Source organism: Nesterenkonia salmonea (assembly GCF_005771525.1).
GTDB classification, from domain to species: Bacteria; Actinomycetota; Actinomycetes; order Actinomycetales; family Micrococcaceae; genus Nesterenkonia; species Nesterenkonia salmonea.
In genome coordinates this window covers 1-42,480 of sequence record NZ_VAVZ01000032.1, presented here as the reverse complement: position 1 = coordinate 42,480, position 42,480 = coordinate 1, and the positions used below count along the sequence as shown (strand labels likewise).

General features: G+C 59.6%; 32 protein-coding genes, 1 tRNA gene, 1 other RNA gene and 1 pseudogene. 19 read left to right on the top strand and 16 right to left on the bottom strand.

What is annotated here, in order from left to right; translation table 11 throughout:
* Positions 1-65: 65 nt before the first annotated feature.
* Positions 66-560, bottom strand: a pseudogene (locus tag FEF26_RS11500) (transposase); the annotation flags it as partial.
* Positions 561-988: 428 nt separating this feature from the next.
* Here FEF26_RS11500 and FEF26_RS11495 point away from each other — a divergent pair.
* The 4 genes from FEF26_RS11495 to FEF26_RS11480 all read left to right on the top strand — a co-directional run bounded on the left by FEF26_RS11495 (position 989) and on the right by FEF26_RS11480 (position 7,115).
* Positions 989-2,089, top strand: coding sequence for a hypothetical protein (locus FEF26_RS11495; RefSeq protein ID WP_138253679.1), 1,101 nt, complete (start codon positions 989-991; stop codon positions 2,087-2,089).
* Positions 2,090-2,376: 287 nt separating this feature from the next.
* Positions 2,377-3,564 carry a class I SAM-dependent methyltransferase gene (locus tag FEF26_RS11490; protein WP_138253678.1) on the top strand — a complete coding sequence of 396 codons (1,188 nt, stop codon included), beginning with the start codon at positions 2,377-2,379 and terminating at the stop codon, positions 3,562-3,564.
* Complete coding sequence (locus tag FEF26_RS11485) at positions 3,561-5,420, top strand: glycosyltransferase family 2 protein (protein ID WP_138253677.1); 1,860 nt, start codon at positions 3,561-3,563, stop codon at positions 5,418-5,420. Before FEF26_RS11490 ends, FEF26_RS11485 begins: the two co-directional genes overlap by 4 nt.
* A 21-nt stretch (positions 5,421-5,441) precedes the next feature.
* On the top strand, positions 5,442-7,115 hold the full coding sequence (locus FEF26_RS11480; protein ID WP_138253676.1) for a hypothetical protein: 1,674 nt from the start codon (positions 5,442-5,444) through the stop codon (positions 7,113-7,115).
* An 85-nt stretch (positions 7,116-7,200) separates the two neighbouring features.
* Here FEF26_RS11480 and FEF26_RS11475 read toward each other — a convergent pair whose 3' ends face one another.
* Positions 7,201-11,277 (bottom strand): glycosyltransferase, encoded by a 4,077-nt coding sequence (locus tag FEF26_RS11475; RefSeq protein WP_138253675.1) that lies wholly within the window; start codon positions 11,275-11,277, stop codon positions 7,201-7,203.
* Positions 11,278-11,417: 140 nt separating this feature from the next.
* Here FEF26_RS11475 and FEF26_RS11470 point away from each other — a divergent pair, with 140 nt between their 5' ends.
* Both FEF26_RS11470 and FEF26_RS11465 read left to right on the top strand, forming a co-directional pair.
* The gene (locus FEF26_RS11470) at positions 11,418-12,293 is read left to right on the top strand and encodes a hypothetical protein (RefSeq protein ID WP_138253674.1); all 876 of its coding nucleotides are present in this window, start codon (positions 11,418-11,420) and stop codon (positions 12,291-12,293) included.
* Between the two features lie 41 nt (positions 12,294-12,334).
* Positions 12,335-13,432: a hypothetical protein gene (locus tag FEF26_RS11465; protein WP_138253673.1), complete on the top strand. Its 1,098-nt coding sequence runs from the start codon at positions 12,335-12,337 to the stop codon at positions 13,430-13,432.
* A gap of 33 nt (positions 13,433-13,465) precedes the next feature.
* On the opposite strand, the gene FEF26_RS11460 is transcribed toward FEF26_RS11465, so the two are convergent.
* Positions 13,466-15,040: an N-acetylneuraminate synthase family protein gene (locus tag FEF26_RS11460; protein ID WP_166433011.1), complete on the bottom strand. Its 1,575-nt coding sequence runs from the start codon at positions 15,038-15,040 to the stop codon at positions 13,466-13,468.
* Positions 15,041-15,322: 282 nt separating this feature from the next.
* Between FEF26_RS11460 and FEF26_RS11455 the strand changes: the two genes are divergently transcribed.
* The gene (locus FEF26_RS11455) at positions 15,323-16,681 is read left to right on the top strand and encodes a UDP-glucose dehydrogenase family protein (protein ID WP_138253671.1); all 1,359 of its coding nucleotides are present in this window, start codon (positions 15,323-15,325) and stop codon (positions 16,679-16,681) included.
* 64 nt (positions 16,682-16,745) lie between these two features.
* Here FEF26_RS11455 and FEF26_RS11450 read toward each other — a convergent pair whose 3' ends face one another.
* Entirely contained in the window at positions 16,746-17,576 is an 831-nt protein-coding gene (locus FEF26_RS11450) for a hypothetical protein (protein ID WP_138253670.1), read from the bottom strand.
* A gap of 196 nt (positions 17,577-17,772) precedes the next feature.
* Here FEF26_RS11450 and FEF26_RS11445 point away from each other — a divergent pair, with 196 nt between their 5' ends.
* Positions 17,773-19,209, top strand: a complete 1,437-nt coding sequence (locus FEF26_RS11445; RefSeq protein ID WP_208012910.1) for a GH1 family beta-glucosidase — start codon at positions 17,773-17,775, stop codon at positions 19,207-19,209.
* An 86-nt stretch (positions 19,210-19,295) separates the two neighbouring features.
* On the opposite strand, the gene FEF26_RS11440 is transcribed toward FEF26_RS11445, so the two are convergent.
* Positions 19,296-20,570: a hypothetical protein gene (locus FEF26_RS11440; RefSeq protein WP_138253668.1), complete on the bottom strand. Its 1,275-nt coding sequence runs from the start codon at positions 20,568-20,570 to the stop codon at positions 19,296-19,298.
* A 43-nt stretch (positions 20,571-20,613) separates the two neighbouring features.
* Between FEF26_RS11440 and glsA the strand changes: the two genes are divergently transcribed.
* From glsA to FEF26_RS11425, 3 genes are all read left to right on the top strand, one after another.
* Positions 20,614-21,696, top strand: coding sequence for a glutaminase A (gene glsA / locus FEF26_RS11435; RefSeq protein WP_138253667.1), 1,083 nt, complete (start codon positions 20,614-20,616; stop codon positions 21,694-21,696).
* A gap of 105 nt (positions 21,697-21,801) precedes the next feature.
* Complete coding sequence (locus tag FEF26_RS11430; RefSeq protein ID WP_138253666.1) at positions 21,802-22,359, top strand: CBS domain-containing protein; 558 nt, start codon at positions 21,802-21,804, stop codon at positions 22,357-22,359.
* The gene (locus tag FEF26_RS11425; RefSeq protein WP_138253665.1) at positions 22,356-22,868 is read left to right on the top strand and encodes a CBS domain-containing protein; all 513 of its coding nucleotides are present in this window, start codon (positions 22,356-22,358) and stop codon (positions 22,866-22,868) included. The genes FEF26_RS11430 and FEF26_RS11425 overlap by 4 nt, the downstream gene beginning before the upstream one ends.
* 198 nt (positions 22,869-23,066) lie before the next feature.
* Here FEF26_RS11425 and FEF26_RS11420 read toward each other — a convergent pair whose 3' ends face one another.
* From FEF26_RS11420 to FEF26_RS11405, 4 genes are all read right to left on the bottom strand, one after another.
* On the bottom strand, positions 23,067-24,020 hold the full coding sequence (locus tag FEF26_RS11420) for a DUF368 domain-containing protein (RefSeq protein WP_243730552.1): 954 nt from the start codon (positions 24,018-24,020) through the stop codon (positions 23,067-23,069).
* Between the two features lie 111 nt (positions 24,021-24,131).
* On the bottom strand, positions 24,132-24,449 hold the full coding sequence (locus FEF26_RS11415) for a hypothetical protein (protein ID WP_138253664.1): 318 nt from the start codon (positions 24,447-24,449) through the stop codon (positions 24,132-24,134).
* Between the two features lie 147 nt (positions 24,450-24,596).
* A complete protein-coding gene (locus tag FEF26_RS11410) occupies positions 24,597-26,318 on the bottom strand; it encodes a 5-oxoprolinase subunit B/C family protein (protein WP_138253663.1) in 1,722 nt (573 codons plus the stop codon).
* Positions 26,318-27,097 (bottom strand): LamB/YcsF family protein, encoded by a 780-nt coding sequence (locus FEF26_RS11405; RefSeq protein ID WP_208012909.1) that lies wholly within the window; start codon positions 27,095-27,097, stop codon positions 26,318-26,320. The genes FEF26_RS11410 and FEF26_RS11405 overlap by 1 nt, the downstream gene beginning before the upstream one ends.
* A 29-nt stretch (positions 27,098-27,126) precedes the next feature.
* Here FEF26_RS11405 and FEF26_RS11400 point away from each other — a divergent pair, with 29 nt between their 5' ends.
* On the top strand, positions 27,127-28,428 hold the full coding sequence (locus tag FEF26_RS11400) for an MFS transporter (protein ID WP_166433010.1): 1,302 nt from the start codon (positions 27,127-27,129) through the stop codon (positions 28,426-28,428).
* A gap of 52 nt (positions 28,429-28,480) precedes the next feature.
* On the opposite strand, the gene FEF26_RS11395 is transcribed toward FEF26_RS11400, so the two are convergent.
* The gene (locus FEF26_RS11395; protein ID WP_243730551.1) at positions 28,481-29,893 is read right to left on the bottom strand and encodes a solute carrier family 23 protein; all 1,413 of its coding nucleotides are present in this window, start codon (positions 29,891-29,893) and stop codon (positions 28,481-28,483) included.
* Positions 29,894-29,895: 2 nt separating this feature from the next.
* A complete protein-coding gene (locus tag FEF26_RS11390) occupies positions 29,896-31,014 on the bottom strand; it encodes an alcohol dehydrogenase catalytic domain-containing protein (RefSeq protein ID WP_138253661.1) in 1,119 nt (372 codons plus the stop codon).
* 142 nt (positions 31,015-31,156) lie between these two features.
* Here FEF26_RS11390 and FEF26_RS11385 point away from each other — a divergent pair, with 142 nt between their 5' ends.
* Complete coding sequence (locus FEF26_RS11385) at positions 31,157-32,812, top strand: helix-turn-helix domain-containing protein (protein WP_138253660.1); 1,656 nt, start codon at positions 31,157-31,159, stop codon at positions 32,810-32,812.
* 2 nt (positions 32,813-32,814) lie between these two features.
* Here FEF26_RS11385 and FEF26_RS11380 read toward each other — a convergent pair whose 3' ends face one another.
* Positions 32,815-34,284, bottom strand: coding sequence for a helix-turn-helix transcriptional regulator (locus FEF26_RS11380; protein WP_138253659.1), 1,470 nt, complete (start codon positions 34,282-34,284; stop codon positions 32,815-32,817).
* A gap of 218 nt (positions 34,285-34,502) precedes the next feature.
* Between FEF26_RS11380 and FEF26_RS11375 the strand changes: the two genes are divergently transcribed.
* The 3 genes from FEF26_RS11375 to FEF26_RS11365 all read left to right on the top strand — a co-directional run bounded on the left by FEF26_RS11375 (position 34,503) and on the right by FEF26_RS11365 (position 37,633).
* Entirely contained in the window at positions 34,503-35,657 is a 1,155-nt protein-coding gene (locus FEF26_RS11375) for a quaternary amine ABC transporter ATP-binding protein (RefSeq protein ID WP_243730550.1), read from the top strand.
* Entirely contained in the window at positions 35,654-36,610 is a 957-nt protein-coding gene (locus FEF26_RS11370) for an ABC transporter permease (protein ID WP_138253658.1), read from the top strand. The genes FEF26_RS11375 and FEF26_RS11370 overlap by 4 nt, the downstream gene beginning before the upstream one ends.
* Positions 36,611-36,682: 72 nt before the next feature.
* Positions 36,683-37,633 (top strand): glycine betaine ABC transporter substrate-binding protein, encoded by a 951-nt coding sequence (locus FEF26_RS11365; protein ID WP_138253657.1) that lies wholly within the window; start codon positions 36,683-36,685, stop codon positions 37,631-37,633.
* Between the two features lie 71 nt (positions 37,634-37,704).
* Here FEF26_RS11365 and FEF26_RS11360 read toward each other — a convergent pair whose 3' ends face one another.
* Both FEF26_RS11360 and aceA read right to left on the bottom strand, forming a co-directional pair.
* Positions 37,705-38,283 (bottom strand): aldolase/citrate lyase/malate synthase family protein, encoded by a 579-nt coding sequence (locus tag FEF26_RS11360; RefSeq protein WP_138253656.1) that lies wholly within the window; start codon positions 38,281-38,283, stop codon positions 37,705-37,707.
* 49 nt (positions 38,284-38,332) lie between these two features.
* The gene (aceA, locus tag FEF26_RS11355) at positions 38,333-39,694 is read right to left on the bottom strand and encodes an isocitrate lyase (protein ID WP_138253655.1); all 1,362 of its coding nucleotides are present in this window, start codon (positions 39,692-39,694) and stop codon (positions 38,333-38,335) included.
* Positions 39,695-40,033: 339 nt separating this feature from the next.
* Here aceA and FEF26_RS11350 point away from each other — a divergent pair, with 339 nt between their 5' ends.
* Complete coding sequence (locus FEF26_RS11350; RefSeq protein WP_138253654.1) at positions 40,034-40,684, top strand: thermonuclease family protein; 651 nt, start codon at positions 40,034-40,036, stop codon at positions 40,682-40,684.
* An 11-nt stretch (positions 40,685-40,695) separates the two neighbouring features.
* On the opposite strand, the gene FEF26_RS11345 is transcribed toward FEF26_RS11350, so the two are convergent.
* Both FEF26_RS11345 and ffs read right to left on the bottom strand, forming a co-directional pair.
* Positions 40,696-41,100 carry a hypothetical protein gene (locus tag FEF26_RS11345; RefSeq protein ID WP_243730549.1) on the bottom strand — a complete coding sequence of 135 codons (405 nt, stop codon included), beginning with the start codon at positions 41,098-41,100 and terminating at the stop codon, positions 40,696-40,698.
* 89 nt (positions 41,101-41,189) lie between these two features.
* Positions 41,190-41,286: signal recognition particle sRNA small type (ffs, locus tag FEF26_RS11340), an RNA gene on the bottom strand.
* An 82-nt stretch (positions 41,287-41,368) separates the two neighbouring features.
* Between ffs and FEF26_RS11335 the strand changes: the two genes are divergently transcribed.
* Positions 41,369-42,148: a tyrosine-protein phosphatase gene (locus FEF26_RS11335; RefSeq protein WP_166433009.1), complete on the top strand. Its 780-nt coding sequence runs from the start codon at positions 41,369-41,371 to the stop codon at positions 42,146-42,148.
* 89 nt (positions 42,149-42,237) lie between these two features.
* Positions 42,238-42,326 (top strand) — tRNA-Ser (locus tag FEF26_RS11330).
* Positions 42,327-42,480 lie beyond the last annotated feature (154 nt).

Genomic DNA, 42,480 nt, shown 5'->3' with positions numbered 1-42,480 from the left:
CCATAGGTGGGAATCACGCCCTGTCAAGGGCTACCACTGGCGATGAACCCCTATCCGCGCAACCTCTTAGCCCGGTTGTAGGCCCGCCGGAATCCGCGCCGGGAGTGCTGTTTCGCGCAGTCACACAGCCAGTGGCGTAGATCAGCAGCAGTCTGTGCCTGTAAGGGGCGACGGTAAGCGGGCCGAGAAAATTCGGCCAACCGTGTAACTATCCGCTCACTGGTCTGGAACTTCGTGATCAGCTGGCGGACAGCCTCACAGCGTCTGGTCGGGCTTAGAAGTCTCCCCTCCGCCAGCTCCTTCAGCGCTGCCTTCTCCAGCTCAGCCTCAGCTAATAGCTTCTTCAGCCGGTCGTTCTGCTTCTCCAAGTCTTTGAGCCGTTTTGCGTCATCTGCTTTGAGCCCGCCGTACTGGTTCTTCTCCCGGAAGTAAGTAGCCTCATTCACCGCGAGCTCACGGGCTACCGCGGCCACGTCATGGCCTTCGGCCAGCATCTGCTCGGCAACTTGAAGCTTACGGATGATCTGCTCCGGTGTGTGCCGTTTTATCTTGTTCGTCATGATCACACCAGTCTTCCCGCCCACCACCAGGGGCCCGAGTACAACTCACACAACTACTGGACCGAATTCAGGGGGGTCACTCCAACCCGACTTCAGTTGGCCAAGAAAATGTTTGAGAACCGTGGGATATGGCACAATCGTGGGCACAGCCACGGCCGACTCGGATGGGTCGCCCCAGTAGAACACGAAGGCCATCACATCATCACCGCGACATGAGAACCCACGAAATGCCGACACCACCGAACCCAGGACGCACCAGGGTCTCCATCAAACTCAGGACGGTTCAGCATTAATCATCAGGTAATAATCCAACGCGGACGGGAGCATCTATTGAGTCCTACGTACTCAGTATCGCGTAATGTGTGATCGTATACCCGCCCAAACGACGGTCCTTGAGGCCAAAAGATTAAGACCAGGAGTTTCTGGCCATGAGTAGCCTTGACGCAGCGCAGTTGAGCGTGCTGAATTTTAGTAGCAAGCCAGCAGCGGTCTGGTTTCGGAACCTCAAAACTAATAGTCCCTCTGGCGTTCACACGGCACAAAATATGGGTGAGCTCGCATCCATGCTTGAATCACATCCCGGTAATTCAGGCCTGGTCCTGGTAAACGACCCCGCGTTGGCTCTCGCGACGGAAATAGACAATGGCAAGGCGACCGATCTGGCCTTGGGAGATTGGATGACAGATGTTCGACTGCTCATTCACTCGTACAGGAGAAACCACTCACGCATGCTCGTGGTGGATAGTGCTCTCACACTCGAGACTGCGGAACCGCTAGGTAACCATCTCAAAAATAAAGTCGGCATTAATCTGGACCGCATGCTTTCGCGCGGCTCAGGCGCAGATCTCAGCAACGAAGAAACTGCGGCCAAGACCATGCCACCGGAGCTCATAGCGATCGCAAGGCTTCTGCTAACGGAGCCTGGAGTGCGTCTGCTGGCAGAGGAGCTCCAATCAATCACCTTGGGATCCTCACAAGGGTCCCCTAATGGCGAAACTATCGACTTCCTACTCAAACTGCATTCGATCGAGACGCAGAAGAAGCGCTCGACGCGGCAAGGAAGCGATCGAGAGGCCTCGGAGCCTAGTAGCGCTGCTACCTTGTCCGAGAACAAGATGCTCGTAGCCGAGATACAAAATCTCCAACTGGAGCGTGAGGCAGACCAAGCACGTCTCGAACAGCTAGATCAACTAACGAGCGACCACGCCGCGACACAGGAGAAACTCAACGCACTTCGCAGAGGCCGAACGTCACGAAGGGTGAAGATCGCAGAGCTCGAGAGCAAGCTTGCGGATCGGCGAAAAGCGCTCAAGACTGCTTGCGCTGCACGAGATCAGTACCGCGAAGAGTCAGTCAAAGCTGGATCCGAACTTGAAAAACGTAATAAGGCTCTGGCTGATCTTCAGGCCGAGAACGAAGAGCTCCGGAAAAACGCAGGACGGCTTGAGACGTACAACAGGCGTCTGCTCAACTCTCGCTCGTGGAGGTATACCAGGGTTCTACGTACGCTGAAGGGTTCGGAGATATAGTGAACACGGAAGTCTCCCACTACGATTTAGTTTACGTGACCCAGGGACACATTGACTTTGCAAATGAAACTTCATTACTCGATGCCACCCGTGTCAGGTTCGTCTCACTAGATCCATCTTGGCACTACCCCCAAGGAAGGTTCGCTGAGGCGCCCGTGCGAGTATCCATCGCATACGGTGCAGTAGAGCCAGACTCAAACAATCCAAAACTCGTCCGCTACAACTTCCCACCTCTGAATTCTCTCCGAGGTCATTTGAGGAACGACTCGCCGGTCCCGGGACTGCGCATGATCAATGAAGAACCCGTCCAAAGCCTTCCATCTACGGTTCTGCTGGACGACGAAGATGGCCAGCTCTTCAGTGATCGCCGACTGATCATTAACTCACCCGGACAGGAACTGCCAATTCTTCGAGCTCTAGCTGCACACGCGGCGCCATTCGCCAGCGTGGAGTTGAGACTACATCCACTCGCTGAAGCGACAGGTACGTCTCCCGATGAGTTTAACCTCAGCAATGTCCTCGACAACGCGGGCTACAGGATCTCCGAACGTTCTACAAACCCAAGTGGGACGATTTCCTACTACGCGCGTCGCTCAACACGCCACTCTGCTCTAGCGAAATCGTTGACGGAACTCGAGTCTCGCATCGCCACGACAGAAACAACGATCGTCGCCGAGCAGCATCACAACAGAGAAAAGCTCGACAAGCTTACAGCAGGTCAACAGCGGTTGGATACAACTCAGGAGTACCTCGCTCGTCAATCGAGAGTAATCAGAGACGGCGTCGAGACTTCGATCGGTCACTTGCGCCGACAGTTCTACAACGTGCAAACAGCGCTCGAGATTTCTAAGCTCAGTGAGCAACCCATCTCCTTACAGCCCTACAACGAGGCATGGCCGATGGCAGGAGCGGACTTACTGGAGTTAATGACTTACATTCTTGACCGACGGCCCCACACGATTCTCGAATGCGGGAGCGGTATGTCCACGGTTTGGATAGGACTCGCTCTCAAACAGCTGGGGCGCGGCAGACTTTACTCTCTCGAGCATGACGATCATTTCCTTGCGCAAACACAACACCTAATTGAAATCAACGGCTTGACAGACCAAGTTTCCATCAATCGGGCTCCGTTAGATGACGTCAGTGTCGGCGACCAGGACTTCGAGTGGTACGCCGTAGATGGTTGGCAGGAGATTTCCGATATCGAGCTACTTATCGTGGACGGACCTCCTCAAAGCACGGGAAAACTTGCACGTTTTCCGGCAGTTCCTATGCTCCTAGACCGATTAGCCGATCGAGCTACAGTAGTCCTGGACGACGCTGACAGGCCCGACGAACAAGAAATCGGCCGCGCCTGGTCAGAACAGTATGGTCTTGACAACATTCGCGAGAGAACCGCCGTAAAACAGCATCGAAGTCAATACTTTAAGTTCCAGCGCGGTGGGGACCCCATAGGGGAGGAGCTAGAACGATGAGAAGCGCAGAGTCCACCGGATCGGTATCGACAGCGAACGCACATTTTAACCAAGGAAATTACCTAGCCGCACTAAAAGAGTACCTACGACTCGAACGGCAATATGGCCGAGATTCTTATCAAGCCAACATCGCATTATGTATACGACGGCTCCGGTTAAAGACCTCAAAACCTTCGAGCCTGGACGACCCGCTGTCACTAGCTGAACTATACGAGTCCATTCGCCATAGAAAAAATGAAGCATCGCGAGTCACCGAAGGACCCCTTGTAAGCGTCATAGTAACTGCATACAACACCGAAACTTTCATTGAGAGCTCAATCGAATCCCTACTGAATCAGACTTATTCGAATATCGAAATCATCGTAGTAAGCGACGCGAGTAAAGACCAGACGCACGACATCGCGCTCAGGCTTAAGAAAACCAACCGAAAAATACGCTTCTATCGCCTTGCAGCCAACCTAGGGACTTACTATGCAAAGAACTACGGCATCCAATTAGCGGAAGGAGAGTTCATTTTCTTCCAGGACAGCGATGACGCCTGTCACCATGAGCGAATCGCGTACGGGATGGGCGCGCTTTTAGCGGACGAAAAGACACTAGTTGCGCGCGGGGAGTACGCGAGGGTCGACCCTGAGTCGCAACTCATTGTGCGCGTAAATGGAACGAACTCAAAATTAGGTCTCATTACTTTGGGGGTAAGAAAGAAAGTCTTCCAAGAAATAGGATTTTTTAATTGCACGACGAAAGCCTCGGACGACGAATTTTTCAATAGGGTTCGTTCTGTGTACGGGAGAAAAGTCGTAAAGAACGTGAATTTACCTCTGTACTTCAACACGATGCGTCCTGGATCACTATTTGCCGACATGGTTCAGTGGAATGACGCCTTTGACATTAGCCAGTCACCTTCCGAATCTCGCCGCTCTTACGTTGACTCATACGAACAAACTCACAACTCATCTTCTAAGGACACGTTTAGAGATACCTTCAGCTTCCCTAGAATACGCGACGCTATTCCCGTTGCAGCTGACATGACTAAGCTGCCAAATCCCCGCCTTCCAGTAATAGCGAATGTCTGCTCAATTCCCAAGCGCGAAGAGGGTCTACGGAGCGTGATTGAAGCGCTAGCACCTCAATGCGACCGGATCGTCGTCTATCTTGATGGCTATGGCCACACGCCGAGCTTTCTCGACCGCAGTGACGTGTCCATCACGGCCATTCACTCAAGTGACAGACCAGGGCTCCGAGATAATGGCAAGTTTATTGAACTGGAACGGCTATCGCAGCGACAGGAAGATGCTTACTACATCACGGTAGATGACGATATCCGCTATCCGGTGGACTATGTACCGCACCTGCTACTAAAACTCAGTGAATATAACGACAGCGCTGTGGTCGGCACGCATGGAGTTATTCTCCCCTCATGGCCCCGCGGTTACTTCTCTGATAATCGGTTCGTCTATAAATTCACAAAGGGTCTCGAAAGTGACAAGGCGGTAAATGTTCTCGGTACTGGAACTACCGCATTCCGGGCTTCCCTATTCCATGGATTCAACTTGTCTAACTTCGCTGAACCGGGTATGGCCGATGTGTATTGGGCGACTCACTGCAAAAACTTGAATGTGCCCATGATTTGCGTGGAGCGCCATACCTCGTGGTTACAGGAGATGTCCTTCTCCCAAGACAACCTGTTTCAGGAGTTCACGGCCGATGATCCCACCCAGTCAGAACTGGTCATATCTAGCGCACCTTGGTCCTACGGAGCTATGCGACAGGCACTCTCGAGTCAGCAATTCAGCTCGAGTCAAATCAACTCAATTCTACCGAGCATATCTTTCCATCAGGACCTTAAGGTCTAGCTCGTTTTAGGGTAAAATATTATGTCAAACCTTTTTTATTTAGATAACCGCTCCGCGATTCAAGTTCATGGTTCCTTTTTATACGGCTACGCCTATACTGATCGCGCTGTGATCTTCGGATCAAAAGGCCTTCGGGATTACCTTAGAGAGAATCCCGAAAATTTGCTGCCAGACGAGGGTCGCTTCGCGGCAATTTTCGTAGATAATGATGAGCTTACGATCAAGGTCGACTCGACAGGGCAGGAGCTATTGTATCTTTACCAAGCTGGGGAAGACTGGGCGATCTCGAATTCTTTCATGCACCTAGTGCACCGTGTGTCCGCAAGTCGTAAACTAAGCTTCTACGAACCTGCGGCGATGAACTTTCACCTCAAAGACGGTAAACACATAGGCGAACAGCTCATCTCACACCGCACGATGGTGAAGCAAATCAAAACGGTTCCACTTGGTCATGAGGTTCGAGTCTCGCGGAGTACCGGGCGATTGAACGTAAAGAAGCTACCATTCCTGCACAAGTATGGGGACTTGGCCTCGGATGGTTACTCGGATTTACTGAAACGCTTCTTGGATCGGAGCTCCGGCTTGCTTCAAGCGATTGCGGCCCACGGGTACGAATTTAATCTTTCGTTGTCCGGGGGGTACGACAGTCGACTAGTTCTAGCGCTCCTCATTCAGTCAGGCGCGGCACCCAACGTCAGGATTTCAAGTCTGACGAGTAAGCCTAATGATTTCAAAGTAGCTAAGTCACTCTGTGACCGATTTAGATTGCCGCTTAATCAGCCCCGAGGAACTTCTAGTCCACGAAATATGTCTTCCTCGGACAGCATAAGAATGTACTTGGAGTCCTGCGGAGGTACATATCTGCCGTTTTATCCCGTCATGCGTAATCGCCTCAATCCCCAAGGGGAGTTCCACCTCACTGGGGACCAGCCGTCTGGGCTAAGCTTCTTGGCGGGGAGAGCAAAGTTTAATGGTGAAGTACCTAAGATCGCGGAAGATATCCGACTCGCTTTGTCGCAGCGCGTACATGGTGAGCAAGTGCGTGAAGATTTTCTCAGTACGTTTTCAGATCTGGGAGTTGCGAGCGAGGACCCTGTGGCTCCGCTGGTCTTTTATAGTGCGATTCGGGCCCGGCACCATGGCGGGCGCAGTTGGTACAAGTCCCTTGGGGATAGTGCCCTCCTGACGCCGTTGATGCACTCGGACTTGATTCGGTTGGATGTGCATAACGTCCGAGCTGGTCACCGGCAGGCATCGAGTGGTTACGGATCGAAGCAGAAGTTCTTTGCCGATGTGTTTTCGGCTATAGGTGGGTGGCCTTTGGAAGAGCCATTCGAGACGGATAACCGCCAGTTTCCTACGGCGTTGCTCGATGAGTCCCCGTTCCGAGGAGGTGTGCGTATCGAGCCCTCGGATTTCGAAGTCTACGGTCACCTCGGCGACATCGAAGCCGACCCGTCCGACAAAACCGTGCCTCCTTTGGATCTAGACCTCTGGGATGGCCCCGATCGTATTCGGCACGACTTAGGGATCCTGCTCAAGAGAACTCGTCAACGAGACGGCAACCTCTTCTCGGCGGATGACTTAGCGACCGCCAGGGACCAAGTTGAGTCCGCAGGCAACCTCAGCCATGAAGCACGCAAGCTTTGCCATGTCGTCTCTGTGGACGTCGTTCAGGCTGCCACTATTGACTAGTGTCGTATCACCTTGGGACCCGGTCGCTAAAATCACTTTGGCTTCGCCAATCAATAAAAGAAGAGTGTCGTTTGCCGTAGAGCTTTTAGGCCTTTTTTACCTCCATCAAGCGGCGCACGTACGCTGACGGTGTACACGTGTCCTGAACAAAGGATTTCGCGCGCTTCTGTTGCGCTTTGTATTTTTCCTCGTCCCACGTCTCGCTTATTACGCTCTGCACCTCGTGCGGTTGTGCGTAAACAGCGGCGTCCCCAAACACGGGCTCAAAGTGCCTCGGCAACACACACACCACACCGTAGCTCATCGCCTCTAGGATCGCCATACCGAACGCCTCGAGCCACCCGTCTGAATGGAAATACACGAAAAAATCGATCTTGTGGGCCAGATACTCCTCAACCTCGATCTCGTTGAAGACATACACCTCCCAGCCCTTCGGCCTTGGAGGGAGATAACCAAGCTTCTTGGGCACCTTCGCACCACCGAGAATACACACCTCCGCCGAACCATCCACCGGATACACCTGACGGAACACTGTCCTATCCGAAGGCCACTTCGCCGCGTCGTCCCGTGCATGGCGGCCGATCACGGGCTTCCGTGATGGGTCGACACGGTTCCGCTCCGCGTACTCTTCCTTCAGGGTAATGATGCCCTTCCAGGAGAAGTTCGCAAGATCCGAAGCAGGCATCATCGGCTGCAGCATCGCGCCGATCTGCTCACTCTGCGGTGCCCAAAGCGGCCGCACCCCAAACAGGCGCTCGACGTTGCGTGTGACCTGCCCCACGTCATAGCTGCGCCGCTGCCCCGAAGGCTCATACGGAGGGTGGTTCGCAACCACCACCGCGCGCCCCACCTTCAAAAGAGCAGGCGTATCACGCACCGCTTGTACAGCCGTCGGCCATCGCACGATCAACAGATCTGAAGACGCCTGTACGTCCAGCGAAAGACGGTCCACCTGGCCCGACAGAACCAGCTCGTCCACCTTCCTGTTGAACTGGCGCTTCGACGCCGATGGAATCAAACCATTCTGGATCGGGAGCACCCCAACTTTGAGGCCCGCTTCCAAGCTCACCGAAATCTCATTGAACAGAGATGTCGAGTTGCCTGCCAAGAAACCAAACTCCGATGCGAAGACCACATCGTAGTGAGGCGGCTCGTGACTCCTCTGAGGCAGAAATGACGGAGGAGCCACGAAACGGCGCTCCTGAGGTGACTTCGGCATGAACGCATCTGTGCCCTCCTCCCGGATGTCACGGTGCCACCGCTTGTAACCCCGCAGATAAGCGCGCCGATCCGGGGCTAAGTATCCCACTCCCATGTCCTCGCGGGTCAGGTTTGCCCCGTCCATGAGAGCAAAAGCCAACGGGGCATCGATGACAGGCTCCACTTTCATCCCGTAGAAGTTCTCCAGACGGCTCTTGAACTCGGAGTCTCCCGACTTTCGCACCGTGTCCCAGTAGCCCAGGTCCTGCAGGACCTGCTCGCGGCGGAACATCAGCGACGGGAGCGACGGGTACACCACTTTGCCGGTGGCTGATCGCATGATGAACTTCAGACTCTCATCAACGCGAATCCAGTTGCTCTCATTGGCAACCAGCTCCGGGTTCTCTATCAGTTGCTTCGCCTGGGTCTCAATCTGTTGTGGATGATGCCAGTCGTCCTTGTCTGCCACCGTCACGAATTCGCCTCGTGCCAGGTCCAGTCCATCGTTCCGCACAGAGTAGGCGCCCCGGTTCTGCTCATTGAAGACCACTCGGACCCGGCTGTCCGAAGCCGCGTAGCTTTCCAACTTCTCCCGGTACTCAGTGGGTTGTCCATTCTCGTCTGTTGGCGGTGACGAGTCATCGACGATGATGACTTCGAGATTCCGCCAGGTCTGGCCGAGCAAAGACGACACCGCAACATCGGTTGCGCGGCTTGGCTCAAAGATGGGCACAATCACGCTGACCAGTGGTCCTTCCTCCACTGGAGCATGCGGCGCCACCACCTCTGAAGTTAGGGTATAGAAGGACATCTCTCCCGGCGCTAGTTGGATCCCCGAGGCGCCGCCTTGGGCCAGCAGCTCATTGAACTCGCTGCGCCACAGCTCTGGAACCTGGACTTCTTTGTTGATGTTCGGGTTCACCGAGTTCAGCGCCAGCAGGTTCTGCGAATAGTCGAACACTGGGTCCGGGTCTACCTCTGCCAGCACTTCAGCGGCTCGTGTGAACTCACCACGCCAAATCAAAAGATCGCCGTAGTAGGAACGGTTGGTAGTCTCAATGCGCTTGGCTCCACGCCACTTCTCCAGCATCCCATAGAGCGTCAGCGCGTCCAGATAATCAATCTCGTCCCTCGGGGCGCTGTACAAGTAGCGGGCAAGAGACAGCACACCCGCAGCCCAATGGTCGCTGCGGAGCTGCTCCTCTGCATCCTCCTGGAACAAATCAATGCGTGCTGACTCCAACAACCCCTGGACCCGCTGAAAGTCGAAGCGTCCCTTGGATGCTGCGTAGGCGAGCACATCGCGGGCGTCACCCATCCGGTTACGCACCGCCGTCTGGGTGAACCAGTCGATCCGACCCGGATTGGCTCGGAGCTCCTTCAGCCAGTACCAGATGGCTCCCGACGAGGGCTCCAAGACATCGCCGCCACCCTGCGAGCCAGCACTGAGAGCCTCAGTGATGTCCTCAAGACTAAGATCCGCCTGCCCGTACTTATATGTGCCCAGGAATGATTCAACGTAGTTCTTTCGGCCTGCCTGTCGAGCCCGCTTCACCAGGTCCGCTGACTTACTCCGTGACGAGGTGCTCAGACTCTGGGTCAGCAGGAACTGGTTGGATGGGTAGAATTTCTTGTCCTCCCAGAGGATCTCCTCGCCGCGAGGGTGCACCGCCCGCAGGACGAGATGTGAGGTCTTTCGGCGCAGCACCTCCACCGGGAGGGGCAGGCTGTATGAGCCGGTCGATATTCCGTACCGTCGGCGCACCTGCTTACTGCCCTCCGAAGCCTCCGCTCTTACCAGGGTGTGGGACCCGTCCGCGGTGACCTCCTCAAGTACCACCTGAACCGGGATATCCAAAGCGGCCGTGTGGAACGCGTGCCCGCCGAACCGGCCGGCGTCCAACTCAGCAGCTGAGAGCACGAATTCGCCATTCTGGTCCTCCACCAATGTTTGAGGCAGGCCAATGGGTCGCCTGCCTCCCCCGTCTCCAAGTCGCAGATCAAAGGTGGTCTCCAAGGAATCACCCACTGTGAACAGACTCATTTGCTCGAAACCGACACCGGCACCGATCTCGACGGCGTAGTCCTGCGAGTGTGTTTCGCCAGAAGCGACGGTCCCACGCGGCTCTGACACCGGGTGCAACACCGCGGTCTCCTCGCCCACGCGCAGAAGCAGACGCCCGTGAAGGCCCTCGCCTGTCAGCCTGACCTGGGCGTAGGTGGCGGTGACGCTGAGCATCTCCAGCTGAATGGCTGAAGCCTGGGTACTCTTCTTCCGCCACGGCTCAAAGATGTCGTTCTCGGTGGCGGCAAGCCGCTCCGCTTCCAGGCCAGCTTTCTCCCGGTGAGCGGACACGAGCCTCAGCGTGGACTGCGCGACCGTGGTGTCGGTGGCATTGACTCGCACCTCTACGAAGTGCTGTTCATCATCGAAGTACTCAGGCGGCACCTGCGCGGAGAAGGCGTACTCCGGCGGCACCGTGACGTCGACTTCTTTGCCGGTGAATCGCAGCTTCTTCTGGTTCGCGCGTTCTTTGAAAATTTCCTGGCCGTCCACCAACACCTGAACTGTGGTTCGAGCACCTGCTCGTGCGACCCATCCGGCCACTTCACCACGTTCGGTGATCCGCACATCCCCGCTGACGGCGGACTCCGCTGAGATCAGAGCATCAGGCGTATCCAGGGCACTCTCAGCGAACGTCTCCCCTGAGGTGGGATCCTGGAGACTGACTTGATATGTCTCGCCTGTCCACAGATTCGGCGGCAATGACCCAAGGAAGCCAACGTTGCGGGTCGGGAACTCGTCCGGGGAAAGCTCCGCGCGAAAAACGTTGCAGGTGAGAGTGGCAGCGTGCTCACCGTTGACCATCACGGCCAGCTTCTGCCTTACCTGAGGCGCATCAGGATTGAACATCCAACCGCTGATGCGGTCTGCGCGGAAATTGACTATCTTGTACTGCATCAACCTACGAATCCCCTAGTGTGAAGTGCCGTCATGCACGGCCCAACTCAGAATAACAGTGAGATGTTTCCCGAACAGGAAATACGACGCCTTGGGCTCCCATGTCCCGACTACACGTCACACTCCAGAAAGAAGATTTCATGGATCGCTCTTGCTCTTTGGCCGCAGACGCCATCGAACGAGGCGGCACGAACGTGCCGGTTCACGAAGTGTCCAGTGTTGAGGATTTCTCACCCTCAGCCAACATGGGTGGGTTGAGGTATCGAGTTCCCGTTGGCGGGCGGGCGACACTTGATGCGCTCCTGGTGGTGAAGTCCAGCGACGTACTCGTGGTGGCTTTCCACGGCATGATGGTCAAGGGCCACCACCACTTGCCGCGCTTCGAGTGGCTCCGAACGCTGCAGAAGACGCCCTACAACTGCTTATATCTGTCAGACCCGACACTCACTCTCGACCCGAAGCTCCTATTGGGTTGGTACATCGGCTGGGAAGAGCTCGATCTCTTTCCCGTTCTAGCATCGGTAGTCTCCAAAGCTGCGGAGGCAGTTGGAGCGAGCTCTGCGCTGCTGGCGGGATCCTCAGGGGGCGGTTTCGCCTCACTCCAGGTTTCTTCCTACCTGCCAGGCAGTATCGCCGTGCCCTGTAACGCGCAGACGAGTATTGGCCGGTACCGCTGGAACGCTCAGGCCAACTTCCTCAGGCGCGTAATGCCGCAGCTCGAACCAGAGCAGGGTTCCCGCCGGAAGTGGGCCAGAGCCCTCGGAGCGCGCGGCTCAGCGCTCAGGCAGTATGCGACTCCCCGTGACAATAGCGTTCTGTATTTCCAGAATCGCCACGATCCCCACCATGTCGAGAAGCACTACGCCCCTTTTCGAAAGGCGATCGAAGCATCTCCCAATGCGCAGAATGTCTGGTTCGAACTCTACGACGGGCCAAACGCGCACGAACCGCCGACTCCCCGATTGTTCCGGGAAAGCATTGCCCAGGGCCTGGAGCGTTTTGGGAAGCCCCAGTAAGGCACCCTGGCCAGAGGCAGTCGGCGGTTATCCTTGTCCCCATGGCGTCTTCCCCCGCAACAACTCCCTCACCGGTGAGCCCACCAACGCCCTATGAGGTTCTGGTCCGTGATCTCCTTGCGAAGCACGGCACCGAGATTAACCTGTGGGAGCAGGTGGAGAGCCACCGAGGCAGCCTTCTGGACGACGCGAAGAGGCGGCGCAGGATCACCCCGCAGCGCCTCTCGCCCTCCAAGGGACAATTTCTGTACTCACTTTCCCGGGCCGGAAAAGTCATCGGCGGCCTTGACGGCCGGTATTCAACGCTAGTCAGCCACCAGAGTCGCCGAGCCGCCCAGTCTCGGCAGATTATGCGGCAATACCTCAGCGCTTCCTCTATCCCCGTGGCGCCGGGGCATGTTTTCCGGCCGGAACAAGAGTCCTCCGCCGAAAGGTTCGCAGGCGGATTCAGCACTCCTGTGATGATTCGTCCTGCCTCTCGGCAGACCACGGGCGGCGTGACCACGATGGTTGAGGGTGCACAGGGCTTTCGGGAAGCCTGGAAGAAGGCCTCCGAGGCCTGCTCCGATTTACGACCGTTGGAGCGTCTCATCGAGGTAGAAGCCCTCTCCGAAGGGCTGCTGCTGCGCGTCTACGTTGTGCGTGAGACCGTGTGGGCCGCCATTGTGCGTATCCCCCTGTACGTGGTGGGAGATGGGAAATCTGACACGGCCACACTTCTCAGGAAAGAAGAGACACGCCGCAAGAAGTGCGCGTACCTCAAGAAACGTTCAGTCAGTCAGGAAACGGCACCGCAAGAAGGACCTAATGGTGTTTCTCAGGATGTTCCTGAAGGCGGCTCTGTGGTGTTCTTGGACTCTGAACCGATCGCAGAATCTTCCGGGGCGTTGAGCGCCGACGTACTAGAGACTGTCAGCCCGGAGCTGAAGAGCCTTGCCGTGGACGCGATGTGGGCCTTCCCAGGGCTCGCAGCCACAGCGGTGGACATCATGACTCCCTCACTCGATAGCGCTGAAGGAGCAGTGGTGGTCGATGTGAACCCAGGTGCTGATATCTCTGAGTTCCTATACCCCGCCTATGGCACACCGAGGCGAGTAGGGTTGGCGATTCTCGACCAGATGATCGCGACGTCCCGCTGACTCGCTCGAGAGGCGAGTTGCGCGGCCGTCTCACTAGTACTTGTGGTGCTCGCTGGCTGTGATTCTTTTCTGCGTAGATCCCACGTGAAGTTGAGCTTGGCGGACCGCGCTGACGTATTCAGTGAAGGCATCGGTCGTCAGGTCCACGGCAACGGCGTCAAAATGGGCCCACTCGGTGTTGCCGAGCTTGACGTGCTTCTCCACCATCTCCGCGCCTGCAGCCACAGCAAGAGCCGAAGCCATCCAACCGTAGTCATGGCTGGAGTACCCCGGAACAATCCTGGGACCTTCCTGCTGTTTCTGCTGAGCAGCTAAGTTCGCGTAGTGGCGCACCACGCCGATGTTGGTGTGCTCGTCCGGAGTGGGATAAGCCGAGTTGCAGTGCAACAGGTAGAGAGCCTCTTGCTGGGTGAAGGTTTGCAGAAGCCAGTCCTCATAGGACTTATCTGTCATGCCTGTGGAGATGACCACTGATCCGCTGTAGTTCTCAGCGACGTACTTCAGATAGTCCCGCTTCTCCGAGATCGTGGAGGGGAGCTTGACCAGGGGCACCTCAACGTCATTGGTCAACCATTGGAAGGAGGGCTTGTCCAAAACCGAAGCGAACCAACCAATACCTAGATCTTTCGTTAGCTCATCAAGGAACCTGAAACCGTCTTTGCCAAGCTCAAGCTGGCGCCGGTAATCACCGAAGGTATTGCCGAATGGTGACTTATAAGCTGATGCGAGTTGTTCTTGCGTGTAAAAGGTCTCGACATCGCGCTTCTGCACCTTCACCCAGTCAGCCCCCGCAGAATGCGCAGCGCGCACCAACTTCTCCAAACGGTCGAGGTCACCGAAGTGATTCGTAGTGATCTCCGCTGTGACTTCCACAGTCGGCATGATCACGTCTTCGTAGTCGACTGGCTGCGGCACGTCAGATTCTTCGACGGCAACGTGGAAGCGCTCATTGAGCAGCTCTGCGGTGAGCTGGGAGAACTCGCGAGTGCCGACGTGCTGAACGTCAAGATTCGTATCTTTGAGCGTGTAGAGAGCGTTCTGCAGGATGTACTCCTGCAGTTCGATTCCTGCCCGACGACGGGCTGAGAGTTCCGGACTGTACTGGGAGGAGGCAGCCCGGGCCTGTCCAGCGTCAGGGGTGAAATCGAAACCGACCATGTAGACGGTTTGTTGCCGATCACGGTGGTCGGCAATCGCGCGGGCGATCTCGAGTCCGGTGAGGAACATCGCCTCTTCAATGGCGACTTCGCTGCGGTCCTGGAAACGCAGTAGCACCTGGTCCTCAGCGTCATTGGATAGTGGCTGGAAGGGCAGACGGACCACTGTGCGGTCTGGAGCGCGGAAACTGGTGGAGGTCACGTAAGCGCTGGAACGGAGACCATCCTCAGCGACCGACTCCCCCACCCAGTCCTCGTAGAAGATAGTGATATCCGTCGGGTGGATGCGCTCAGCATCATTGATGCCGATGACCACTGCATCCTTGAAAACTCGCGAATGTACTTGATCGGCAGAGGGCCCTTTGCCCAGGATGACAATGGTGTCAGAGCTGTACTGAGCGGCCGTGGAAGCTGCCAAGCGGGAAATCGACTCTGCAGAGGGCTTCATCATGATGGGTGCCTTCACCACTATCTTTCGCATTGAATCTTGGACCAGATCACTCCCGAAAACCTTTCCGGGGACGCATCCATAAGGAGGCATTGCGCCACGCTCAGTGTAGTCCGCCCTCATCACACCGTAACTAGCGTGACGACACGAGGTTCGCGCTGTTTTCGAAGCCTCGTCACGAAATGTGCCTATGATGGTCCGCGTGACTGCGACTGTAGAGAACGTAAGNTAGCGTGACGACACGAGGTTCGCGCTGTTTTCGAAGCCTCGTCACGAAATGTGCCTATGATGGTCCGCGTGACTGCGACTGTAGAGAACGTAAGTGTTATTGGTACTGGTTATCTTGGTGCTACCCATGCTGCGTGTATGGCTGAGCTGGGGTTCAACGTGGTCGGGGTCGATATCGACCCAGAGAAGATCGCCTCCCTCTCCGCCGGTGACCTACCCTTCCATGAACCCGGCCTGCCCGAACTTATCCGCAAACACGTCCAATCAGGACAACTGCGCTTCACCACCGACCTCAACGACGTCGGCGCCTGGGCCGATGTGCACTTCATCGCCGTGGGCACCCCCCAAGTCAAGGGCGGCACCGGGGCTGATATGACCTACGTCGATGCCGCCACCACCACCCTCACCCAAGCCATCACCAAAGACAGCCTCATCGTGGGTAAATCCACTGTCCCCGTCGGCACCGCAGCACGCCTCGCCGACCTCGTCCAGGACACCAAAAACCCCGGGGTGAATGTCTCCCTGGCCTGGAACCCCGAGTTTTTGCGCGAAGGCTTCGCCGTAGAAGACACCATCACCCCCGACAGGCTCGTCGTCGGCACCACCCACGAGGACGACGAGAACGTCCTCCGCCAGGTCTACGCCGAAGCCCTAGGCCGGGATACCCCGTGGATCAGCACCGACTACCAGACCGCGGAACTGGTCAAAGTCGCCGCCAACGCGTTCCTGGCCACGAAGATCAGCTTCATCAACGCCTTCGCTGAAGTCACCGAAACCGTCGGCGGTGACATCACCACCCTGGCAGATGCCATCGGCCACGACACAAGGATCGGCCGTAAATTCCTCAACGCCGGAGTCGGCTTCGGCGGCGGGTGCCTGCCCAAAGACATCCGAGCCCTACAAACACGGGTCGCGGAACTCGGCCTGGACCATTCGATGCGGTTCCTTGATGAAATGGACCAGATCAACCTCCGCCGGCGTAAAAAGGCCGTCGCTCTGGCCTTCGACCTGCTCAGCCAAGACGTCATCGGTAAAAAGATCGCCGTCCTGGGCATCACGTTCAAACCGCTCTCCGATGACGTCCGCGACTCCCCCGGCCTCGACGTCGCCGCCCGGCTCTTCAACGCCGGTGCTGACGTACAGGTTTATGACCCACAGGGCAGCCACAACGCGGCGAAACGCTACCCACGCATCACCTACACCCCCACCCTGGATGAGGCCGTCACCGGGGCAGAACTGGTCATCCTCACCACCGAATGGGACGAGTTCAAAACCCTCACCCCCGAGAACCTCAACAACAAAGTCACCACCCGCCGCATCATCGACGCCCGCAACGTCCTCAACCCCACCACCTGGGAAACCGCCAACTGGACCTTCACCCAACTCGGCCGCAAACAGCCAGAAGGCTCAATCTGAGGGGTCACCCGAACAACGAGGGGAAGGTGAGGGCGCTCAGCAGTGCGCCATCACCGCCTCTTCTTCACTGTTGGAGAAAACCCATGATGTGAGAAAAGGTCTCTTCGTCTTCAGCGCCGGCGTGACCAGAAGGGTCTGAGAACAGTTTGGTGGTGAGTTTTCGGCTGTTCGATGTGAGGTGCGCGAACTGCCGAAACGGTTCGAAGTGGTTCCAGTGGTGATCACAATCCTGGATGTTCTGGGCGAGAAAAATCTCCTGTGCCCCGTCCAAGGTCCGACGATCTAGGGTCGTGAACTTGTAGTGCTCATCGGGGCTCACATCCTTCAGAGTTCCAACTCCGTAGGCCGCGCGGGCAAGGCGCGACGTCCATTTCTGCGGGTACGCCCACAGGTCTGTCTGGGGGTTGATGGCAACGACGCGCAGCCCATGGAAGTACTGAGCCGAACGCAGCGCAGCGAATCCCCCTCCACTCGACCCGTAAGAGAAGACTCGTCCAGGAGCCACTCCCAATGTGGGAAGAATCGAATTCACGATTCCCCAGATGTGTTCCAAGTAGTCGGTGCCCTGACCCCCGGCATACCAGGCCAGCCCAAGCTGGTCATTGAGGTAAAGCGCCGGGTCGGAAAAGTACAGGCAGTTGGCCGGAAACTTCGAGGCCCAACTCCATCTCTGAAAGACCGGCGGTTCAAACTTGGTACGCCGGGCATCTCCCGAGAAGAAGACGATCAGACGACCAGACTCTTGCTTCGGCGCAAATACGAAGTCGTACTGGTCACCGTCTGCAGTCTTTTCCGTGTAGAGAACACGCTCGTTCAAGCGGAGGCTCTCAGGACCGCCCCACTCGCTTATGGTCACGTTCTTCAGGTTGTTAATCGACGTCTTCTTTGCCTTCACATCGAGATCTTAGTTCACAACTGAGACAGAACGAGCGACTCAACCCATGAAACGCCGTGGCATTTTCAGGTCGCGACTCTGGCCTGCCTTTCCGCTATAACAGGCCTGGGCCCAACACTCGATTGGTGACACAGTAGAGGACGGGTCGTGGCGGCGCGAGAGCCGCCACTTCGAACCATCACCCGGAGGAATGACAATGACAGGAACATACGACTACAGGGAAACTGGTCTGTGCTTCCCCACGAACTTTCTTCTAGGTGCCGCCACGGCGTCCTACCAGGTGGAAGGCGGGTTCGCCGAGGGACGACGTGGTCCTTCAATCTGGGACACCTTCTCCAAAACGCCAGGCAAGGTCTGGAACGGCGACACCGGTGACGTGGCAGTCGACCACTATCACCGGCTGGAAGAAGACCTCGACCTCATGAAGGAACTGGGCCTCGAGGCCTACAGATTCTCCATCGCATGGCCCAGAATTCAGCCGCAGGGCGTAGGTCAACCCCTCCGTGACGGGATCGACTTCTATGACCGTCTGGTGGACGGTCTCCTAACACGTGGCATCCAGCCGATTGCCACGCTCTACCACTGGGACCTCCCACAAGCACTCGAAGACGCTGGAGGGTGGCCAGCACGCGACACCGCATACCGTTTCGCTGACTACGCAGCCATGATGGGCCAGGCCCTGGGTGACCGTGTCGCTACCTGGAGCACTCTCAATGAGCCATGGTGCACTGCGTACCTGGGCTACGGTTCTGGTGCCCACGCACCTGGCCGCACGGACCCGGAAGCAGCACTGCAGGCAGTACATCATCTGAATCTGGCGCACGGTCTTGGCATTCAACGCCTTCGCGAGACGGCTTCGAACTCACCGCAATACTCAGTGACTCTGAACTTTCATCAGGTGAGATCTGTCGATGAATATTCCCACGCCGCAGTTGTGGCGATCGACGCGCTGGCAAACCAGGCGTTCACTCGCCCTATGCTCCGAGGCGAGTATCCCCGGGACCTGATTGACACCACAGCCTCTGTGACCGACTGGTCATTCGTAATCGACGATGACATGGAACAAATACACCAACCTCTGGACCTGCTGGGAGTCAACTATTACTCCACGACCACAGTACGAACGTGGGACCGTGAAGGCACTAAAGAACGTCATGACGGTCACAAAGATGTCGGTGGTTCGGCGTGGCCCGGAGCGGATGAGGTGGAGTTTGTCCAACAGGACGGCCCCTATACGGCGATGGGGTGGAATATTGCGCCTGATGGGTTGGAGGACCTCCTGGTGTCCCTCCACCAAAAGTTTCCTGACCAACCACTCATGATCACCGAGAACGGTGCGGCTTTCGACGATGTGGTGGAAGCGGGCCTTATCCACGACGTCGAACGCGCCGACTACATACGTCGACATCTGGTTGCCGCCCACCGAGCAATTTCACGTGGAGTGGATCTGCGGGGCTACCTAGTGTGGTCTCTGTTCGACAACTTTGAGTGGGGGTACGGCTACTCCAAGCGCTTTGGGATCGTGAGGGTCGATTACGAGACACTGGAACGACTTCCGAAGGACAGTGCCAGCTGGTTTGCCGAATTGATCCGTACCCGCAGAATCCCCGGAGTGGCGTCCATTCCACGTTGACATGGCTTTTGCCTCTGCAATTGTGCGTCGGATATCTACGTTCATAGCGGAAGCAAACGGGTCCCTAGCGACTCAGAATCCTGAGCTCACTCGGGAAGCCCGTCTTGCCCTGATTTTCTCGTCTCTGCTTTCTTGAGCGCGGCTTTACGCTTATTTTGAACCTTCTCCAGCTTCGAGACCAGTGCGGCCTCGCGCCTTGCCTGCAGGCGGTTTCCTATTCCTTTCGCTTGTTTGGCCACATGACCACCAGCGGGTCCCGCTTTCGACCCGACGTCGCCAATAACAGCTTTGGCAGCACTTCCCCAGGCCACGGATTCAAGATGGTCGTAGCCCGTGAGATTCAAGGCAGCGTGCTCAGCGAACTCTGTGATGGTCTGATTGACGCTATTGGCCCCGCTGGTGATGCGTTGAGAGGTGAAGGGATTGGCAACGCGGTCGAGATTCGATAAGTCTGCGCAACCTTCGACTGACTCCCTGATCGCCTTGAGCCTTTGTCCTATTCTCTGTGCCCTATCTGCACGGGCCGTCCTGATGCCGTCGTGATGGGATTCGAGCTGGTCTGGCTCTTCGTCTGCAACTCTGGCGAGCTCGATGACGTACTGACGGTCCTGCAGCGCCACGCATCGTGCCAAAACACCCAGCCAGAACGGGGCGTCTTCGCGAACATCGGCGAGCACGTGAGCTGAGCCATCAATATCTCCAACTCGGTCCCTCAGGTTTTCTGCAAGAGCATCAAGCTGGGCCACAGCTTCCGCCTGCATAGTCTGCAACTGAAGTGAATTTGCCTGAACCTTGGACCACGTGACGGCAGAAATTCGCCCAGCACGGGTGTAGAGCGCATGTGCCTCATCGATGGAAAGAGTCACACCACCGAGTTGCCCGAGCACCTCAACCTTCCGCTGCTTGAGTAATCGATCGAGTTTGGCGTCGATGGAGGCAAGGTACCGCTGTATGTCGTCAAGAGCAGCTTCCAAAGCTGCCTGTGTCGCTAACGCGGAGAGCGCGGCCGGAGCAGCGGGAGTGAGCAGAGCAGCGTTTTCAAACTTCAGATGTTTGAGAATGCGCCCATTCTCGGCACGCACAACCCCCGCTTGTGGGTTAAGAATCCCGTTCTCAAGGAGAAAGGCGGAGGATTCACCGTCGAGTTTCAGCCATCTTCCACTCGAGGCCTGCATTCCGGACACTGCACCAAGAACGTTTCCGGCCCTTGAAAGAGTGAAGCTAGATAGACGCCGGGGCTTCAGCTCAGGGTGATTGTCCAATTCAGAGAGCTTCCCCTCTGAGCCTAAGAGGAGTACGCCGTCCCCATCCTCCACAACAGCAATGGTGTCTCGGCTTCTCTGCCCCGCATCCTCATCCATGAACTCATTCTGCCAGAATGCGATTCGCGGCTAGGGTGTCGCCATGACACGAACCTCTACTGACCTCGGACAACCCGAGCGTGCCTCCTCGGTGAGCGAGTACCTCGACCATGTCCTCGCTGAATGCGGCGAAGACACCTCAGGGGAAGTCTCCGAAGACATACCCGCCCCCGGGGCGACCGATCCAGCCCTGCACGCTTTGGCCCTGGTCACCGCCGATGGTTCAGAATATGCCGCCGGGGATGATGACTTCTACTTCACCATCCAGTCCATTTCCAAGCCGTTCGTCTATGCACTTGCCCTGGATGACGCTGGACTGGAACGCGTGCATGAGGCAGTAGGAACAGAGCCCTCCGGCGAGGCCTTCAACGAACTGTCCCTTGAAGGCGGAACGGGTCGGCCGCTGAACCCACTGATCAACGCCGGGGCTATTGTCACGCACCAGCTGGTGAGCCGAAACCCGGAAGATGCCGAGAGCAACGCAGAGCACACCACCTCACACAGCAAGGACGTGCAGCGCCGCACAGCCAGAATCGTTGAAGGTCTCAGCGCGTTCGCCGGCCGGGACCTGAGCGTTGATCATGAGCTGGCCGAAGACGAATACAGCAAGGACTACCGCAACCTCGCGATCGCCCACATGCTCAAGACCCATGACGTGCTCGCGACCGAACCTGAGGAAGCCGTCCGCGGCTACACCGATCAGTGCTGTGTACTCGTCACCGTCCGCGACATCGCGCGCATGGCCGCCACCCTGGCCAATAACGGGGTGCACCCGGAGTCAGGTGAACGCGTGGTGTCCGAAGAGTCCGCCCGCCGGACACTCAGCGTCATGGCCACTTGCGGCATGTACGACGGCTCCGGCCGCTGGCTCGCCAGGATCGGAATACCCGCCAAATCCGGCATCTCCGGTGGAATCATCGGAGTCCTGCCAGGACAAGTAGGCCTGGCATCGTTCGCTCCTCGGCTCGATGATGAGGGAAACAGCATCCAGGGCGTAGAGATGTTCGCCCGGCTCTGCGCAGATCTAGGGCTGCATCTGATGGCCAGTGAGCGCCGCGACGTCGCCCAGTTCCTCAAGGAGCTCTCCGAGCGAGCATCCGAAGAACGCAAGCACTCGGGCTCCTAGTCAGCGACTCATCGCCGTTTTGGTCAGCCGCCTGCGGTGTGATTAGGATTATGTCAGCGAATTCAAGCAGCGGATTCATCGACTCTGACTTTTAAGTGGAAGTCCATGACCCACACGCTGCCCAATGACCGCTCCGGCGGAACCCTCCCACACGCCTCGCCCACAGCTCAGCCCCATGAGCAACTGCCCGTTGATCCCGATGTGCTGAGGGTCACCTCCGTTGCGGCCTTGATGAGCCCACTCGACCCGATCATCGAGGGGACGCATTCGCTGCGTCAAGCGGCTGAACTCATAACACTCAGTGATGAAGCCTTCGCAGTGGTGAAACTCAACGGCGCGGTGGTAGGTATCCTCTCTGCCGGCGATGTGCTCGCTGCCGCGCAGCGGAACCCCACGGGATGGCAAACCCAGCCGTGCACCACTGGGATCCCCGCGGACCAAGGGCCCATACTCGCCCACCAATCGGTGGTGGAAGTACTCGCTGAATACCGCAGAACAGGCGTCCGAACCCTACTGGTGTGCCAAAGAAACGAGGCGCTAGGCCTTCTGCGTTCAGTCGATGTGCGCACCTGGTGCCAAGAGCACGACCCACCGCTATGGGAGGACCTCTTCTCCGACGACGAAACGCACAATTCAGACTCCGGAGAGGCAGACACCCGATGACCACCACCCAGCCTGGTCCTTCCCATACGCCGCGTCCGGCCGCCTCAGTAACACCACCAGCGGCTACCCCGGCAGCGCCTAGTGTCCCATCAACGCTGCGCGAGGCGCTCCTGCCTGTGCCGGGCCATGTGCTGGCTTCGGAGTGCATGGATAGTGCGTTGAAGCACCTGGAGACCGCGGGCGTGGAGTACCTGGCTATTGCTGACCCGGAAGAAGGACCTCTCGGCGTCGTCTCCTGCTTCGACATCAAGCAGCTCAAGCGCAAGTATCCCGACCACTGGGCAGATATGCGGTGTGGGAACGTGATCGTAGCCTCCGACCGATTCTTGAATGCCGACGACTCTTTCGATGCAGCCATCAGCCTGCTGATGGAAGAGGGCCTTCGCCCCCTTTTAGTCTTGGAAAGAAATACGGTCTGTGGCGTGCTGGAACCGACCTCGGTGCTACAATGGTGCGCTGAACACCGGCCCGCCGCGCTCCAAGAACTTGCCCTGCAGGACCTGAGTTAGGCTCCCAAGGAATTGTCTGCGTCAAGGTAGAACAGCTGGGTGAATATCCAATTATTGGGAACCCTGAAACCACCCCCTTACCCGGCAAATCAGCACACTCGATATGGGAGAGTCCACTGTCCGCAAGTATCTGGACGGCCTCGGCGACGCTCTGCTGGTCCGAACCCTGAACAGCGTGTCGGGTTCGAGATCTGAGCCCTATTCGGCGCGGGAGAGGCGTGCGTCGAGGATGACGAGGACTCCCACTACTGCAGCGCCTGCGGCGGCAATGGCAGCAGCTGGTCCCAAGAGGTCGTCGGGGGCCAGCAGCCCGCGGTCCTCGGTCTGCCAAGGCCACAAAGTACGCAGCGCGCCCAGCATCACGCCGGAGAGGACCACCATGGTCACCGTGTGATGGTGATCAAGCAGCCACTTCAACCCCTTCACAATGCTGACCATACCGAGCACTGCCCCGGCGAAGAACACCCCAAGGTAGCCGAAGTCTAGGTCCCGGGCCGCGCCAATCGTCGGCTCATAGAGCCCGAAGGTCAGCAGCAAGAAGGAACCCGACAGCCCAGGCAGCAGCAGCGCCGAGACCGCCACTGCTGCGGCTGGCAGAACCAACCACCAGTGCGGCTCCACCTGGTTCGGTGGAAGTGACACCAGCACAAAAGTCACCGCCACAGCCGCAGCGCCCAATAACCAGTGCTTGGGGCTCAACGCACCGCCAGCAGAGTGCAGCGCCATCCGGAACGGGACCACGATAGAGACCAGCACCATGCCGAAGAACGCCGCCCGAGTCAGCTCAGGGTAGTTCTCCACCCATCCGCCGATGAACTGCACCGCCGTCAGCAGGCCGACCACCATTCCGATGATCACAGGGATGATCACCCGCCACTGCACCAAAGATAAATACGCACCCGCATTAGTGACCCGGTCAGGACCCGTCACCATGACACGGAGGGCAGAGACCACCGCGGAGGCTGAATCAATCAGCTGCCGGTAGATTCCCACCACCAAGGCAACAGTCCCCCCAGAAACACCAGGGACAGTCTCCACCACGCCGATCATCGCCCCGCGGATCACATTGCCCGGAACGGACGTGCGCCGGTAGCCGGGGGCGTGCGAAAGCTGATGATCGGAGTCGTTCGGGGAGTCAGGGGCGTGAGTCACGGATGAAGCCTACCGCCAGTCCGGGTTCCCGGCTGAAACCCAGCACCTGCCATCGTGCCGCAATGCGTAGTTGTCTGACCTGAAGGCTCGCGGCGCGGCCGTGCCGGTGGCTCAGCGTATGGTGATCCGGCCAGTCTCAGTGATGGACTGACGCATCGTCTGGATGTGCTCAGTGGTCCTGGCGTCGTCGCTGCCACGGACATATTCAAAACTGATAGGGGCACTAGGGGCGAGCCACATAGTGGTGACAGTCACACCGTTGGTGTCAGTATCGGCTGACTCCGTCACGTGACTTTTGATGCCGTCCAAGGCCAGGCCTTTGCCTGCCGAGAAGCGCTCGATGACTACGGTGTCCATTGCTTGGACCATGGCATCGGGCATTCCGATGGTTTGGGTGGCGCCGAATTTTGAAATGAGGAGTTTTCCCACCGAGGATTCCTTTCCAGGAACCGCAGTTGCGGACTCCTTCTTCTCCACGGTAGGGGCACGCGGCGGAACACGGAACCCCCTCAGGGAACATCATTCCCTGTCAGACCGATGCCTGCCCGGACATGGAGAGAGGTCCAGGGATCGGCATTAGGTGAGTACCGGTTCCAGAGTGTCGGGATCAACCGCCTGGAAACAGACCTCGGCGCCGGGGGGAAGCTGTGCCGCCAGTCCCAGATCCTCACGCACCACAACGCCGATGACTGGATACCCGCCGGTCACCGGATGATCGGCCAAGAACAGCACAGGGTCGCCCGACCCAGGCACCTGAATCGCACCCCGGACCATAGCCTCACTGGGCAGTTCCTCTGTGCGGGTTCGCTCAATGGCAGGTGATGGGCTCTCCTCGCCTGCGGTGAGGCGCAGCCCGATCCGGTTGGAGTCTTCAGACACCGTCCAGTTCAGTGATTTCAGGGCGTCAAGACCGGGGTTGCTGTGCCGGGAAGCGAACCACTCATCCCGGGGCCCGACGACGAACCTCAGCCGGGTGGGTTGATCCACCTCCGGGAGCGCGGTGCGCGCCACATCGGCAATACCCACAAAACCCGATGGCACCCCGACCAGGGCGAATGTGTCACCTGACGTCACCGGCGCCGGACCCAAACCTGAGAGCAGATCTGTTGACGCACTGCCCAGCACCTTGTCAGCAGAGAGCCCTCCAGAGAAGGCCACATAGTTACGGATGCCCCGCTCAGGCACGCCAAGGCGCAGCCGCTCCCCCGGGTACATCAAGAACGGTGCCCGCAGTGGGACGTCCCGCACCCTTTCCGTCTCTTGCGTGCTGCCACCCGATTGGCGTGCCGCACCAGTGCCATTGACTGCCATATTTGAGGTCTCTGGGGCGGCAGGTGTGGCTACTTGCAGTGCAGTCTCCGCGCCGGTGACCGCCAGCACAGAAATCTGCCGCACTGCCAGCTCAAGGCCACCATAGAGGACCTCGAACCCAGCGGCAGAATCATCATTGCCGACCAGCTCATTGGCCTGGCGCAGCGCCTGCGCATCAGCGGCACCGGAGCGTGGAACTCCCTGGCCGCTCCGACCGGGCCGGCCCAAATCTTGTAACAGCGACTGTGGCCCCGGAGCGAGCACATCCACCACCGCGTCACCCGCCGGAACGTAGCGGCGCGGCGCAGCCGAAGATGCCACCGCATTCAGAGTGATCGTCTCGGTGACCGGCACATAGCTGACCGCATCCCCGGGGCTGATCAGCGCAGGCTCAGGCCGGTCCAAGTCCCACATCACCGCGTCAGTAGTGCCGATCAGCTGCCACCCGCCTGGGCTGCTGCGCGGGTACACCGCTGAGAACTCCCCCGCCAGTGCTACCGACCCGGCCGGGACCTCGGTGCGCGGAGAACTGAGCCGGGGTACCTCAAAGGGCTGTTCGGACTTCCGCAGGCGCCTGCGCGTGGCCACAGCTTCCGGTAGGCAGTAGGTGAATCCGGGGGCGAACCCAGCGAACCCACCCACCCAGCGGGTTGAGCTGTGCCAGTCGATGAGCGCCTGCCTGCTCATACCAAGGTGATCTGCCAGTGTCTCTAAGTCCGCGCCGTCGTACTGGACCCGTATTTCCACTTCGCGGCCTTCGCCTGCTACGCCCGGTCGGACGCGCGCCCGGCGCAGCTGTTTGGCAGCCTCACGGGTGTGGTTGCGGGTGCGGAACACCACCAGAACTGTTCGGGCGGCCGGGACCACCTCCACCTGGCCGGGCAGCGGCTTGGCGGTGAGCTGGCGGTGGAACGCCAAGACCTCAGCTGGGGTGGAGAAGTCAGCCAGCAGGGCGCGTTGTCCAGCTGCGTGCACGGCATCGGGCATCAGGCGAAGCTCACAATGTTGGCACCCGTACCGGCAAGTGCTGCCCGCACTGACTCCGCCATGGCGACCGCGCCGGGGGTGTCTCCATGGAGGCAGATACTTTCGGCCTCCATGGGTATGACGGTTCCGTCGATGGCGATGATGGTGCCTTCTTCCACAAACCGCTGCATAGCCTCCACCACGATCGGCACATCGGTGATCACCGCACCCGGGGCGCGCCGGGAGACCAAGGTCCCATCAGGGTTGTAGCCGCGGTCAGCGAATACCTCCTTCGGCGTGGCGAACCCGCGCTCAGCCGCCAGGTCATGGGCGAGCGCACCTGGGGCCAGCAGCAGGGGCAGCCGCCTGCCGGTGGCCTCAGCAAAGAGTGTCATCGCCTCCACCACGGCGGCAGCGTGCGGACGGTGATCGTGACAGGCGTGATACAGCGCACCATGGGGTTTGACGTAGCGGACCTGCTCTCCTGCGGCACGGGCCATACCGTCTAGGGCACAGAGCTGGTAGTACACATCGGCGGAGAGCTCATCCGGGTGGGCGTCCACGAACCGCCGGCCGAATCCGGCTAAGTCCCGGTAAGCCACATGCGCGCCGATGGCCACCCCGGCGCTGGCCGCGTTGCCGGCGGTAGTGCGCATGCTCTGAGGGTCCCCGGCATGGAATCCGCAGGCTATATTGGCTGATGAGACCTGTGCGAGCATTGCGGCGTCATCGCCCATGCTCCACACCCCGAATGCCTCGCCGAGATCGGCGTTGAGGTCGATACGAAGATCTGCGACCACTGCCTCCCCCTCGTGAAAGAATCAACTGTGTGAATCAGGATACGAAAGAACCGCTGCTGAGTTGGAACTTCATTCTGGCGATCCTGATTAACCTGGCCATCACCACTGCGTTCTTCATCCTAGTCACTGGGATGGCAGTCTATGCGGCCACCGAGTTTGGTGCAGGACAGACCGCTGCAGGTTTCGCTGCGAGCGCGTTTGTGATGGGCGCTCTGGGTGCCCGGTTCTTCGCTGGGAAGTACGTCAACACCCTGGGCCGGAAGCCCATTCTGGTGATCTGCCTTGGTCTGTTCACCGTCGCCGGGATCCTCTACCTGTGGGTGGATTCCTATCAGTGGCTGATTGCGCTGCGCATTGTGCACGGTATTGCGCTCGGTTTTGGGCAGACCGCCCTGACGGCGGCGGTATTCGACATCATCCCGCGTGGCCGCCGCGGTGAAGGCTCCGGCTACTATCTGCTGGCCAACTCGCTGCCGCCGGCCCTGGGTCCGCTGGCCGCGATCCAACTGACCGAAAGTTACGGGTTCGACGGCATGTTCTACGCGGTGACGATTGTCTCCGCAGCATCCTTCCTCTGCGCGTGCCTGGTCAACACCCCTGAGGTCAAACGTAAGGGAACGCCCATCCGGGACCGGCTGCGGCTGCGGCCCTCCGATGTGATCGAACCGCGGGCGTTCTCCATTGCCATGGTCGCCACCCTGCTGGGGCTGACGTTCGCCTCAGTGATGACGTTCCTCAACGGCTACGCCCAATCCATTGGCATGTCCGACGGCGCGAGCCTCTACTTTGTGGTGTACGCCGCCACCATGCTTGTGGTGCGCCTGTTCATGGGCAAAATCCAAGACCGCCGGGGTGACAACATTGTGGTCATTCCAGCTCTCTGCTCGTTCGCGGTGTCCATGGGGCTGCTGGCCTGGTCACCGAATCAGGGCGTGATGGTCGCCTCCGGTGTGCTCGCCGGGTTCGGTTTCGGGTCGCTGCTGCCGGCGATCCAGGCGATCATCGCCTCCAAGATGCGCACCCACCGGATCAGCATCGGCATCTCCACCTTCTTCATCATGATGGACCTCGGCTTCGGCCTCTCCCCGCTGCTTCTGGGTCCGCTGGTGGATCTGTGGGGTTTCCACGTGATGTACGCCGGATGCGCCGGAGTGGTGGTGTTAGCGATCGTGCTCTACTGGCTGGTGCATGGGAAGTTCCGGGTCAAACAAGGTGTGGCGCGGCGTCGTACCCGCAACTGGGTCAACGATGCCACCGGTGTGATGCCGTATATCCCACCCACCAAGGACGACGACGGCGAGGCCCCCAGCGCTAAAACCCCCTCCGCCTGAGCGAAGGTGAGGTATAGCGCCGGGGCGCGGTGAGCCGAAGACATCTTCGGGGTCAGTCCTTCTTGGCGAAGGTGCCGTCGTCCTCTCCGGAGAAGAATTGGCGGCCGTAGATCAGCAGGCACAGCAGCACGCCAGCTCCAAGCCCCCAGGCAGCACCCATGAGCGCCAGCGTTGCGGCGGTGATCCCGGCGATGCCGAGATCGCGCTGACTGCGCGCCTCCATAATGCCGATACGCACGCTCACGAATCCCTGGATCAGCAGAGTCAGGGCCATCGCCACACCCAGGATGGGTTCTACCAGCGTCACGATCGGCAGCAGCAGAAGTCCCGTATTGGTGCCCCAGCGGAAGGATCCCATGCCTCCGAAGATGGACTTCATTGCCTTGCGGCCCTGCTTGTAGCGCTCCACCACCACGGCCTGCATGGCGGCCCACACCGGGCCGGCCATGGCCACATCGGGGCCGATGACGCCCATCAGGGTGTTCCTGAAGCCGAAGATCATATGCGCCCGGTCCGGGTTGTACTCGATGTGCTCATCGGGACGGGCCTTATTGGCTTCCTTCAGCAGTCCGTCAGCCTGCAGCGAGTCGCCGAAGACCACAATGTAGGTGGCCAGCACGGTGGGGATCGCCAGGGCGAACATCTCCAGCGGCGGCATCCCCAGGCCGAAGACCGTGTACTCCCGCCACAGCGTGACGAAGTCGGGCTGGATGATGCCCCACTCGACCTCGGACCACTCGGCCTCCCCCGCCAGTGGGGCGACGATCACGGCGATCAGGATGCAGGGCAGCACTCCGAGCTTGCCGATCTGCATGGCGAAGCGGTTGCGTTCCCGCCATGAGGAGAAGGACCGGGAGTACATCAGGAAGAACGCCAGACCGACCGCAATGGTGATGGTTACTGGGAAGTCGTGGAACTCTCCACCTTCATCGAAGATGCGCTGAACGGCTGCGATGCCAGCGCCAATGAGCACACCCGATTTGATGGCGGCAGGAATGGCCTTGACCACTCGACGGGCCAGGCCGGTGACGCCCAGGGTGATGGAGAACAGCCCCAGTAATATCTGGAAGGAGATGAGGGCGTGTATTCGTTCCTCCCCTTCCGGAAACGTCTCACAGTAGGCCATCACCAGGGGGATTGCAGGCGTGATCCAACCCGGAACCACGGGGTCGCCCAGCATGTGGTGGGTGAGGTAGAGCAGCCCGTTGATGAGGATCACTGCCAGCGCCACCTCAAACGGCATGCCCAGCAGGCTGACCATCAGGGGGATGGCCGCCAGGTCCACCGCACACATGAACAGACCCTGGGTGTAGTCCGCCCATTCGAACCGGTAGTGCACAAACGGCAGCCTGATCTCGAACGGGCCGGCTTTCCAATGTGGGGTGGAGCTGGAACGTCCGTTTCCCTGCGCCTTATCCGGGTCCTCGCCGGGGCCTCGGCCGGGATCTTCGCTGATCTGGGACACAGTCAGGCTTCCTGTCTGTCGAAGGTGATGATCTGACGGACGGCTCTGCCGGCTGCGAGGTCGTCCATGGCCTGGTTGATGTCGGCCAGTCTGATGTGTGAGGTAATGAGCTTCTCCACCTGAAGCCGGCCCTCCCTCCACAACTGCTCATAGCGGGGAATGTCCCGCTTCGGCACAGAGGAGCCCAGGTAGGACCCCATGATGGTGCGTGCCTCACCGGTGATGACGGCCGGGGGTATGGCGGCGGTGGCCTCTGGGTGGGGGAACCCCACGGTGACAGTCACCCCGCCGGGCTTGGTGGCGCGGAAGGCTGTCTCGAAGGCCGATTCGTGGCCAGCACATTCGACGACGCGGTGGGCTTTGATGCCCTGCTCCTCGAGCTGCTGGGGCGTGTAAACCTCATGGGCGCCCACCTCCAGCGCCAGCGCGAGTTTGTCCTCGGCCATATCCACACCGATGATGCGCTGATAGCCCTCACCCACCGCGGTCAGCAGTGCAGCGATACCGACGCCGCCGAGTCCCACAATCATTACTGTGTCCTGAGGCCCTGGTTTGGCGGCGTTGAGCAGGGACCCTCCTCCGGTCAGCACCGCGCACCCCAGCACGGCGGCGACCTCCGGGGGAACATCGGAGCCGACCGGCACCACGGTGGCCTGGTCGACCACCGCATACGTGGCGAACCCTGAAACGCCCAGGTGGTGGTGGACGGAGTCCCCGCCGCGGGAGAGTCTGCGTCCGCCGCTGAGCATGCGGCCCTCCGAATTGGCCGCACTACCGGGTGTGCACGGAAGGCGGCCATCGGCTGCGCAGTTCTCACAATCCTCGCAGCGCGGTAGGAAGGTCATGACCACGCGCTGTCCCGGTTCGATGCCTTCGACCTCAGGTCCGACCGACTCCACGATCCCCGCGGCCTCGTGCCCCAGCAGCATGGGGACCGGACGCGCCCGGTCACCGTTGACCACGGAGAGGTCCGAGTGGCAGACCCCGGCTGCCTCCATCCGGATCAGCAGCTCCGTGGCCTGGGGGTCCTGGAGTTCAAGTTCACTGATGCTCAGCGGCGTCGAATCCGCGTAGGGGCTGGGGCGGCCGATCTCTTCCAGAACGGCTCCGGTGATCTTCATACGATGGCTGTGTCCTCTCCTGACCGGCAAGACCTGGTGATGTGCATCACGAGGCTAACTGAGCGATCTAATCAGCTGAGCGTGCGCGCCATCCAGTACATAGTGTGTGCTTGGTCACCACCATGTGATCTACAGTGTGTGCATGGTGACCATGTCCACCTCTGACCGAGAGGCTCTGCTTCGCGCGCTGCTGGACACCGCGGCGGAACTCTCCAGCCTCCAGGATGTGGAATCTGTGCTGGCCTCGATCGCGCGTCGCACCAGGCAGCTGGTCCGGTCCGATATGGCCTACATCAGCCTCAACGACCACTCCCAAGGCACCACCTACATTCGCCAGTCCGATGGTGTGGCAACAAGCGCCTACCGCAGCATCAGAATGCCTATCGGGACCGGCATTCTGGGACTCGTCGCAGCAGGAAAGGCCCCTTACCAGACCAGCGACTACCTCCCCGATACCTCGGTGTCCCATATTCCGGACATTGACCTGATCGTGGCCGAGGAGGGAGTCCGCACCATCATGGGCGTGCCTCTGCTTGTGGGGGGCCGGGTCATGGGCGCCCTCATGGTTGCCGAACGGTCCCGCAGAGTCTTCAGCCCCGATGAGATCAGCACGGTCGATTCACTCGGAAAGCACGCCGCGGTGGCCCTGGACAACGCCGAAGAGTACGCCCAGGCGCTGCGCGATGCCGAGCTGCTCAGCCAGAAAAACGCGCAGAATCAGCAGGAACTCCTCTCACTGACAGAGATCACGCGATTCGATGAGCAGCTGATGCGTGCGGTGCTGCAGAACCCCTCCGCGGAAAGGGTCCTCGAGGTGACTGCCGAGGCTCTCATGCATCCGGTGAAGCTGCTCAACGAACGCGGCGAAGAAGTCTCCGTCATGAACCCGGGCGGCGTCGCCCCAGAACCCGCGCGGACAGCCAACCGAGCTCAGGGGGTCACGGTGCCGGTGACCTCGGGAAAAGCGACACTGGGCTACCTCAGAGTGGAGTGCAGTCTGAGTCCCGTGCATCAGACGCTTCTGGAGCGGGCGGCGTCGCACTGCGCCCTCGCCCTGCTGTTCCTTCAAGCGGAGGAGGACGCCCAGCACCGTGCCCAACGCGATGTGCTCGACGAGCTCCTCCAGGGTGAGGACATCTCACGGACACGGTTGGACCGCCGACTCCGGCACTGGGAGCTGAACTCCAGTGATCAGGTGTGGGTCGCGGTGATCTCCCACCCCTTCGCCCGTGAACGCGAACTCCAGCGACAACTGCGGCAGCTGCCCGGCACCAAGCTGCTCGCCTCAGTGGGCGAGGACCTCTGCGCCGTCTTCACCTCACGCGAATGGGTGACGAGTTTCCGCGCCGCGGACCAGATCTCCATCCACAGCCGTGCCTCCTATGCCGGACCCATGGATTCAATAGCTGAGCTGAGGACGTTCTGGCACCGGGCGCAGACCGGACTCTCAGCTCTGCGCTACTCAGGGGAACACGGGATCGTCGACGCAGACAGTCTGGGGCTCGTCGCTGCCGTGGTGCATCTGGCCGGAGAGTCTGAGCACTCAGAGCTCACCCGAGAGATCAGCCCACTGGTGGACTATGACACCTCACGCGGGACCTCTCTGGCGCAGACCGCTCTGACGTACTTTGACGCCGACCGCCGGATCGACCGCACCGCAGAGGCACTGTTCATGCACCGCAACACTGTCCGGCAGCGGCTGGGGACCATCACAAAGCTCCTAGGTGCAGGCTGGGACTGCGCGCCGCGCGCCCTCGATGTGCATCTGAGCCTGCGCGCCTGGGCGCTCTCCACCTGAGTTCAGCTGGGGGAATGGTCCTGGAGGAACCTGTAGACCTCGGTGGTGTCCACCCCGGGGAAGGCGCCCTCCGGCATCGCTGCCAGCAGGTGAGTATTAGCCCGGGTGGCAGGCCAGGCGTTGCCGCCCCAGACCTCAGCCAGTTCCGCCGGCGGCACCCGGCAGCATGTGGGGTCCTCCGGGCACCGGGACACAGACCGGAACTGGGTGTCCTTGCCGCGGAACCATTTGGCGTGCTCAAACGGCACCCCGATGGAGAGCGAGTACACGCCAGAAGAGTGGCCTTCGGTGCGGGCGGTGCACCAGAACGTGCCTGAGGGGGTATCGGTGTACTGGTTGAAGGAGCGGAACTTGTCCTTGACGTCGAACACCTGGCGTGAGGTCCATTCCCGGCAAATGGTCTGGCCTTCGATAGCCCCGGAATGGTCGGCGGGGAAGCTGACGCCGTCGTTCTCATAAGCCTTGTGGATGATGCCGGATTCGTGGACCTTCTGGAAGTGACAGGTGATCCCCAAATGCTCGGTAGCCAGGTTAGTGAACCGGTGGGCAGCCGACTCATAGGACACGGCAAACGCGTCACGCAGATCCTCGATCGCGAGTTCCTTGCCGCTCTTGGCAGTGGCCAGGAACTCGACTGCCGGTTTCTCCGGCATCAGCAGGGCCGCGGCAAAGTAGTTGGTATAGACCCGTTGACGCAGAAAGTCCGAGTAGTCGCTGGGTTCGGTATGACCCAGCACGTGGTGGCCTAGGGCCTGCAGCAGCACCGAACGTGAATCCCAGTCCCGGAACCTGCCCTGCGTGAGGTAGATGATCTTGTTGCGCTGATCCGTCACTGACCGGGTGGAGTTCGGAAGATTCGGAACAAACCGGATAGAGAACCCCAGGTGCTCCGCAATCCGGGCGGCAATGTGATGACCCAGCGGCCCCGAGGTGTACCCCACAGCTTTGAGCAGCTCAGCCGCCTGAGCCTCGATCTCCGAGTAGTAGTTGTTGCGGGATTTCATCTCCTCCCGCAGCTCGGTGTTGGCCCGGCGGGCCTCCTCAGGGGTGGCAGCCTGCTCCTCCAGCCGGCGCTTCAGCTCCCGCTGCAGGGCCACGAGGGACTCCAGCACATCCATGGGCAGCCGGTTGGAGATCCGTACCGAGGGCAGGCCGAGAGCAGCGTAGAGGGGGCCGCGCTGGGTCTTCTCCAACTCGATCTCCAGGCCAGCCCGCTTAGACGGCGGCTCCGCACCCATAAGGTGCTCCATACCCACACCTAGAGTTCGAGCCAGATGCTGGAGTTGGGAGAGCTTTGGTTCGCGTTTGCCGTTCTCCAAAAGGGAGAGCTGGCTGGGGGCGGTGCTGACTTTTTCCGCTAAGTCATCCAGGGTCATGCCCTGTTTCTTGCGCAGGTGACGTACCCGGCGTCCCAGGGCAATAAGGTCCAGGGCGTCGTCGTTCTCTGCTGTGGCGAGCTCCGTTGCGCGCATGGGGACAGTGTAGGTCAGAAATCCCTCATCAGCCGGGCAACTGGTCAATGTGATATAGAGCACTTCTGGCCAGTTTGGTAAGTTAGAAACTCAAGAGTCACTTTCACAGGGCGTTTTGAGGGAGTTTTGAGGGTTTGCTAGTAACTGAAGATAGTCACGTCTCAGCGGTACGTGTGCAGAATGTCTATAAGGCATTCGGCAAACGGCCTGAGTCAATCGTGAAAAAAATAAAAGAAGGCGCAACACGGGACGAACTGAAATCCCAAGGGATGGCGGCCGTCATCGACGCCTCCTTCGAGGTACCTCAGGGCGAGATCTTTGTGGTCATGGGACTTTCCGGGTCCGGAAAATCCACACTGATCCGCACACTCAACGGTATCCAGCCTCCCACCGCCGGGACGGTAGAGATCTTCGGCCAGGACATCACCAAAGTGAATACCCGGCGCCTGCGCAGCATCCGGCGGGAGAAGATCTCCATGGTCTTCCAGCACTTTGCGCTCATGCCACACCGAACAGTCGGCCAGAACGCCGCCTACTCCTTAGAAGTTCGCGGACTCAACCGCAGCGACCGTGAGAAGAAAGCGAACGAGGCGCTGAAACTCGTAGGGCTCGAAGGCTACGGCGAGCAACGCCCTGACCAACTCTCCGGTGGCATGCGCCAACGCGTGGGCCTGGCCCGCGCTCTGGCCGCCGAGACTGACCTCATGCTCATGGATGAGGCCTTCAGCGCCTTAGACCCGCTCATCCGCAAAGAGATGCAGGACCAGCTGCTGGAACTCCAGAAGGACCTGGGCAAGACGATCGTCTTCATCACCCACGACCTCAGCGAGGCCATGCGGTTGGGCAGCAGGATCGCCATGATGCGCGACGGCAAGATCGTTCAAGTCGGCACCACCGAAGAGATCCTCAACGATCCCGCCAATGACTACGTAGCCCAGTTCATCCAGGACGTGGACCGCACACGAGTGCTCACCGCCGGGGACGTCAAAGAACCACCCGTGGCGCTGCTGGGTTCTGAGCAGGGACCACGTGCCGCCCACCGGTTGATGCGCGAAAACCAAACTCGCTCTCTCTGCGTGGTCGACCAGAGCCGAATCCTCCAAGGCGTGGTCTATGAAGACGACATCGCTGAAGGCGTAGCCGCTGGAAAAGAAACCCTGGCCGGACTCATCAGGCCCATGCCCGCAGCCTCTGAAGAGACCTATCTGGCCGAGCTGATGACTGCAGCTTCAGAGCACGCCGCCGGCTTAGCAGTCACCGACAACGCTGGAAAACTCCTCGGAGTTATCCCCCGTGTCACCCTGCTCAACGCCATGGCTGATCCCACACCGACATCCTCGGTACACACCGTCTACCAGGAGGTGGCCCCATGATTCGCGCCGAAGAGACCGACGGCACCGGGATCCCCCGCCTACCCATCGGTGATGCCCTGGAACGCGGATTCGACTGGTTCGAAGACACCTTCTCCTCCGTCATCGACTGGGTTGAGATAGTCTTCGAAACCTCCTCTGAGGGTCTGGCGGACCTGCTCACCAGGCCCGACGCTCTGATCCTGACCGCGATCTTCGCCCTCATCGCCTGGCTGATGCGGGACTGGAAGCTGGCACTGCTCACGATTCCGCTGATGTTCTTCATCATCACAGTAGATATGTGGGAAGAAGCGCTCGAAACCCTTGCCCTGGTGGCCGTCGCAGCTGTCATTGCGCTGCTGATCGCCATACCTTTGGGAATACTTGCGGCGAAGAACCAGGTCGTCTCCAACTTTGTGCGGCCCGTAATGGACCTGATGCAGACCATGCCGGCCCTGGTATGGCTTATCCCGGCAATGGCGATGTTCGGACTCGGAATGCCATCAGGCATCCTCGCCACCATTATCTTCGCACTCCCTCCAGGAGTGCGGCTGACCGAATTGGCCATTCGGCAAGTGGACCCCGAAGTGGTTGAAGCCGGCCATGCCTTCGGCAGTACACCCACCCAAATCCTCTTCCGCATTCAGCTGCCACTGGCCGTCAAGACGATCATGGCTGGTGTGAACCAGGTGATCATGCTGGCGCTGTCAATGGCCGTCTTCGGCGGATTTGTCGGCGCTGGCGGGCTCGGCAACGAAGTGGTCCGAGCCATCAACCAGCTCAACCTGTCCTTGGGGTTGGAGGCTGGCCTCTGCGTGGTCATGCTCGCCGTCTATCTGGACCGGGTGACAGCCGCCCTCGGCTCACCGGAGGGCAGCACACTGAGCCGACTCCGGCGCCGGCGCCACATGCCCCAGCAGAACCAAGATTCGGCGGAGGACACCGAAGCAGGCACAGCGGCCACCAAGGCCGACTGAGAGTTTGCCCGCCGAACACGGCGGGACATAGAGAATGAACAATCGCACCGACGAAGAAAAGGACACATGACGATGAAGCTTTCATCAACATTCCTGAAATCCGCAGCCATCGCCTCGATGCTCGGACTGACTCTCGCCGCCTGCGGCGAGGACAACGGCGACAATGGTGAAGAGCCAGATGACACCGATGTGGAAGAAACTGACACCGACGACGCCGACGGCGAGGCTGCCGGGGAAGGTGGCACCATCACCCTCGGATATATCGAAGGGTGGACCGACGGTTCATCCATGACCTTCCTGTGGCAGCACATTCTCGAGGAGCAGGGCTACGACGTCGAGATCATGGCTCTTGGTGACGCAGCACCTGTGTACCAGGGCTTGGCCGACGGTGATATCCACGTCTACCCCTCAGCCTGGCTGCCTGCAACTCACGAAACATATATGGACCAGCATGGCGATGCACTTGAGGATCTCGGCGCCTACTACGACGGTGCCGTACTGACTCTGGCAGTCCCCGAGTACACAGACATCGACTCCATCCCAGAACTTCTGGATGACCCGGAAGCCTTTGACAACCAGGTGGTGGGCATTGAGGCAGGAGCCGGGCATATGGAAACCACCGAAGGTACCGTCTTCCCTGAGTACGGCTTGGATGAGGAATTCGAGCTGCTCGAATCCTCCACAGCTGCCATGCTGTCCGAGCTGGACAACGCCATTGAGGCCGAAGAGGACATCGTCGTCACCCTGTGGCGCCCCTTCTGGGCATACGGTTCATGGGATCTCAAGGACCTTGAGGATCCAGAGGGTCACCTCGGTGAGGAAGAATCCCTCAACCTAGTCGCTAACGCCGACTTCTCCTCCGAGTTCCCCGAGGTAGCCGAGTGGATGAGCGCGCTGGAGCTCGACGATGACCAGTACGCTGAGCTCGAAGACCTCGTCGTCAACGAGTACGACGACGGCCCAGAGGGCGCCGTCGAGTGGGCTGAGAACAACCAGGACGTCATCGACGAAGTGGTGAACTAAACCCTGCACCACGCACTGAACCCCCGGAGACCTCGAAAACTCCGGGGGTTCAGTGGGTTAATGGGCCGGGATCAGGCGGCTTGAGCTTGTGCTCCTGAACGGGTCATCAAGACTGCAGCGCTGCAGGCTTGGCCGTCCTCGTCGTCGTCCATATCCGGCTCACCGGGCCGCAGATGAATAGCCCGGATAGCGCCGTCAGGCAGGTCCATCAGCTGCTCAGCACGAATGAAGAGCTCCTGCCAGATCTGCAGCTCCTCCTCCCCCTCAGTCCCAGGAAGTGAGACGAAGGGTGCCCTGCCTTCACTCATCAGGCGGCGTGCATTGCGGTGGATGTGCAGACCGAAGTCAACAATCCCCGCTGAGAGCGGGCTGCCGTTGCAGAGGATCCTGTCCTCACTGCGGGTCAGCCGCCGTGGGCTGATGAAACTGCTCGGAGGATCCGTCAGGTGACGGTGCACCAGGGCCTGCCACCCTGAGGCAGAGCGCGGTGTCTCCGAACCCAACCCCAGCTCAACCAGCCGTGGGGAGAATTCGCGGTGAAGCACTGCCAAGAACTCCAGCGCTGCGCCGGTGAACAGTTCGTTCTGCCGTGGCACCGATGGCCCGGCGAGAGTGATTCCGTTAATAGTGATGTTCTGTCCGGTATTCATGACAATGGTTCCTTATCTGCTCACACTCGGGATTGCTGCCCGGTGAACTCTAAAATTGGCCCTCTTCAGTGGATCCCCGCAGCGCAACTGTGGAGGATTCGGGATTCAAAGTGGTGGAGACGGCGTCGAAATATCCGGTGCCGACCTCTCGCTGGTGTTTGGTGGCGGTGTAGCCCTGAGCCTCGGCGGCAAATTCCTTCTCCTGCAACTCCACATAAGCCTTCATCTGATCGGTGTTGTAACCCTTGGCGAGCTCGAACATCGAGTAGTTGAGGGCGTGGAAGCCGGCCAGGGTGATGAACTGGAAGGTGAAGCCCATCTTGCCCAGCTCCCGCTGGAACTTGGCGATCGTGGCGTCGTCCAGGTGCTTGCGCCAGTTGAAGGACGGTGAGCAGTTATACGCCAGCATCTGGTCCGGGTACTCCGACTTCACAGCCTCGGCGAACTTCTTGGCCAACTCCAGATCCGGGGTGCCGGTCTCCATCCAGATCAGATCCGAGTACGGTGCGTACGCCTTAGCCCGGGAGATGCAGGGTTCGATCCCGTTGCGGACCTTGTAGAAGCCCTCCGCAGTGCGTTCCCCGGTAATGAACGGCATATCCCGCTCATCCACGTCTGAGGTGATCAGAGTGGCCGCTTCAGCATCGGTGCGGGCGATGATCACGCTGGGAGTGTTGGAGACGTCCGCTGCCAGCCGTGCCGACTGCAGGGTGCGCACATGCTGGCCGGTTGGGATGAGGACTTTGCCGCCCAGGTGACCGCACTTCTTCTCGCTGGCGAGCTGGTCTTCCCAGTGCACGCCTGCCGCGCCGGCGCCGATCATCTGCTTCATGAGCTCGTAAGCGTTCAGCGGGCCGCCGAAGCCAGCTTCAGCGTCGGCGATGATCGGTACCATCCAGTCCTCGACGGTGCGGGTGCCTTCCAGGTATTCGATCTGGTCGGCGCGCATCAGGGCGTTGTTGATCCGGCGGACCACCGAAGGGACCGAGTTCGCTGGGTAGAGCGACTGGTCCGGGTAGGTCTGGCCGGAGAGGTTGGCGTCACCGGCGACCTGCCAGCCGGAGAGGTAGATGGCACGCAGGCCGGCCTTGACCTGCTGAACAGCCATATTGCCGGTCAGTGCGCCCAGAGAGTTGGTGAACTTCCCTGCAGCGTGCTCCTCGGTGAGTTGGGCCCAAAGCTTCTCTGAGCCGCGCTTGGCCAGAGTCTGCTCCTCCTGCACTGTGCCCTGGAGACGGATGACTTCCTCGGCGGTGTAGTCGCGAGTGGTCTGGCTCCAGCGGGGGTTGGTGTCCCACTCCTTCTGGAGGGCCTGGGCCTTCTCTTCAAACACGTCCCGGGTCTCGGGCTGGAAGCTGCTCTGCTGTGAGGTGCCGTTCTGTGCTGCGGCGTTGGTCAGGGTCTCAGTCATGGGAATCTCCTTTGATTCGTGGGCGTCATCTCTGACATTTCTAAGTTTTCGCCACTAGGCAAGGCCCGCGCTACCTCAACTCAGGTAAAGAAATGCATTTCTTTGCGTTTTCGAAGAACGAGCGGAACTGGGGCCCTTTTTGGTCCGTCTCGGGGTTCACCGAGGCGTCCCGACGGCCCTCACCCCGCACAGATGTCAAAAAGTGCCGCTATGAAGCTCTGCTGGGCCCTGAGAACGGAGAGATCTGACATTTCTCGAAGGCAGCAGGATGTGGATGGGCTGCGCCCTGTGGAAACAGGCACTGGGCAGGTGGGCACCGGGCGCTACAGTATTGGTCCCATGAGGACAGCACCACGAACCGTCACACACGCCGCCGGGAGGTCTGCACGGCGGCGCCAAGGCGTGCGCGGTCCACTGGGAGGACCACGCCGAGGCTCAGGGGGCCGGCGTCGGCATCGCTCGGTGGCGTTCACCGCCCTGATGTGGTTGGCGGTTGTGGTCGTGGGCGTAGCTGTGGCTGGGGTGCTCCGCTGGTGGGATCAGCGCCCGCTGGAGGTCCCAGACGGCTTTTCGGAGGACGCCGCAGTCGCAGAGATGGTCCGTGTAGTAGACGGTGACACGATCGTGGTGTCCATAGAGGGAGAGGATGAACGTGTTCGGCTGCTCAATATCGACACCCCGGAGACTGTCCACCCCACCGAGCCAGTGGAGTGCGGCGGGCCTGAAGCTTCAGAGGCGATCAGTGAGCTGCTGAGCCCGGGCGACGTCGTCGTCCTGGAGTTCGACCAGGAGCAGCGGGACCGTTATGACCGGCTGCTGGCAGGGGTGTTCGTTGAGGATGTGTTCGTCAATGAACGTATGGCCCGCGAAGGCTGGGGCGAACCAGCATATTACGCACCCAATGACCGGTTCCTCAGCGTCGTGGAGCAGGCGTGGGCGCAGGCCGAGGAGGAAAAAGCCGGGATGTTCTCAGCCCAGCTAGCGTGCTAATCCGGTGGAGGTTAGGCGTTGGCCTTCTTCCAGCGGCGAGCTTGGATGAAGCTGCGCACACCGAGTACCAGGTACACCACGAGGACGATCAGCGAAATCAGCGCTGACACCACCGCTGCGGGCCGTTCAGCCTCTCCAGCGAACAAGTCCCCCAAGCTCATCAGCGGCATGATCATGCCCAACGCGCCGATCAGCGCGAGGACCAGGGCAATGTGCACACCAGCCATCAGGTTCTTCAGCGCGATCGCACCGCTGACCACAAGCAGCAGTCCCACCAGGGCTGGAATCAGCGCGGTCCAGTGGTCGGTCTCGTTGGTCAGTGAGAACAGATACCCACCAAGGCCAACCACCACCAGGATTGCGCCAGTGATGAACGTCAGCTTGGGCATGGGTGAGGCGACGTAATCGCGGGACATAGTGCTCCTTGGATCGGTGCAAGCGGAATGGTCAGCGACACTCATTCTATCGCTGTTTTCTACACAACGTAGAAATTAAGGGGCTGAGCATTAAGAACCCCACGCGCACCTGCCAGAGCCCACTTACCCTTGCTACCTTCCGGTCCTGGGGGAGTTCAGCAGGATGGCACCACGCGTGGGGCCAGGGACCATCGTAGCGTGTGATTCGCAATGGACGCGAACCGCCCAGGCACAGGCGCTGTCACCGGCGTCCTCTAAAATGACAGCAATGACATACGACGACGCCACCCTCACCGCTCGGCCCCTAGTCAATCTCCGCGATTTCGGCGGCATCAGTGTGCAAGGCGGCAGGCTCCGGCCCGCGTCGCTGTGGCGAGCCGATGATCTGACGATGTCGCCCCGTGAGGAGATCGCCGCGCTGGCAGACCAGGGGCTCTCTGCGGTTCTCGACCTCCGCTCAACGCCGGAGGTCACTAGGAGCCCGCACCGCATGGCAGGCGAACTGGGCGTCACTGCCCACCACTTGCCGCTGGCTGAGATGGCCGTGCACCCCTTGGCGCTGATCGAGGTGGCGCCGTCAATGCAGTCACCGGCGGATGTGGGCAGGTGGTACGCCGGGCTCGTGCGCAGCCACATCCACGAGGTTGCTGAGGGCCTGGAGGTGATCGGCACGTCCACCGGAGGGGTGCTGTTCCACTGTGCCGCGGGTAAGGACAGGACTGGGATTCTTGCTGCGGTGGTGCTGCAACTCCTGGGTGCGGACCGCAGCGTGATTGTGGAGGACTACGCACGGACTGAGCAGAACTTGACGGCGATATTCGACCGTCTGGCCCAGGCTGCCTATAGCCGTCCTGACCATGAGTCCGAAGACGCGAAGCGAACCGCGGAGTTCTTCGCCTCCAAACACCCGCTCTTAGCAGCGCCTGCCGATTCCATGGATTCTATGCTGACCGAACTGGGTGGGGCCTCAGGTTTGATGGACCTGCTGAAGCATGAAACCGACCCGGACCGGCTCACCGAAGACCTCCACACCAAGCTGGTCGCCTAGCTGTTTCGGGCGGCCGTATCCGGCCGATGTGCGAACGGGTCAGATAATCGGCTACGATGTCTGGGTCCTCTAAACTGCAGGACAACTTTGGAGACGTGACCGAGCGGCCGAAGGAGCCACCCTGGAATGGTGGTGCAGGGTTAATTCTCTGCCGAGGGTTCAAATCCCTCCGTCTCCGCCGATTGTGATGATTCCGAACATCACTAAGAGTAGGGCCCTGGATCATCCGATTCAGGGCCCTAGCTCTGTCCGCGTCAGGAAAGAAGGGTTATAGGCAGAAATGTGTGTATGGCCCGGGCGTGTCAGGGGCTGCCGGCCCAGCCTTTCCTGGC

Coding starts and splice junctions, on each gene's coding strand:
- FEF26_RS11495 (WP_138253679.1), top strand. CDS start 989: ATGAGTAGCCTTGACGCAGCGCAGTTGAGCGTGCTGAATTTTAGTAGC.
- FEF26_RS11490 (WP_138253678.1), top strand. CDS start 2,377: ATGATCAATGAAGAACCCGTCCAAAGCCTTCCATCTACGGTTCTGCTG.
- FEF26_RS11485 (WP_138253677.1), top strand. CDS start 3,561: ATGAGAAGCGCAGAGTCCACCGGATCGGTATCGACAGCGAACGCACAT.
- FEF26_RS11480 (WP_138253676.1), top strand. CDS start 5,442: ATGTCAAACCTTTTTTATTTAGATAACCGCTCCGCGATTCAAGTTCAT.
- FEF26_RS11475 (WP_138253675.1), bottom strand. CDS start 11,277: ATGCAGTACAAGATAGTCAATTTCCGCGCAGACCGCATCAGCGGTTGG.
- FEF26_RS11470 (WP_138253674.1), top strand. CDS start 11,418: ATGGATCGCTCTTGCTCTTTGGCCGCAGACGCCATCGAACGAGGCGGC.
- FEF26_RS11465 (WP_138253673.1), top strand. CDS start 12,335: ATGGCGTCTTCCCCCGCAACAACTCCCTCACCGGTGAGCCCACCAACG.
- FEF26_RS11460 (WP_166433011.1), bottom strand. CDS start 15,040: ATGATGAAGCCCTCTGCAGAGTCGATTTCCCGCTTGGCAGCTTCCACG.
- FEF26_RS11455 (WP_138253671.1), top strand. CDS start 15,323: ATGATGGTCCGCGTGACTGCGACTGTAGAGAACGTAAGTGTTATTGGT.
- FEF26_RS11445 (WP_208012910.1), top strand. CDS start 17,773: ATGACAGGAACATACGACTACAGGGAAACTGGTCTGTGCTTCCCCACG.
- FEF26_RS11440 (WP_138253668.1), bottom strand. CDS start 20,570: ATGGATGAGGATGCGGGGCAGAGAAGCCGAGACACCATTGCTGTTGTG.
- glsA (WP_138253667.1), top strand. CDS start 20,614: ATGACACGAACCTCTACTGACCTCGGACAACCCGAGCGTGCCTCCTCG.
- FEF26_RS11430 (WP_138253666.1), top strand. CDS start 21,802: ATGACCCACACGCTGCCCAATGACCGCTCCGGCGGAACCCTCCCACAC.
- FEF26_RS11425 (WP_138253665.1), top strand. CDS start 22,356: ATGACCACCACCCAGCCTGGTCCTTCCCATACGCCGCGTCCGGCCGCC.
- FEF26_RS11410 (WP_138253663.1), bottom strand. CDS start 26,318: ATGCCCGATGCCGTGCACGCAGCTGGACAACGCGCCCTGCTGGCTGAC.
- FEF26_RS11390 (WP_138253661.1), bottom strand. CDS start 31,014: ATGAAGATCACCGGAGCCGTTCTGGAAGAGATCGGCCGCCCCAGCCCC.
- FEF26_RS11385 (WP_138253660.1), top strand. CDS start 31,157: ATGGTGACCATGTCCACCTCTGACCGAGAGGCTCTGCTTCGCGCGCTG.
- FEF26_RS11380 (WP_138253659.1), bottom strand. CDS start 34,284: ATGCGCGCAACGGAGCTCGCCACAGCAGAGAACGACGACGCCCTGGAC.
- FEF26_RS11370 (WP_138253658.1), top strand. CDS start 35,654: ATGATTCGCGCCGAAGAGACCGACGGCACCGGGATCCCCCGCCTACCC.
- FEF26_RS11365 (WP_138253657.1), top strand. CDS start 36,683: ATGAAGCTTTCATCAACATTCCTGAAATCCGCAGCCATCGCCTCGATG.
- FEF26_RS11360 (WP_138253656.1), bottom strand. CDS start 38,283: ATGAATACCGGACAGAACATCACTATTAACGGAATCACTCTCGCCGGG.
- aceA (WP_138253655.1), bottom strand. CDS start 39,694: ATGACTGAGACCCTGACCAACGCCGCAGCACAGAACGGCACCTCACAG.
- FEF26_RS11350 (WP_138253654.1), top strand. CDS start 40,034: ATGAGGACAGCACCACGAACCGTCACACACGCCGCCGGGAGGTCTGCA.
- FEF26_RS11345 (WP_243730549.1), bottom strand. CDS start 41,100: ATGTCCCGCGATTACGTCGCCTCACCCATGCCCAAGCTGACGTTCATC.
- FEF26_RS11335 (WP_166433009.1), top strand. CDS start 41,369: ATGACATACGACGACGCCACCCTCACCGCTCGGCCCCTAGTCAATCTC.